Origin of the sequence: Anaerobium acetethylicum, assembly GCF_900096945.1 — a bacterium.
GTDB lineage: Bacteria > Bacillota > Clostridia > Lachnospirales > Lachnospiraceae > Anaerobium > Anaerobium acetethylicum.
This window is the reverse complement of the sequence record NZ_FMKA01000032.1, coordinates 1-42433: the sequence shown is the minus strand read 5'-3', so window position 1 is coordinate 42433 and position 42433 is coordinate 1. Positions and strand designations below refer to the sequence as shown.

35 protein-coding genes are annotated in these 42433 nt (G+C 46.5%); 5 read left to right on the top strand and 30 right to left on the bottom strand.

What is annotated here, in order from left to right; translation table 11 throughout:
• Positions 1 to 98 precede the first annotated feature (98 nt).
• On the bottom strand, positions 99 to 260 hold the full coding sequence (locus BJR36_RS16510; protein ID WP_091236398.1) for a DUF4177 domain-containing protein: 162 nt from the start codon (positions 258 to 260) through the stop codon (positions 99 to 101).
• Between the two features lie 98 nt (positions 261 to 358).
• Positions 359 to 814, bottom strand: coding sequence for a hypothetical protein (locus BJR36_RS16505; RefSeq protein ID WP_091236396.1), 456 nt, complete (start codon positions 812 to 814; stop codon positions 359 to 361).
• A gap of 512 nt (positions 815 to 1326) precedes the next feature.
• Here BJR36_RS16505 and BJR36_RS16500 point away from each other — a divergent pair.
• A complete protein-coding gene (locus BJR36_RS16500; protein WP_091236394.1) occupies positions 1327 to 1716 on the top strand; it encodes a bacteriohemerythrin in 390 nt (129 codons plus the stop codon).
• Between the two features lie 180 nt (positions 1717 to 1896).
• Here BJR36_RS16500 and BJR36_RS16495 read toward each other — a convergent pair whose 3' ends face one another.
• From BJR36_RS16495 to hemA, 18 genes are all read right to left on the bottom strand, one after another.
• Positions 1897 to 2481: a YdeI/OmpD-associated family protein gene (locus tag BJR36_RS16495; RefSeq protein ID WP_091236392.1), complete on the bottom strand. Its 585-nt coding sequence runs from the start codon at positions 2479 to 2481 to the stop codon at positions 1897 to 1899.
• Positions 2482 to 2590: 109 nt separating this feature from the next.
• On the bottom strand, positions 2591 to 3010 hold the full coding sequence (locus BJR36_RS16490; RefSeq protein ID WP_091236390.1) for an iron chaperone: 420 nt from the start codon (positions 3008 to 3010) through the stop codon (positions 2591 to 2593).
• 160 nt (positions 3011 to 3170) lie between these two features.
• Positions 3171 to 4781 (bottom strand): phytoene desaturase family protein, encoded by a 1611-nt coding sequence (locus tag BJR36_RS16485; protein WP_091236388.1) that lies wholly within the window; start codon positions 4779 to 4781, stop codon positions 3171 to 3173.
• A 2-nt stretch (positions 4782 to 4783) separates the two neighbouring features.
• Complete coding sequence (locus BJR36_RS16480; RefSeq protein ID WP_091236387.1) at positions 4784 to 6667, bottom strand: FAD-dependent oxidoreductase; 1884 nt, start codon at positions 6665 to 6667, stop codon at positions 4784 to 4786.
• 241 nt (positions 6668 to 6908) lie between these two features.
• Complete coding sequence (locus BJR36_RS16475; RefSeq protein ID WP_091236386.1) at positions 6909 to 9188, bottom strand: ABC-2 transporter permease; 2280 nt, start codon at positions 9186 to 9188, stop codon at positions 6909 to 6911.
• 1 nt (position 9189) lies between these two features.
• Complete coding sequence (locus tag BJR36_RS16470; RefSeq protein WP_091236384.1) at positions 9190 to 10119, bottom strand: ABC transporter ATP-binding protein; 930 nt, start codon at positions 10117 to 10119, stop codon at positions 9190 to 9192.
• 40 nt (positions 10120 to 10159) lie between these two features.
• Positions 10160 to 11359, bottom strand: coding sequence for a hypothetical protein (locus BJR36_RS16465; RefSeq protein WP_091236382.1), 1200 nt, complete (start codon positions 11357 to 11359; stop codon positions 10160 to 10162).
• A 9-nt stretch (positions 11360 to 11368) separates the two neighbouring features.
• Entirely contained in the window at positions 11369 to 12982 is a 1614-nt protein-coding gene (locus BJR36_RS16460; protein WP_091236381.1) for a DUF3502 domain-containing protein, read from the bottom strand.
• Positions 12983 to 13209: 227 nt separating this feature from the next.
• Positions 13210 to 13563, bottom strand: coding sequence for a hypothetical protein (locus BJR36_RS16455; RefSeq protein WP_091236379.1), 354 nt, complete (start codon positions 13561 to 13563; stop codon positions 13210 to 13212).
• Between the two features lie 251 nt (positions 13564 to 13814).
• Positions 13815 to 15386: a glycoside hydrolase family 43 protein gene (locus BJR36_RS16450; RefSeq protein ID WP_091236378.1), complete on the bottom strand. Its 1572-nt coding sequence runs from the start codon at positions 15384 to 15386 to the stop codon at positions 13815 to 13817.
• Positions 15387 to 15679: 293 nt separating this feature from the next.
• Positions 15680 to 19225 carry a pyruvate:ferredoxin (flavodoxin) oxidoreductase gene (nifJ, locus tag BJR36_RS16445; protein WP_091236376.1) on the bottom strand — a complete coding sequence of 1182 codons (3546 nt, stop codon included), beginning with the start codon at positions 19223 to 19225 and terminating at the stop codon, positions 15680 to 15682.
• A 248-nt stretch (positions 19226 to 19473) separates the two neighbouring features.
• Positions 19474 to 20310, bottom strand: a complete 837-nt coding sequence (locus tag BJR36_RS16440) for a deoxyribonuclease IV (protein ID WP_091236374.1) — start codon at positions 20308 to 20310, stop codon at positions 19474 to 19476.
• 131 nt (positions 20311 to 20441) lie between these two features.
• Positions 20442 to 21734, bottom strand: a complete 1293-nt coding sequence (gene hemL, locus BJR36_RS16435) for a glutamate-1-semialdehyde 2,1-aminomutase (protein ID WP_091236372.1) — start codon at positions 21732 to 21734, stop codon at positions 20442 to 20444.
• On the bottom strand, positions 21734 to 22717 hold the full coding sequence (hemB, locus tag BJR36_RS16430) for a porphobilinogen synthase (RefSeq protein WP_091236370.1): 984 nt from the start codon (positions 22715 to 22717) through the stop codon (positions 21734 to 21736). The genes hemL and hemB overlap by 1 nt, the downstream gene beginning before the upstream one ends.
• Before the next feature lie 729 nt (positions 22718 to 23446).
• Entirely contained in the window at positions 23447 to 24949 is a 1503-nt protein-coding gene (gene cobA / locus BJR36_RS16425) for a uroporphyrinogen-III C-methyltransferase (RefSeq protein ID WP_330387970.1), read from the bottom strand.
• Positions 24946 to 25842 carry a hydroxymethylbilane synthase gene (gene hemC, locus BJR36_RS16420; protein ID WP_091236368.1) on the bottom strand — a complete coding sequence of 299 codons (897 nt, stop codon included), beginning with the start codon at positions 25840 to 25842 and terminating at the stop codon, positions 24946 to 24948. The genes cobA and hemC overlap by 4 nt, the downstream gene beginning before the upstream one ends.
• A 52-nt stretch (positions 25843 to 25894) precedes the next feature.
• Positions 25895 to 26392, bottom strand: a complete 498-nt coding sequence (locus BJR36_RS16415; RefSeq protein ID WP_091236367.1) for a precorrin-2 dehydrogenase/sirohydrochlorin ferrochelatase family protein — start codon at positions 26390 to 26392, stop codon at positions 25895 to 25897.
• 34 nt (positions 26393 to 26426) lie between these two features.
• Entirely contained in the window at positions 26427 to 27647 is a 1221-nt protein-coding gene (gene hemA / locus BJR36_RS16410; protein WP_169823755.1) for a glutamyl-tRNA reductase, read from the bottom strand.
• Between the two features lie 164 nt (positions 27648 to 27811).
• Between hemA and BJR36_RS16405 the strand changes: the two genes are divergently transcribed.
• A complete protein-coding gene (locus BJR36_RS16405) occupies positions 27812 to 28636 on the top strand; it encodes a sirohydrochlorin cobaltochelatase (protein WP_091236362.1) in 825 nt (274 codons plus the stop codon).
• Here BJR36_RS16405 and glgX read toward each other — a convergent pair.
• The gene (glgX, locus tag BJR36_RS16400) at positions 28601 to 30757 is read right to left on the bottom strand and encodes a glycogen debranching protein GlgX (RefSeq protein WP_207648896.1); all 2157 of its coding nucleotides are present in this window, start codon (positions 30755 to 30757) and stop codon (positions 28601 to 28603) included. The genes BJR36_RS16405 and glgX overlap by 36 nt on opposite strands.
• A gap of 360 nt (positions 30758 to 31117) precedes the next feature.
• Between glgX and BJR36_RS16395 the strand changes: the two genes are divergently transcribed.
• Together BJR36_RS16395 and BJR36_RS16390 are read left to right on the top strand one after the other, a co-directional pair.
• Positions 31118 to 32410: an MFS transporter gene (locus tag BJR36_RS16395; RefSeq protein ID WP_091236361.1), complete on the top strand. Its 1293-nt coding sequence runs from the start codon at positions 31118 to 31120 to the stop codon at positions 32408 to 32410.
• 43 nt (positions 32411 to 32453) lie between these two features.
• Positions 32454 to 32825 carry a MerR family transcriptional regulator gene (locus tag BJR36_RS16390; protein WP_091236359.1) on the top strand — a complete coding sequence of 124 codons (372 nt, stop codon included), beginning with the start codon at positions 32454 to 32456 and terminating at the stop codon, positions 32823 to 32825.
• Positions 32826 to 32853: 28 nt separating this feature from the next.
• Here the strand turns inward: BJR36_RS16390 and BJR36_RS16385 are convergent, their stop codons facing one another.
• From BJR36_RS16385 to BJR36_RS16350, 8 genes are all read right to left on the bottom strand, one after another.
• Positions 32854 to 33387 (bottom strand): DNA-deoxyinosine glycosylase, encoded by a 534-nt coding sequence (locus tag BJR36_RS16385; protein ID WP_091236357.1) that lies wholly within the window; start codon positions 33385 to 33387, stop codon positions 32854 to 32856.
• 41 nt (positions 33388 to 33428) lie between these two features.
• The gene (locus BJR36_RS16380) at positions 33429 to 33824 is read right to left on the bottom strand and encodes a DUF503 domain-containing protein (protein WP_330387969.1); all 396 of its coding nucleotides are present in this window, start codon (positions 33822 to 33824) and stop codon (positions 33429 to 33431) included.
• Entirely contained in the window at positions 33782 to 34627 is an 846-nt protein-coding gene (locus BJR36_RS16375; protein ID WP_091236356.1) for an aldo/keto reductase, read from the bottom strand. The genes BJR36_RS16380 and BJR36_RS16375 overlap by 43 nt, the downstream gene beginning before the upstream one ends.
• Before the next feature lie 255 nt (positions 34628 to 34882).
• Positions 34883 to 35035 (bottom strand): FeoB-associated Cys-rich membrane protein, encoded by a 153-nt coding sequence (locus tag BJR36_RS16370; RefSeq protein ID WP_091236354.1) that lies wholly within the window; start codon positions 35033 to 35035, stop codon positions 34883 to 34885.
• Positions 35032 to 37125: a ferrous iron transport protein B gene (gene feoB / locus BJR36_RS16365; protein ID WP_091236352.1), complete on the bottom strand. Its 2094-nt coding sequence runs from the start codon at positions 37123 to 37125 to the stop codon at positions 35032 to 35034. Before feoB ends, BJR36_RS16370 begins: the two co-directional genes overlap by 4 nt.
• Positions 37126 to 37261: 136 nt before the next feature.
• Positions 37262 to 37474 (bottom strand): FeoA family protein, encoded by a 213-nt coding sequence (locus BJR36_RS16360; protein ID WP_091236350.1) that lies wholly within the window; start codon positions 37472 to 37474, stop codon positions 37262 to 37264.
• 351 nt (positions 37475 to 37825) lie between these two features.
• Positions 37826 to 39757, bottom strand: a complete 1932-nt coding sequence (locus BJR36_RS16355; protein ID WP_169823754.1) for a methyl-accepting chemotaxis protein — start codon at positions 39755 to 39757, stop codon at positions 37826 to 37828.
• 77 nt (positions 39758 to 39834) lie between these two features.
• Positions 39835 to 41013, bottom strand: a complete 1179-nt coding sequence (locus tag BJR36_RS16350; protein ID WP_091236400.1) for an iron-containing alcohol dehydrogenase — start codon at positions 41011 to 41013, stop codon at positions 39835 to 39837.
• A 337-nt stretch (positions 41014 to 41350) separates the two neighbouring features.
• On the opposite strand from BJR36_RS16350, the gene BJR36_RS21060 reads away from it, so the two are divergent.
• Positions 41351 to 41752, top strand: coding sequence for a transposase (locus BJR36_RS21060; protein ID WP_334292929.1), 402 nt, complete (start codon positions 41351 to 41353; stop codon positions 41750 to 41752).
• 256 nt (positions 41753 to 42008) lie between these two features.
• On the opposite strand, the gene BJR36_RS16340 is transcribed toward BJR36_RS21060, so the two are convergent.
• On the bottom strand, positions 42009 to 42305 hold the full coding sequence (locus BJR36_RS16340; protein ID WP_091236347.1) for a WXG100 family type VII secretion target: 297 nt from the start codon (positions 42303 to 42305) through the stop codon (positions 42009 to 42011).
• Positions 42306 to 42433: the final 128 nt, after the last annotated feature.

Genomic DNA, 42433 nt, shown 5'->3' with positions numbered 1-42433 from the left:
ACGCACAATGTATGGTCGATGCAGTCAAAAGCTTTTAGCTGCAAAACTTATGTACGAGCCTGATTAGGTTTGTACGAAGATGTGAGGAAGAACCATTTTCATTTTACAATAAACACATAAGGACCTGTTGGCGGAGTTAATATTTGAACCAGTCTCCACCCTTCCGTTGCATATCCCTCTACTATAGTGTGATAGTCTTGTTTTGTTTTTGTCTCAAAAAATCCCTTTAATTCTAATCTGACAAATTTGTATTCATACATTTAAATCTACCCCCATTCATTTATTTGGTTTTTAATACGCAACATGTAGCGGTTACGAAAATACTTCCCTTGGATTAGCAATGTGAATTTTCACCTTTTTAATCTTGTTCAACGTCTTCAGAAATCCCGCAGTATTTATATAGGCAGGTAATAACTACATACCCTGCTATAATTTGAAAAACGGGTACGAAATTCATTCCGAGTTTTGTATATCTCAAAAGTATACTTTGCACATACGGGATATTGATGCATGCAATATGATAGGTCAGAGAAAAGAACAGTGATGGCAATCCTACCAATACGATTTTAGGAAAGTTGATTTTCCACTTCCCATTTTTTTTGATTTCCCCAATGAAATGGCCTAACCCTAGAAATATGCCTATAACCAAATTAAATGCAAACAGAACAGTAGTTAAAAGAAGGTAGCTGCCATCAGCCCCCCATGTACTTTTGTAATAAAATTCAAGTTTACCAGTTACATACTCCTTCGAAAATACCACTATATTTAGTGCAAGGATGTATAAGCAATACTTTAACCATAAGTTTTTTCTCATCATTGACCTCCTCCGGGTTTTATGAATGGCAATATTTTTCAGCGAAAAAACCACGTTGAATTCCCTTATATTGAACAGAACTGTTCACATCTTATCACCTTCGCAAATCCCAATGTTATGTTTTGTCTTTTATTCCATTTTTGTTAAAACCTTACTATTATGTTACCAGTTTCTTACATGTTTCGTCAATCTCTATTTGAACCGAATTATTAGTTATTTCCCGGATTGCTTCCTTTATCTATCCGACTGACTGAATGGTTACGTTAAGCAACAATTCCTAGATAAAAAGTATGCTTTATAATAGACAACAGAATTAAACTAATTTATAATGATATTTAAAATGTAACTGTTCAGAACCCTCGTCTCGCGAGGCGTTTTTATGCTGAATTTGCATAAAAACCCGAGACATGCCTGCGCGAAATTGCTGATTTTGCAATTTGTGCAGTTCATCTGTGACTATGAAGAACGTAGTCCTGAATAGTTGCTTTATAACAAATATGGAGGATAATATTATGTACGAGATGAAACCTGAATTCTTTACCGGAATCGAATTAGTTGATACTGAGCATGCTCGTCTATTTGAATTGGCAAACGAAGCCTATGAATTAATGCAGGATGATTTTACGCCAGATAAGTATGATTACATTTTAAGTATCTTAAATAGTCTGAATGATTATGCGAAACAGCATTTTAAAGACGAAGAAGCTTATATGGAATCCATCCAATACAAGCGTTTATTTACTCAGAAGATTGAACATCAGGCTTTTATTAGTAAATTAGAAGAATTTGACCTTGAGTCAATCGATGAAAATCAGGAACAGGCTATCCTTAGTATACTCACCTTTTTAAATGACTGGTTAGTCCAGCACATCCTTGAAAAAGATTTGTTGATTGGTAAATAGGCGCGCAACTGTTCAGACCCCCTGTCTCGCGAACGTTTTAATGCTGAGTTTGCATAAAAACCTGAGACATGCGCGCACCAAATTGCTGATTTTGCAATTTGTGTGCATCATTTGTGTCATAGGATTCACTTTTCTATAACATAAAAACTGCTGGCAAATGATCTGCCAGCAGTTTTTTTATTACCGGAACCATACTTTATTCTCACATGCCGCCGAGGCAGCCTTGCGGATCCGATTACGCCTGGTCTCCGGGCGCTTTGCTTCCTTTATCCATACAACTACCTGCAGCTGGTCGCTGTTCCTCCAATTCTGAAAATTTTTCATCGCTTCGGGCACCGCCTTCAGTGCCGCTTCAATATCTTCCGGCATCTCCGGTTTTTCCTTTGAGGTATAAGCCGTCTGCCAGCGTCCGTTCGCCTGGGCTTCGCGGACCGCCTTCATACCGGCCTCCGTCATCCTGCCTGCCGCAATCAGCTCCTCGGCCCGCTTCCGATTGATCTGCGACCAGATGCTATGAGGCCTCCGCTGCGTAAACCGCACGATGTAGCCTTCCTCTCCGAGGCTGCGCATCTGACCGTCGATCCACCCAAAGCAGATGGCTTCCTTTACCGCATCAGACAGCAGAACCCCGTCGCCGCTGGATCCGGCCCTTTTTATCTTCAGCCAGACAGGCTTATTGCTGGCGTGGTTTTCTGCCAGCCAGTCATGCCACTCCTGCAGGCTGTGGCAGACAAGCCAGTCTAGTGGGATTTTTAAATCTGTCATGACAGCCTCCTTCTTGTTACCTCGGTACCTGGTACCGTATCGGGTACGGTAGCGCCTTGAATCTGTCACGATAATTTCGCACGTTGTTCACATAATATTCACAATTTATTCACGATTCATTCACAGTACCTGGTACCACCGCAGGTACAGAGCTCTTCTTCTCCTCATGAATCCTGATATTCTCCGCCACCCTGAACCTGACGATCCTTTCAATCAGTTCATAGGGAATCGGCTGTTCCATGGGAAACTGCACCGAGCCTTTGGCCCATTTGTATTTTGCGATTTCCTCGTTGAATGCTTCGATTCCGCTTGGAGCCGGATAGAATCCGATATGGGTTTTGAAGGCCGCGAAATGCACTAGGTTCCCATACAGATAGAAAGTAGGCATCTGGTAGCTGATCTTCTCCACCGCATCCGGGGCTGCCTCTTTGATTACGGCACGGAGCCTTTCAAGTTTTTCCCTGACTTCAGGTTCGAACTGCCGGATATATTCATCGATTGTCGTGTATTCCGCATTGCTATTTCCCATGATTTCCCTCCGGTTTCTAACGCCCGAACCATTGTCAGGCACCATAAAATTTCGCAGCTAATTCTGCAACTATTTCCACAATTATCTTCTACAGCTATTTCCGCAATTATTTTCTATAGCTATTTCTGCAACTATTCCTGTAACTTTTTCTGTAACATTTCTATGACTGTTCAGCTCCCCTGTCCTGGGAAAGTTTCCTAAGTGCCTCATCCGCTGCCAGCTTTCCAGTCAGTATGGATACAGGAAGTCCCGATGGACTGAAGGACCACTGGCCGGCCTGTAAGACATCCGGTATCGGGGTATATACGGAACGCCTGATTTTCTTAAATCTGCTTTCTGCCGGAATGCTGTCTGTAAAGGCCCACCCCGTAATAGCGCCGTCTGCATTTCCGGTGATCCGCTCGATGGTCATGGGCGTTGAAGAAAATGTATCGATTACCTTGTCCCGCATTCCCGGCATAATCGTCCTGTCCATAAGGGCCGTTATATGGTCCTCGCTGAAGGCCTTGAATTCCTCATACCAGCCATTTTCCTTTATGATTTTAGCCAGCCCGTAGTCCATGAGCGTGCTCAGGATCAGGCCGGTTTTCCCTGGTGGGGCCAGGCTGCCATCCCTTACCGCAGGGCAGGAAATTTCGTATGTCGTTAGGTCGTAGTATCTGCCGAGCCATGATTTGATCTCATCCTTGTCCGCCGATAAAGGATCCAGCAAATCAAGTTTCGACATCCCCTCTGCCGACGGCGTGAAAAACATATGCGCCCCGAACACGTCCTCGAACAGGCTTCTGTCCATATCGACCGTCATATAGACGGTATAAATGGAGTCCCCCCCCGACCTTTCCCTGACAAGCTTCCTCTGGGCATCCACTTTCGTTTTCGCTTCCCTGTTTTTTATGGAATTCAGGTCTATGGCTGTATAGAGCTTTTTCATGTCGGCAGCCCATATGAGCTGTTTGTATCGGAACTCACGGCCGCCAGCCGTCATGACCGACCCAGCCTCTGCATCGACGCTGGATATTTCCGTATTTTTCAGGATGGTTCCGCCCTTCGCCTGGATAAATTCTTCCATCTTCCGGATAAAGGTTCCGGTTCCGCCCTTCGGATAGCTATAATCCAGATAGAGGCTGAAGTAGCCCAGGGCGAAAAAAGACGGCGTGTTTTTGAAGAAATGCTGGGTTATGATGTCAATCAAAGCCTGATTATCCGTAAAGCCGGCCAGATATTCGCCGATGGGAGCTTTCAGCTTCATCGCCTTATGGATATTGACCTGGTACCTGGCCAGCCAGGGCAGCAGCGTCTTGACAAGGTATTCCCTGTCTTCCTTCAGGTCCCTGAAAAGGGGATTGTCGACGCCATAAAGCACGTCCATATATCCCATCACCTTTTCTATCTCATCGGTTATCTTCCTGATATCCCGAACATTGCCCGGAAATTTCCGTTCAAGGAGCGCGCGGTAATCATCGAGGCTTTCTTTAGATGAGAGCCTCACGGAATCCTCCTCTATCCTTATTAAAATAGGGTTTTCCAAAAATTCCATGTCTATTCCCAGCTGCTCCAGCATGGGCTTTACGATTCCAGAATTTTCTATGGCCCTGATCCCCCGATCGAAGGTATATCCCTTGTAATCAAAGGAACCTACAAGTCCACCAACACTTGTTCCTCTTTCGCACAGCAATACCCTGGCTCCGGCATTGCTGAGGTACGCTGCGCTCGTTAATCCGGCAATCCCTGCCCCCACAACTATGACATCATAATATCTCGCACCCGCCATATTCAGTCCTCCTTACCCGAAAGAAATTTTATTACCGCTCTGATTTCTACCGGTTTCCCAAGCCTGATATTTTCTACACATCTTTTCTCGCATTCCGCAAGAATTTTATCCTTTTCCCTGTCATCATCCGTCTTCAATTCCGCCTTGCGCCAAGCCTCGAACTCCTCCGCCAGCCTCCGCGCCCCGACGAAATTCCCGACAGTGACTCTCCTCATGATCCCCCGTACATCAAGCTCCACGCCCTCGTTACAGGTCGGATGCTCGCAGTACTGGCATCTCGATGCCTTCAGCATGATCTCACGGACTGCCTCAGGATATCCGGCATACAGCCTGTCTTTTGTAAAAGGCCTGTCAATCATGTTCACGAAATTTTTCATGCCATGCCTGTATATATAGGGCTCGCGTCCCAGCTTCTTCAGCACTGCATTGGCAGCTGACAGCCCGGAAACGGTGACAGCCGGGGTTCCGGTTCCCATGACCGTGGACTCGCCGCAACAGAACAGGGTATCCCATCCGCTTTTCGTATGCATACGCTTGAACATATGCTGGCCAAGCATCTGCTTCGGGCCTGCAACAGCGCCACCGTTTTTGTTGGTGTAGCGCTCTATGGTCGCAGGAGTGGCAACCTCCGCATACCTGACTCCATTGGTGATCCCGGGAAATCTCTTTTCCAAGACTCCCAGAAGCCTTATTTTTTCTTTTTCTTTTTTCTGGCTATATTCCAGTGTGTTTTCCGGATCCCACTTCTCAAAGCTGGGCCCAATAGCCGCCACTACATGGCCGTCCTCTTCGCACAGCGTGCGGTCGTCGATGCTCAGTATATAGGCCGTGACCTCGCTTTCATCAAGCTGGTCCGGATTTCCCACAAGCATTTCCACAGGCATGGTGTCCTCAGGGATGACCCCTTTATCCACATAGGCATAGAGCACGACACTGGGATAGGTCGGGACCATATTGCGGGCCCACTCCATCTTCTCTTTTGACAGATACTCTTCCCCGATCAGCTTTCCATAAAGGTTCCATACCGTTCCCGAATATATGATATTGTCGGCATAGAGGGTCTCGCCGTCTTTCAGCTCCACCCCTGACGGATTCCCGGACTCAAACAGAATACTGACCGCTTCCCTGCCCAAAAGCATGGTACCGCCATTCTCCTCTATGACCTTCTCCAGCTTGCCTGGCAGAAACACCGTCGAACCTGCAGGATAAAAGCTGCCGCCCACATGGTTGTCCACAAACATGATTGCTGCCATGATTGCCGGCGTCTCTTCCACCGTCGTGTAGCAGTAGGTCGAGGTCAGCTTGTCAAAGAACTTGAATATTTCAGGGTCGCCGAAATATTTTTCCAGCAGGCTTTTTGCGCTCTTGTTCATAAAGCCCAGAAATCTGGCATAGGAGAAAGGATGTCTCACTACCCCCTTCAGGGAATTCCTTCCATCGTTTTCATCAGGGGTTGAAAATACCGGATTTTCAACCATGACATGCTGGTACATCCGGGTAAGGTCACTGTAGAACCGCTTGATATTTTCTTTCTCTGATGGAAAAAACTCGCCCAGTTCCTCAGCAAACTTCTCAGCATCAGGCCAGAATGTAATTTTCCTGCCCCTGTAGTTGACCCGGTACAGGCAGTCATGTTTGATCATATCGATCTGCTCTTCCAGGCAGTTGAACACGAATCTGTGGGGATTGAACCCCTTTTCGCCAAAGCCGTACAGCATGGCCGCACCCTGGTCGAATGTGATGCCGTCCCTTTTGAAAGTCCCGCAGGATCCTCCCGGATTATAGCTTTTCTCTATTACAGCGGTTTTTATGCCCCTTTTCGAAAGCAGTGCCGCCGCCGTCAGGCCGGATAGTCCCGCCCCAATCACGATCACGTCGTATTTCATGTCTGTCACCCTCCCTGCATCGATTTCAGTTTGGCAGTGTTCCACACGCTTTTGTGGAATACTTGTGAATGCTTCTCGTTGCTGTTTATTTTGTTATTGTCAGACTATATAATTATATAATATACTGTTAACATTAATCAATCAACATCATATTCAAATACCTGCAATCTTAGCAAGATAATCCGTTAGAGAATGATACCCCGCTAAATATAGCACGTAACAAACCCCAGATTTTGCAAATTCAAAATCTGGGGTTTCCTTTTTCAGATCCAGCCCTTTTAAAGAGATATCCAAGGTTAAATCCTATAAAAACGAAAGGCAGGAGCATGACCAGGATGACTGCAAAGGCCGGCCATTCATTAAGTACCAGGTTCATGGAAAACAATCCATTTAATGTAAAATAGTCTGCTATGTCAATTCCCAGTACATGAATGAACAGTGGCAGGGTCAGAATACCTAAAGTCAGGGTTGCTGCCTGAATGGTGTTTTTTCTCATTACGGCCAGTACGAAGATCAGAAGTGCTGTTAATACAGCCATTATAAAACGATAGCCGTAAATCATCAAAAGAAAGGAAACTATTGACAGGGAAGCCAGCTTATTTGAAGCCATGGCAGGGATTGATCTTACCGGAGCAAAAATCTGCGATAACCCATAAACCTTTCCAACATGCCATAATTCTGGCAGATAACTGATCAAATAAACTAAAAGAGTAATGAAAAAACATAGTACAAGTTTTACCCTGAGAAGCTTTCTTCGCCCAAATGGGAGCGTAGTAATAAGTTTTATCATACCTGTGGAATATTCTTTCGAAAAATATTCCGCAAATATAAATACCATAAAAAGAATCATGATAATTGCCTGTACAAAATCAGTACTATATGAATCATACCCAAGACCAAAAAGGTTCAGATAACCGGTATCATAAACAAGGGGTAAATTATTCTCTTTTGTATAGTTATATTGTGCTACCACCCTTTGAAAACCATCCCTGCTCTCAAGATTATTAGATACCAGTAAATTAACAGCTGAAAATTCCTCCATTGAAATCTGATTGTTTTGATATTTTATCTGTGCTTCTGTAAGCATCTTTTCATATTTTTCTATCCTGTTCTGCTCAGATATAATGAACCCGTCTGTTTGATCTGTGATATCCCCCTGAATGCCCTGCATATAATTTCTATAATAATATTCATTTGTTCCCAGGTAGACAGGCTTTTGCGAAAAGATCCAGCCTTCAGTTAAGATCAGCAGCAGAATAAGAAGAAGGCCTTTTTGCCCAATCAGAAGTCTGTAATTTTCATGGACAAACAGGTTCACGACAGGGGTCCTTGCCTTTTTCTTATTTGTTTTCCTTAAGTATCTTACAGTGCTGTCCCATTTGTCAGATGAAAAAGTAACTATATTTAAAGTGAAAATCAAAATGGTCAGGATAATCAAAAACAAGAATGATACCGGAATAATGTTTACCGGAATTTGGAAAATATTCAGATTGAAATAAAACCGAAAAATGGAGTTAACATCTGCGAGTGGAATTATATTGATATAATGAAGAAGCTGTAAGCCTGAGTTTCCATCAATAAAGAAATACAAGGCAAATTCTGTAGCGAAAAGGATAAAACTATATACATAAATACCTATCGTATATTTTGATTTTAAGGCTGTCAGTAAGATAAAGAATCCTGTCACCATATATACCATGAATTTGCACAGATAAAAGAGAATCAAATACTGTTTTACATTTAATAATAAGGCTGAACCGTCAAAGCCCCTTATGGACTGTATAGGAGCCTCAAGATTTATGCTTCCGTTTTTTAAGCAGGCAGCTATGTAATCAGAACCCCAGAATATGATTGTCAAAAAGAAAGATGACAGTATGATTAGTCCCAGTTTTGTCAGGATCAGCTGGAAACGGCCTTTTTTTGTGCTTCTTAAAAGTTTATAAAGCCCTTTTTCCTTTTCATATATGGTCATCCATGCAATTATAAAAAATAAATTCAGGATTATAAATACATCTGTAATATGAAAGCTCGTCATATCATAAAAAGCCTGGCTGTTGTTAAAAGTCAGGGTGACCTCCTTAAAAGGAGCAAACGCCCTGGCTGCCTTCGCAAAATTTTTTCTGGAAAAATCAGAACTATCCTGAAAAATCGAGATTTCCGACTGTTCTGCCTGTGCCTCTATTTCTTCAATATATGCAGGATAATTTTTTATCTGCAAAGCCTCTGTTTCCAGTTTAGTCGCCAGCAGCTGTTCATAGACAGAATTATCCGTAAAACTATGAGTCTTAACAGGAGCTTCTGTCTTTACCTGATTCGAATATTCCATAATAAAGTCAATGCGTTTATCTTCCGGCAAGGAAAATATATACTCACAGGCTTTATTACAGACAGAAGAAGGTAGTCCATAATCCGCTTCTTTTGTCATGAGCATAGCTGAATTCAAAAATACAGTAAGTGCCAGTACAACAAAAAAAGACCAGCGTAAAAATGTTTTTTGGGATTCCTTAAAAAATAATCTCACCTTAGCCCTCCACCTGCAAGTATGAATTGCTATCACCAGGATCACAACTGCTTTCACCAGAACTATAATTATTTTCAAAGTAATACAGGTATACATCTTCAAGGTTTGGCGTTACCCTTCTGTAAGAATAACCTGCCGGCTCTATATCCGATATTATCCTTACATTTAAATATTTTCCTTCCTGACTTATATTGCTTACTATAAATGTATCTTTTACTTCATTCAGATTATTTTCTGTAATCTTAAGATCATAAACTTTACCGTTTAACTCAGCCACCAGAAGAGATGGTTCAAGTTGTTTTAAAATATTCCCGTCTTTTATAAGAATTACCTGTCTGGCAATATGCTCTATATCAGAAACCACATGTGTCGCAAATATTACGATCTTTTCATTGGCGATTTCAGATACAATATTCCGGACCCTGATCCTTTCTTTGGGGTCGAGTCCTGCAGTAGGCTCATCCAGGATTAAAATTTCCGGATCATTCATGATTGCCTGTGCTATCAGAAGTCTCTGTTTCATCCCACCTGAAAATGAACTTACTTTATCCGATTCTTTATCCGAAAGATTAACAAGGGCCAGAACTCTTTGTATTTCTGATGCAGCCGTCTTTTTATCCATCCCTTTCAGTGCAGCTATATAAGACAAAAATCCATAGGCAGTAAAATTATCATAAAGCCCCTGCTGCTGTGGCATAAATCCCAGAATTGAACGATAGTTCTTCCCCATGGAATGAATTTCTTTTTTGTCATAATAGATACTGCCTTTATCAGGAATGAGATTTTCTGTGATCAGGTTCATCAGGGTGCTTTTTCCTGCACCATTAGGTCCAAGAAGTGCATGAATACCAGGTGTAAGCGTTAAATTCACATTATTTAACGCTGTTTTCCTCCCATAATTCTTTTTAATATCTTTTATTTCTAAAACCATTGTCTGCCTCCAGTCCATTAAGTAAACTTGAAAAATCAAGTTAATGTATGGCTATTTCCTTTTTCCTTCCTGCGTAAAAATCATCTTTTGACATCATGGAATAAGTCATGTCATTATTATGCTGAATATAAACATAATCCCCGGCATCAACGATGAAATCAGCATTTAGATCCAGATTCTTTAATTCCCGGCTCTTTTGATTTTCATACTTCATATAGGAATAATTATCCTTACCTTTTTCTTTGTATATGGCACTGTCTGAAAGCAGAAAAGCGCCCTCACTGCATTCCTTAAGTTTCTCCAGCCTGTCCTCATCAGAATCATATTTAGCCAGAATACATGTTGGTTCTTCTCCCGCATTATCTTTTTGTGATGATCTTAACATCATAAAAATATTATTATTGTATGATATCGTATCATATATATAATAATCATCGAAATCCTCAAAAACCCTGTCATAACTTCCGGTTTCTATATTATATCTGTAAAATTCATTATGATGTATAGCCTCTTTAAAATTAGTACCATCAAATTCCTTTTCAAAAAAATTATAATTAAGGTAGATATCATTTTCCCTTGCAGATAATACCTCCATACCCCCATTGTAATTTAGTTGATCTTTTAATAAAGCTGTTGTTTCACCTGTTTTTAAATTCACCTTATACAGGTTTGAAGCAGTTTCTCTCCCGGTTGTGATAATGCCATCCTTTTCTTCCTTTATTCCACAGTTTCCTGTTACATAAAGACATTCACCCTTAACAGCATAACTTTGTATAAATTGTGCTTTTATTTTTGCAACAGTCTGTTTTTCCTCCCTGTGCAGATTGGATCTGACCAGAAGGATGCTCTGTCCGGTATCCGTCAGATCAGGTTCAAATATGTATAGTTCCTTATTAATAACAAAGCCAGTCAGATAAGCTGCTGAAGGAATATAGGCATTGCATTTTTCTTCAGCTGGGGTATTTTCATTCCATGAACTGTGTTTACAATTTGCTTTATTACAAACAATTACATCCTTTTCAGAGGCAGTGTCAAAAAAATAAAGAAAGCCTTCCGGATTGCGGTGGTAGGTACCAGACTGGCTTTTAATAACAGATTCAAGATTTGAAACAAAGAAATCATCTTTTCCAGTCTCTATGGTTTTTGCAGCCTGGTTTGTCTTGCCACAACCTGATAAAAGGGTCATAAATAAACTGATGCAGACTAAAGAGATGAGCTTATGCCCTATATGTTTTTTCATACTGCCTCCTTACTTAGAATCAGCTACAGAACTTATGTCTTTTGCTGCCTTCCAGTCATCCAGTTGTTTGTTCGCAGCCTCTATTATCTTATCGATACCCGCTGAATGTAACTGACGGTTCAGCTCATCAATAGTCTGCTCCACGTTTTCACAGTTCAGGGAAAAGAGCTGATTAGCTGTAGGATTAGGAATACCTCCCGTTTTTTCTGTAGTGTAAGGCTTGTATACATTATTACAATCCTGTATTTCCTTTGCCAGTGAAATGAAATCAAAACGGAACCCCTTTGGAAGTGAGCCATAGAATTTCTCCTGAAATCCACTGGCATAGGCCAGTTTATCCCTGGACATTGCTTCAGTTGGCAGGGTAATTAGGGGATTGGTATACTGATAACCAAAATGACGGGTTATCACATTAGAAGACTGTTTATTCAACTTGACCTGGTTATTCCCATTCAGACTATAATCATTTCCTTCTTCTCCAAACTGAAGGAAGTTGGCAAGTTCTTTATTAGTAAGCAGTTCTTCCATAAAGTCAAAAGCATACTCTTTATTTTTAGTCCAGGAAGAAATCCCCACTTTGTTATCACCAAAATAAGGTGCCATATATGGCAAGCCTGTATCAGGAATAATATAAAAAGTTTCCTCTTTACTTCCAGTAGGAATTGTTATCTCATATGGCTCTGTTCGATAATTATCTAATCCATACATATTTAAAGAAGTTGCAAAGGCGGTTCCTTCGATACCGTTTTCCTTATCACAGATGGTATCAAGGAGTCCGCTTTTCTTCCAGTTGAACAACTTATTGATATATTGCTTATATTCTTCTGTTTCAGTAACATTAATAAACTTATGATCAGGTCCATATCCTAAGGTCTGACACGGCTGTTGTATCCAGTAACCCAGAACCTCTGGAACAAAATAGGCTGAGTAGATTCTATAAGGCGCAATGCCTGTTATGGTCTTTACTTTTTTTAAGATTTCTTCATTTTCAAATATATTCTGGGACAGTTCTTCTTTTTGTATATTACATTGATCCAGGATATCCTTTGAATATGCAGTTCCCATATACGTGGGCTGCGTAGCTGAAAGCCCATATATAATATTATTTATTTTGGAATAATCAAGATCTGTTTTAGGGATTACAGCTCTTATCTTATCCCCCTTTGTTGAACTAAGAATCTCATCCAGTGGAAGAAAAATATCATTTTCAGCACAGGTAGAATACATGCTTATACTGTTTTTAATATCTGCCATATTAGTGCGACCTGAAAGGACAGTTATAACATCTGTTTTTGAGCCCTTATCCCTGCATTCCTTTAAAAATTTTAACGGAAGGTCAGCAGGCTCCCCATCATCTGGATCATAAAAAAAAGCCACCTCAACCTTATAATTCTTATTTTCCTTTTCAAGGATCTTATCGATCTGCTTACTCCAGCTTTCTTTATCTGGAATAATTTCTTTGTCTTTTTCAGAGATTGGAAGGTGTACCCTCCAGACAATTTCAGTTTTGCTTTCTTTCTTTCTATCTGTTTTTGCTGCTTCCTTTCCCCTGGTACATCCTGTTGTTCCTGATATCAAAAGTATCATACACCATAACAATGCTGTAGTTTTTTTCAATTTCAATTTTACCCCTCCGTTTGATTAAAATATTCTATTCAGGGTGCGCTATTATTAATTAAATTGTAACTATTCAGGACCATGTCCCTCACAGTCACATATGATGCACACAAATTGCAAAATCAGCAATTTGGCGCACCCATGTCTCTGGTTTTTATGCAAATTAAGCATAAAAGCACCTCGTATGACAGGAGAGCTGAATAGTTACATTAAATTTTACTTTAAAACGATTTTTAATAGTATGCTGTAGCCTGTCCACCATAATTACTGGATGTAGTAGCTGAAAAAAAGTGGCAATTATTGTTATCAAGATAAATACTTCCATTCCAATAAGACTGATAAGATGTTCCGCCAGTATATAAGGTCCTGACAATTCCCCCCACAGTATAATTGCCGCTGCCTTTACCAATTGGAAAAGCCTGGCCACGCTGTGGTACTACAGAGTGACTTGTTGAATTATTATTACAAGTTACCAAAATATTATACCCATTTACAGAATTCGAACCACTTCCTGCAAATACCGTTCCCAAAGTACAACTTGCAAATAATGCTATCGCACAAAAGCCCATTAAAATTTTCTTTTTCATTTTATATCCCCCTTTTATACATTATATGTTTATACCGCACCCCGAATACCCAGAATTATAAGTTTACAAATGTCAAATGTCAAATTTTTATGCATTTTTTATATATAAAACTATTTTGTAATTATTTTTATTAAATTACAAAAACAAGTATGAGCAATTCCACTCAAAACAAACCATTGCATTATCTAAACTTGCACAAAAAAGCAGCCAGGAAACCAATTCAAGTTTCTCAGCTGCTTCTATATAATCCCTTAACAATCAGGATACATCATTTTCTCTTCCAACTCATTTCCCGCCGCTGTATCTATCCACGTGGAATCAAAAAAGTCAAATTCCGCCATACCGTTTTGTGCGAAAATACCAATATAGGTGCCTGTAAATGTCATGACCTCTGTAATCTCAGTAGCCAGGCCAGCCGTCCGCCCTTCCCCGATTGCAGTGAACTCCCCTCCGTCCAGACTGTACGAGAACAGATATTTATCCTTCGTCGACTGAATCCTTAAATCAATCATTTTCCCCTGGATTGCATGGGATGCAGCCACGCCTTCCAGGTCATATATGCATTTATTCAATTCGACCATTAATCCGCTTTCTCCTGACACGACACGGATTTCATAGTGATGGGTATCCATATAATAGGCAGTCAGTCCCGCTATGGTTCCTGCCGCCAGCTCCAGATTCAGGCGGACGGTCGTTTCTGTCCAGAATTCTTTCTGACGGATACCAAGGAATGTCGGTGAATGGGTTCCCCCGCTCAGTCCCTTCTTTTCCCCTTTCAGAATCATCCGGCTGTTCTTCCAGTCCAAGACATAGTCCTCCGGTTTCGGATTCCGAATATAATTGAATTCATGCGGAAGTCTGTCTTCTTCAAAGTCAGTATGGAAATTCGAACTCCTTTCGAAAGCTTCTGAAGGCAGCGGGCCCTGCATTTCAAGAGTCACCTTCGGGGTAGCCGGATAAGGCCAGTTGTCTTTCCATTCAACCGGTACCAGGTACGTATCCCTTCCCAGGTGATGCAGATGCGGTCCGATGGGCCTGACCCCGAGGCAGACCATCCACCAGTTTCCGTTATGGTCTTCCAGCAAATCAGCATGGCCGACGCATTGGACCAGTGCGTCATTATAATCACGATGGCTCAGAACAGGATTGTCCGGGCAGGGTTCGTAAGGTCCCCAGATGTTCCCCGAACGCTGTATCGTCACCATATGTCCGTACTCCGTACCGCCCTCTGCAAGAAGCAGATAGTAAAAACCGTTGATTTTGTATATGTGAGGCGCTTCCGGACACTTCCCTCCGCATCCGTAACTGATGGTCTTCTTTTTAGAAAGGATTTCCCCCGTATCAGGATTGATTTCAAACAGCACGATTCCCTGTCCCTTTTCATCAAATCCTGTCCCGCAATAATATGCTTTGTCTCCCTCAAAATAAAGCGAAGGATCAATTCCTCCATGTTCTATCCATACAGGCTCCGACCACTCTCCTGCCGGATCTGCAGCCTGAACAATGAAATTCCCCTTTCCTGTTTTTATCAGCTGGGTCATGTTGGTCGTGATCATATAGAACTTTCCATTATGATAGCGCAGGGTTGGGGCGAAAATGCCTGTAGACGGAAATGCGCCTTCCAGCGGCAATTGGGATTCCCTGGTCAGGCAATGTCCGATCTGTTCCCAGTTTGCCAGGTTCCTGCTGTGAAATAACGGCACGCCTGGAAAAAACTCAAATGTGGAGGTGCATAAATAATAGTCTTCCCCCGCACGGGCGATACTCGGATCCGGATAGAATCCCGGCAGGATCGGATTGTAATATGTGCTGTTATTAATCATCTGATATCTCCTCTGTTTTTTGTTCCTATTTATTGGCTGTTTGCTTTCTGCCTTTATTCTATCCATATTTTCATATAAATACTATGTTTTATCTTTTTCAAAATACGACTTTTGATAAGATGATGAGGCGGATAATTACAACGTTTTAACATCATCTCCCATCGCGCAAATGCGCTTCCATACGGAGCATTTTTTATCTCATAGAACGAACTTTGCTATAAGATAAAAAAAGCACGTCCAGCCTTTCGGCTGTCCGTGCTTTTTTCCTGCATATGCAGTTGGATCTCTATAAATTATTTATAAAGCTCTACTAATCTTAACAGATGTTCATAACGTTCGTTTGCAGCTTTTTCAGATTCGCTGAAAAGTTTTTCTGCACGTTCCGGGAATGAACGAGCTAAACGAGTGTAACGTGTTTCATTGTTCAGGAATGCCTGGTATGATCCGTCACCTGGTTTAGATGTCAATGTGAACGGATTCTTTCCTTCTGCTTTAAGAGCAGGGTTGAAGGAGAAGAGGTTCCAGTATCCAGCTTTAACAGCTGCTTTCATTTCATCCTGGCAGTGGTTCATTCCACCTTTAACTCCGTGGAGTTCACAAGGTGCATATCCGATGATCAATGATGGTCCTGGATAAGCTTCTGCTTCTGCAATGACCTTAACAGTCTGTGCAGGGTTAGCGCCAAGAGCGATCTGTGCTACATATACGTAACCATAGCTCATAGCGATTTCAGCAAGGCTCTTCTTGCCAATTTCTTTACCTGCAGCAGCAAACTGGCAAACTTCACCGATGTTTGAAGCTTTAGATGCCTGTCCACCTGTATTTGAGTACATTTCTGTATCGAATACAAATACGTTTACGTTTTCTCCTGAAGCAAGTACATGGTCAAGTCCACCGAATCCGATATCGTATGCCCATCCGTCGCCACCGAATACCCATACGGATTTCTTAGCGAGGTACTGTTTCTTTTCAAGAACTTCTGCACAAACTTCACATCCTGCAGCTTCGCCTTTTTCAAGTTCAGCTACTACTGCATCTGCAGCTGCGGCATTTTCTCTTGTGATGTCTTTTGTTTCCATGAACTTAGCAATAGCAGCTTTAAGTTCTGCAGGTGCTTCTTCAGAAGCAGCCATTTTTTCAAGTTTAGCAATAGCCTGGTCACGAAGAGTCTTCTGTCCAAGGTACATACCAAATCCATGTTCTGCATTGTCTTCAAATAAGGAGTTCGCCCAAGCTGGTCCTTTTTTGGAGTCTTTGTTTACTGTATATGGACAAGTTGCAGCAGGACCGCCCCAGATTGAAGAACATCCTGTTGCATTTGAAATATACATCTGTTCGCCGAAAAGCTGAGTGATTAGACGAGCGTAAGAAGTTTCCGCACATCCTGCACAACTTCCTGAGAACTCAAGGAGCGGCTGGTTGAACTGTGATCCTTTAACAGTTGTATCAGCTGGCATTCCAGGTTTTTTGCCTACGTTAGCAACTAAGTAGTCAAATACTGGCTGTTCATGCAGCTGTGATTCCTGAGGAACCATCTTGATAGCAGCTGCAGGACAAACTGTGATACATTCTCCACATCCCATACAGTCAAGAGGAGTTACGCTCATTGTAAATTTGTATTCGCCAGCTTTTGGTTTCATGTCTGCAAGTTTGATGTTTGAAGGAGCTGCCTTCACTTCATCTTCGCTGAGCATGAATGGACGAATTGTAGCATGTGAACATACGAATGCACACTGGTTACACTGGATACATTTTGTAGCATCCCATTCTGGAACGTTTACAGCAGTACCACGTTTTTCGTATGCAGCAGCACCGAGTTCGAACTGTCCGTCAGCAATGTCTGCGAATGCAGATACAGGAAGGCTGTCACCATCCATCAATGCGATAGGATTCATAAGTTCTTTAACCATCTTAACTGTTTCAGGACGTCCTGCAAGATCTGCTTCTGGAGCATCTGCTTCTGGGTTTGCCCATGATGCTGGAACTTCTACTTTATGAAGAGCGTCCACACCAGCGTCGATTGCTTTGTAGTTCATTTCAACGATAGCATCGCCTTTTTTGCCGTAAGATTTCTTAGCAGCATATTTCATGAAGTCGATTGCATCTGCGATTGGCATAACGTTTGCTAATTTGAAGAATGCTGACTGAAGGATAGTGTTGGTACGTTTACCCATACCGATTTCAGTTGCTTTATCAATAGCGTTGATTGTGTATAACTGAATGTTGTTATCTGCAATGTATTTCTTTGCAGCAGCATTTAATTTTGAATCAAGTTCTTCGTCTGTCCACTGGCAGTTGATCATGAAGATTCCGCCTGGCTTAACATCCTGAACCATCTTGAATCCTTTAAGGACATATGAAGGCTCGTGGCATGCTACGAAGTCAGCCTGGTTGATGTAGTATGGGCTCTTGATTGGTTTGTCGCCAAAACGAAGATGGGAAATAGTGATACCGCCTGTCTTCTTTGAGTCATACTGGAAGTATGCCTGGATGTATTTATCTGTGTGATCACCGATGATCTTAGTAGAGTTCTTGTTAGCACCAACAGTTCCGTCACCGCCAAGACCCCAGAATTTACATTCTACAGTACCTGCAGCAGATGTGATAGGAGCTGGTTTCACTTCTGGTAAGCTTAAGTGCGTAACATCATCTACGATACCAACTGTGAAACGTGATTTAGGAGCATCGTTGTTTAATTCTGTAAATACAGCGAATACTGATGAAGGAGGAGTATCTTTTGATCCAAGTCCGTAACGGCCGTTTGTAACGATTACATCGTTCATTCCTGCTTCACGAAGTGTTGTAGCAACATCAAGGTAAAGAGGTTCTCCTAATGCGCCTGGTTCTTTAGTACGGTCAAGAACAGCGATTTTCTTAGCTGTTGCAGGAATTACTTTAAGAAGGGCTTTAGGTGACCATGGACGGTATAAACGAACTTTAACAAGACCGACTTTTTCGCCTGCTGCTGTTAAATAATCGATAACTTCTTCAGCTACGTCACAGATAGATCCCATAGCGATGATAACGCGTTCTGCATCTGGAGCTCCGTAGTAGTTGAATAAATCATAGTTTGTTCCTAATTTTTCATTTACTTTTGCCATGTATTTTTCAACAACAGCTGGTAATTCATCGTAAACTGAGTTACATGCTTCACGATGCTGGAAGAAAACGTCACCATTTTCATGAGAACCACGCATTGCTGGTTTTTCCGGATTTAATGCATGTGCACGGAAAGCTTTAACGGCATCCATGTTGCACATTTCTTTAAGATCAGCATAATCCCATGTTTCAATTTTCTGAACTTCGTGGGATGTACGGAATCCGTCGAAGAAGTTGATGAATGGAACTTTACCTTCAAGTGCAGCAAGATGTGCAACTGGGCTTAAGTCCATAACTTCCTGTGGATTTGTTTCAGCTAACATAGCAAAACCTGTCTGACGACAAGCATAAACGTCACTGTGATCACCGAAGATATTGAGTGAGTGGGATGCTACTGTACGAGCAGATACGTCGAATACGCAAGGAAGCTGTTCACCAGCGATTTTGTACATATTGGGGATCATCAGAAGAAGACCCTGTGAAGCTGTAAATGTTGTAGTAAGAGCTCCGGCAGCAAGAGAACCGTGGACTGTTCCTGCAGCACCTGCTTCAGACTGCATTTCAACAACCTTAACCTGGTTGCCAAAAATGTTTTCACGTCCTTCAGCAGACCACTGGTCAACAAAATCGGCCATTGGGCTTGAAGGTGTGATTGGATAGATACCGGCAACTTCAGTATACGCATACGCTACATGAGCAGCCGCCGTATTGCCGTCCATTGATTGTTTAGATCTAGACATTTCAAATTTCCTCCTATTTTATAACGGTCGTAATTTCCTTTTTATCATCGTTAATTCTATCACTAAATTCAGGGTTTGTAAAGGTTTAAGCCCGTTTTGAAGGTTGTTTCACTGGCCGTCAAATTCCGTCCCTGTTTCCGTGAAAGCCCATAAACACGGGGGTTAGAGGGTTTTATCCGGAAATGCCGGTTGCTCCCGGCAGGCTTTCAGACTGTACTTTTTCGCGTACAACGCAGATTTCCGGATAATCAGGCTTCCTGGTACAGCTCTTTCAACACCTTTATTTCCCGGGCATATCCATCGATTTCATTAGGCGTTTCCAGAAAAAACGGCAGCCCGCTCAGCTTGGGATGGTTGATAATTCTCGCCATCGCCTCAATTCCAATGGAGCCTTCTCCTATCTTTTCATGCCTGTCTTTGTGGCTGCTGAAAGGATTTTTGGAATCGTTCATGTGGATGGCCTTCAGCTTGTCAAGCCCTATGACCCGGTCGAATTCTTCCAGCACTCCGTCCAGGTCATTCACGATGTCATACCCGGCATCATAGACATGGCAGGTATCCAGGCAGACTCCCATTTTCTCCTGTCTTTCGACCTGATCAAGGATTGCCTTCAATTCCTGAAACCTGCTGCCGACTTCACTGCCTTTTCCCGCCATGGTTTCAAGCAGAACGACCGTCGTCTGCTCCGGCTTCAGCAGCTGGTTCAGCATCCCCGAAATATAGTCGATGCCGGTTTCAACGCCTTGTCCCACATGGCTTCCCGGATGGAAATTATAAAAATTCCCCGGTGTGAACTCCATGCGCTTCAGGTCGTCCTCCATTGTCTGAACTGCAAATTCCCTGATCTTTTCGTCAGCGGAGCATGCGTTCAGTGTATAGGGCGCATGGGCAAGTATGACGTCGATTCCATTCGTTCCTGCCAGCTCAAGAAACTGCGTTACATCCTTTTCGTCAATGTCCTTTGCCCTGCCGCCTCTTGGATTTCGTGTAAAAAACTGAAAGGTGTTGGCTCCGATTTCCAGGGCCTGCCTTCCCATTGCTGTGTATCCTTTTGATGATGATAAGTGACAACCTATTGTTAACATAACTTTCTCCTTAATTAGTCCTATATTGCGGGAATCCGCTGCCGCCTGTATTACCTGCCTGCTGCCTGCTTACGGCTGCCGGACCGGTTACAGCCTGGTTACAGCCCGGTTATAGCCTGGTTACAGCCTGGTTACGGCCTGGTTGCGGCCTCCTTCAGATACCCTTCCACCACATTCAGCATCTCTGCGATATCCTCTTTCGTGTGCGCATTCGAAAGGAACACTGCCTCGAACTGGGACGGCGCAAGATAGATTCCGTGTTCTATCATGTACCTGAAATATCTGCTGAATTCCTCCGTGTCGGAGGTTTTTGCAGTTCCGTATCCGGTCACCCGGGTTCCGGTAAAAAATACGCAGCACAGGGATCCGGTCCCCGTCACCTGGTAATTCTTTCCATACTTTTCAAAGAGATCCCTGAGTGATCTGCGCAACAAGTCGCCGAGGCTGTTGATGTGCCCGTAAATGGACGGGTTGTCCCTCAGAATCCTCAGTTCCGCGAGGCCGGCTGCCATTGCCATGGGGTTTCCGCTCAGGGTTCCTGCCTGGTAGACATTCCCCACAGGGGATACGCATTCCATGATTTCCCTTTTTCCTCCATAGGCGCCCACCGGCATTCCGCCGCCGATGATCTTTCCGAAGGTGGTCAGGTCCGGCCTGATTCCGTAATAGCCCTGGGCTCCGTCTGTCTGCAGCCTGAATCCCGTGATGACTTCGTCGAAAATCAGGACCGTGCCGTTGTCGGTACAGAGTTCCCTGAGTTTCTGTAAAAATCCTTCCTCCGGCTCAATGACGCCCATGTTTGCAGCGACCGGCTCGATGATCAGGGCTGCGATTTTTCCGTCATTTTCCCTGAACAGATTTTCCACGCTTTCAAGATCATTGAAGACCGCGCTGAGGGTGTCTTTCGTGCAGCCGGCCGTCACTCCCGCGCTGTCCGGAACGCCTGCTGTCATGACTCCCGATCCGGCCTTCACAAGAAGGGCATCGCTGTGGCCATGGTAGCAGCCTTCAAATTTGATGATCTTATCCCTTCCCGTATATCCTCGTGCCGCACGGATCGCGCTCATGACTGCCTCTGTTCCGGAATTGACCATGCGGACCATCTCTATGGAAGGCACCAGGCTGCAGATCAGCTCCGCCATCTCCACCTCAGCTTCCGTTGCGGCCCCGAAACTCAGGCCGTTTTCCGCCGCCCTGATAACGGCTTCCCGGACCTCCTGATTGTTGTGTCCGAGAATCATGGGCCCCCAGGAGCCAACGTAGTCCGTATAACGGTTTCCGTCGACATCATATATATATGCCCCGTCGGCCCTGCTGATGAACTTTGGATTCAGGCCTACGGATCTGAATGCACGTACCGGGCTGTTGACGCCGCCCGGTATGCAGGTTACCGCTCTTTCAAAAAGCTGCTCCGATCTTGACATCATCCGATTCTCCCTTCATCCATGAATTTTGCAAGTTCCTTTGCATAGTAGGTCAGCAGGATATTTGCTCCCGCCCTGTAGATGCAGGCGGCCGTTTCGCATATCATGGCTTCTTCCCCGATATAGCCCATCTTTGCGGCAGCCTTGATCATGGCATATTCGCCGCTGACGCTGTAGGCCGCTACGGGGATGTTGACCATGTCCGCCGCTTCCCTGACAATGTCGAGATAAGCAAGAGCCGGCTTCACCATGACGATATCGGCACCTTCGCTGACATCCGCAAGGATCTCCTTCATGGCTTCCTTCCTGTTGTGATAATCCATCTGATAGCTCTTCCTGTCTCCGAAGGAAGGCGCCGAACCTGCCGCCTCCCTAAATGGTCCGTAAAAGGAAGAGGCGTATTTCGCCGAGTAGGCCATGACCGGCAGGTCCATGTAGCCGTTTGTATCCAGGGTTTCCCGGATGGCACGCACCCTTCCATCCATCATGTCAGAAGGCGCCACCATGTCGGCACCGGCCTGGGCGTGGGACAGGGCAATTTTCGCCAGGTAGGGAAGGGTCTTGTCGTTGTCCACCTTTTCCCCGTCCAGGATCCCGCAGTGTCCGTGGGACGTGTATTCGCACATGCACACGTCGGTGATATAGCAGAGCTCCGGGCATTCCTGCTTTGCCCTGCGCAGTGCCTTCTGGATGATTCCGTCCTCCAGGAATGCGCCGCTTCCACACTCGTCCTTTTCATCCGGAATCCCAAAAAGCATGACGCTGCCGACGCCCGACCGGGCAATCTCCTCAAGGGCATAGGGAAGCATATCCACGCTATACCGGAACTGCCCCTCCATCGACATGATCTCCTCCCTGATTCCAACTCCTTCCCTAACAAAAACAGGGTAGATCAGGGATGATTTGTCCATCCTGGTCTCCCTCGCCATATTTCTGATTGTGGCACTGCCTCTCAATCGCCTCGGTCTGTTCAGCATATCCATATTCCAAGTCCCTCTTTCCTCTCTATTTTGATCCGCCTGTCAAATCTCCCATACGCCCATCGCTACACTATGAACGAAAACTGCTTATTGACACCATATAATTTATTGGTTTCTTTGTATTTGTTATAACAAACACCATAAAGTAGCGAGATCGAGACTTTATCGAGATACGACCTCGTCTGTCAAAATCTCTCTCACAAGGTTCAGCTTCATCAATTTGCACCTTCGCCAGCTATCACGCAGTGATGCAAAACATGATTCAATGAGCAGCTTTAAAACAAAGTGATTTCGCCGCTTGAACTCCACTAACCAAAAACTTGAAGGCGAAAACACTTTGCAGTGCGGAGGGCTGATTGACGATAGTCAATCAAATACCACAAGCCCGACTGCACATCCCCCGAAGGGTTTTCATATCATAGGACTCTCCTATGATATGAAGACGTTGGTACTTAGGCCGCGTACTTTGCGGCCTTACGTACCACTACGTCTTAATCTAAGCGAGAGCGCGCTGCGAATGAACATGTATTGCATCACGTCACGTCCTCCTGTAACGCTCGCTTCGTCAATTTGCACCTTCGCCAGCTGCAGCACAGTCATACAAAACATGATTCAATGAGCAGCTTTATGAAGACGTTGGTACTTAGGCCGCGTATTGTGCGGCCTTACGTACCACTACGTCTTCATCTAAGCGAGAGCGCGTTGCGAATGAACATGTTTTGTATGACGTCCTCATTCCCGAAAACCCTGCAAATTGACTTCAATAACCTTGTCCACCAGGCTGTCTATGGTGGCCTCCTTTGAAACAGCGATCTCCATCCCGTGTGCTTCTGCTTCCCTTCCGGTCTGCTCTCCGATGCATACGGCTTTCATCCCGGCAATATCCCGGCCTTCCATGGCCATTGCAAATCCCCTTACCGTAGAAGCGCTGGTAAATACCACCAGGTCATCCGGTTCCGGCTCTATGCCTTCACCTTTCACATAAAGGGTTTCGTAGGCTTCGATGATATCGCAGGGGATTCCCTTTTCCTCAAGCACGCTGACTGCATCGCTTCTGGTTCCCTTCGGGGCAAAGGCAAGGACTCTCCTGCCCTTTTGGACAAGTCCCGATAGCCCCTCGCCCAGTGCCTTTCCATTGTAGCTTTCGGGCATGTATTCCACCAGTACTCCATGGCTCTCCACTGCTTTTCTGGTTGCGTTTCCGATGGCCGCGAAGCGGATTCCACCCAGGGTTCTGATGTCCTGCCTGATTCTGGACAGATGGCTGAAAAAGCTGTCAACGGCTGCGTCGCTGGTGAACACGATCCAGTCGTAGTCTCCGATTCTCTTCTCTGCCATTTCCCATGCATCTCCAAAATCCACGGGAGCGGTCTGTATGGCCGGCAGCTTGATCACTTCCGCTCCCAGTTCACAGAGGCGCTCCGCCAGCTCCGAATTCTTCGCCTTTGGCCTGGTGATGATGACTCTTGCGCCTCCCAGAATCCGGTCCTCGGCCCAGTGGAACTTCTCCGCCAGGCTGCATACCTTTCCGACTATGATGATTCCAGGGGTTCCTGCTGCCGCAAGCCTGGCTTTTTCAGGAAGGGTAAGCAGGTCTGCCACCACCCTCCGCTGCCTCGGGGACGTTCCTTTTTCAAGTACGGCCGCGGGGGTTTCCGGGGGCATGCCGGCTTCCATCAGCCCGCTGCAGATATTCTCAAGCTCGCCGATTCCCATGAGGAAGACCAGGGTGGCATCCCCCAGGGCGGCAAGGCTTCTGAAATCTACGGGCTCGCTGCTGCCCTTTTTTTTATGAGCGGTAATAATATGAAGCGAAGAGGTGAAATCCCGGTGGGTTACCGGAATCCCGGCATAAGCGGCTACGGCTATGGCCGAAGTGACGCCCGGCACCACCTCGAAGGGAATTCCATTTTCCTGCAGGAGCTCCAACTCTTCCCCTCCGCGCCCGAAGAGGAAAGGGTCGCCGCCCTTCAGACGCACGATCCGGCCTCCCTTTTTTGCCTCCTCCAGGAGGATCCTGTTGATTTCCTCCTGGACCACCTTATGGTTCCCGGCCTTTTTTCCAACATCTATCTTTTTCGCATGTTCGGGCATCATCTGCAGGATTCCCGTTCCCACAAGGCTGTCATATACCACCACATCCGCCTTTTTCAGAACATCGGCTCCCTTTAACGTCATCAGCCCTTCGTCATAGGGCCCTGCCCCGACAAGCCAGACTTTCCCAGTGTTCATCATGAAAGTCCTCCCTTCATCCTTACTGCCAGGACCTGCCCCAGCTGTTTCGCCTCTGTCCTGTCTCCTGTGATGGAATCCACCAAATGCTCCTTCGTATCCTCGTTAAAATAAAGCCCTGTGAGCTTCAGCTTTTCTCCGTCGACCGTTGCATAGGCGGCAATCGGCGACGAACATCCTCCGTCCAGGGCCGCCACAAAGCTTCTCTCCGCCTCAGCCGCAAAGGCCGTATTCCTGTCATTGACCGCTTCCAGGAAGCTTACGTCAAGGTCCCGCCTTGCCTGCACCGCAAGGATGCCCTGCCCGGCAGCAGGCACCATCTCCTCCGGAGAAAAATACCTGCTGATCCTGTCCTCCAGTCCTGCCCGCATCAGCCCAGAGGCCGCCAGCACAAGGGCCGAATATTCCCCCCTGTCCAGCTTGTCGAGGCGGGTTATGATATTCCCCCTGATGCTTTTCAGGCCTGCTTCCGGGTACATGTCCCGGATCTGCAGCTGGCGCCTTGCACTTGAAGTGCCGATTGCATCCATCCCGTCCAGGGTTCCTGGATCCTTCTGTCCCGCCGGCATCACCAGCACATCCCTTGGGTCTCCCCGCATAAAGAACGCGGCTATGGGCAGTTCGGGATTTTCCTCCATGGGCATATCCTTCAGGCTGTGCACGGCGATGTCGATTTCCCCTGCCAGGAGGCCCTGGTCAAGTTCCTTTACAAAAAGGCCTTTCCCGCCGATCTTGTCAAGGGTCTTGTCAAGAATCATATCCCCCGTCGTTTTCCTGGTCACCAGCTCCAGCTCAATGCCCGGATTCGCCCTTCTTATGGCTTCCATGACAAGTTTGGTCTGCGCCACAGCCAGCACGCTGTCGCGGCTCCCTACGATTATTTTCCTCTTTTCCATCCGAACCTCCTCAGGCAGACGGCATATGCTTGCCGGAATGCCTTTCAAACTATTACAGAAGTGAAAGCACTTCTTCTATTTTTTCCCTGATTTTTTTCGCGAGCCTGTGGTCGCTGCCGCTGCTCGTCACCCCGATCACCACGTCGTCCTGCACGATGGTCCCGGGAAAATAGAAATCGCATTCTTCCTTTTTGTCGCACACGTTTACCGTGATGCCTCTCTTTTTTGCATCCAGGTATACCCGGTGGTTTACCTCCCTGCTTCCGGTGGCTGCAAGGATGAAGAAAGCATCCCGGCAGTCCTCCGCTTCATACTCTGCGGGCTTCCACTCCAGGATCCCCTTGTCAGCACAGGATCGCAGCACGTCGGATATCTCCGGCGCCACCAGGGTGATCCGGCACCTGAATTTCAAAAGGGCTTCCACCCTCCGCGTTGCGATGGTGCCTCCGCCGACCACCACAATCTTCTTATCCTCTAAATCCACAAACATTGGAAAATAGTCCATTTCCTCTCCTGTCTGCCCGGCTTCCCGGGCCCTGTCCCGTATCATCTGCTCCGCCTGCCCTTTGACGGGCCGGATGATGTCACTCCATCTCTTCTGAAACCTTGTGAAAAGCCTTTATGCACTGGTGCCACTGGGCTTCGTCCATATGGTCCTTCGCCGCAAACATAAGCTTCTCTACGGATTTTTGGGTCGCGGCCTGTATGCTCTTCCTCAGCTCGGTTTCATCCTCCCTGGAGATCTGGATCTTCCTGTACTCCCTGGTCAGCTTCGCATCCGCAAGCTTTCCGGTCCTGGTTCCGATATGGTGGACTGCCTTCCTGTAGTCCCTGTCCCTGTACCAGGAAAAAAATTCCTCTCTGTACGTTTCCAGTATCTCTGCCGATTTCTGCAGCTCTGCTTCTCCGCAGCCGGTGTCCGTACCCAGGTCGTCCATATCGTAGACCTTTGCATAGGGCAGGCTCCCGATTTCCGGATCAATGTCCCTCGGGACCGCCAGATCCATGAACCTGTAGGTCCTGCTTTCCTCCATCCCGCAAAGATCTTCCTTCCGCACCGTCAGATGGGGACTCAGGGTTCCGCTGAAGATGAAATCCATTTCCCCGATGACGCTGTACCTTCTGTCGTAAGCAATGGGAGTGACCCCATCCGGTATCCTGACCTCTGCTTTTCTGTACTGCCTCAGGGTCATTGTGACGCTGCATCGGCTGGCCACGAGCTTTTCCGCCATCAGCTGGCCAATCTCACCGTTTCCGATTACCAGGCATCTTTTTCCTGCCAGCTCCCCTGTTTCCTGTTCCAGCAGTTCCAGGGCTTTGTCGGGAACCGAGGAATTCCTGTTTGTCAGCCTTACCTCTGACTTCACCCTCTTTGCACCGGTTATGGCAAGACGGAACAGGGTTTCAAGGACCTGGTCCGTATGCCCGGCTTCCCTGGCGTTCTGCAGGGCTGCCTTTACCTGGGTGAGGATCTGGTCTTCCCCAAAAATCTGGGAATGCATCCCGCAGGCAAGCTCGAAGAGATAGCCTGCGGCTTCCTTCCCGGAACGTTCCGCAAACATTCCGCCGTATGATTCCCTGTTGGAACCCATTTCTCCAATCAGCACCTCCCATGGCGATGCTTCCAGCCCGGAAAACCAGAGTTCCGTCCTGTTGCAGGTGGACAGGATCACACAGCCGGAGGCTCCGTACTCCTCCACGATTCTTTTTCCCAGCTTCGCGCCCTGGGACACCGTCAGGGAAAATTTCTCCCTTTCCTGTATGGACGCTTTGCCGCAATCTATTCCAATCATTAATATATTCATCATTTTCTCCATAACTCATTATTCTCATTGCCAGATCTGGGCAGTTACAAAAACAATATCATTTTCATTCAAAATCATCAAGTGCTATTGCACTGTACAAATAGTCTGCCATTATGAATTATGATATACTGAAGGAAACTTAGCTATTGAATGGAGGAACCATTATGGACGAGAAGAACAAAGCCATCATCATTGCCGGCCACGGCACAGCCCATGCTGAGAGCCCGGCGTACAGACCTGACATGCTGAAAAGCCTCATTTCTGAACGTTACCCTGACTATTTGGTAATCGAAACCCATACAAGCCCGAAAATCATCAGTTCCCTGTCCGCCTCAGGTACCCCTCTTTCCACTGTCACGGAAATCCTTTCTTCCCTGGAATCCAGACATTTTGAGGAAGTCATCCTGCTGTCTGCCCATCTGATTCCCGGCCTTACTTACGAGGAATTCAGGGCCCTGATTTTGCCCTTCAGGGACAGGTTCCCCCGTTTTGCATACACCCTGCCGCTGCTGTCCTCAAAGGAGGACATGGATGACATGGTTACCGGAATCCTCAGCGAATTTTCCGCCCTGCCCGCCGATACTGCCCTGCTCTTCATGGGACACGGCTCCGGTTCATCTGGAAACGGCGCATATCGCTATACAAGCGAAAGGTTCCGGTCATTACCAGGCTGCAGGATTTTCCTGGAAACCATGAATTCCCATTCTCTGGAACCTGTTATGGAGGAGCTGGAAATTCGGGGCATACGCAGGATCATCCTTGCGCCCTTCATGATGGTCTCCGGTGTCCATGCCCGGCGGGATATGGCCGGGGATGGCCCCGGATCCTGGAAATCCATTCTGGAAGCACATGGATATTCCGTTTCTGTTCTTCAGAAAGGGCTGGGGGACTATGGATTTGTCCAGCGAATGCTGCTGGACCGCCTTTTTACCGTCCAGTTCACCGCTCCGGCTTCAGAACTTTTTGACAGCGAGCAGAAGGGCTGCTGATCTGGGACCCAGTTCCAGCACTCCTCCTGCCTCCGGCATTTCCGTTTCAATTTCCTTTTCAGATTCCAGCTCCCGGTCCTGCCCTTCGGCTCCGCTTTCCGCCTGATATGTATCGACGGCGACCCGCCACCCGAGAACTGCCGGCAGTTCCGGCAGAACCATCTCCTGTTTTTCCCAATAGGTATTGATTGCGATATAGACGATGTCATCCTCCGTATCATCCAGGTTCCTGCCTGCAAACATGACGCCCAGCACCCTCGTCTCCTCCCAGTTATCCAGATGCCATGGCTGCACGCCGTGCCTGCTGAAATGGGGAAAGCCGCAGTGGGCAGGCCCGGTCTTCCTGCTCATGACCGGATGCATCCGCCGCAGCCTGATCATCCTTCTGAAGAACTCGAAAAGGTCCCTGTTGTCCTCTGGCATGTTCCAGTCGAGCCATGAGATCCTGTTGTCCTGGCAGTAGGCGTTGTTATTTCCATACTGGGTATTCCCAAACTCGTCCCCGGCCAGGATCATGGGTGTCCCGTGACTGGAAAAAAGCACCAGGACCGCATTTTTCACCATCCTCCGGCGCAGCTCCAGAATTTCCCTATCCTCCGTGGGCCCCTCCACGCCGCAGTTCCAGCTGTTGTTGCTGTTCTCCCCGTCCGTATTGTCCCAGCCGTTGGCCTCGTTGTGCTTCCTGTTATATGTATACAGGTCGTTCAGGGTAAATCCGTCATGGCAGGTGATAAAATTCACGGAAGCGCCGCATCCTGTATGGTCATCCTCATACATATCCCGGGATCCCGCAATCCTCTCGGCGGCTGTATGAGCCAGGCCAGCATCGCCCTTCAGGAATCGCCTGATATCATCCCTGTATTTTCCGTTCCATTCCGACCACCTGTTCCAGGAAGGGAATGTCCCCACCTGATACATCCCTCCCGCATCCCAGGCTTCGGCGATCAGCTTCACCCTGGCCAGGATCGGATCAAAAGCCAGATTCTTCAGCAGGGGCGGATTGCTCAAAGGGGAACCGTCCTCGTTACGGCCGAGAATGGACGCAAGATCGAAGCGGAAGCCGTCGACCCTGTATTCCACCACCCAGTAGCGGAGACATTCCAGTATCATCCGCTTTACAATGGGGTGGTTGCAGTTCAGGGTGTTTCCGCACCCGCTGAAGTTGTAGTATTTTCCTTCAGGATCCAGCATATAGTACACATTATTGTCAAATCCCTTCAGGGAAATATAGGGACCCAGCTCATTCCCCTCGGCCGTATGGTTGAATACCACATCCAGGATTACCTCTATTCCATTTTCATGAAGCTTCTTAATCAGGGTCTTCAGTTCCCTGCCTTCCCGGTTATACTCCGGTCTTGCAACGTAGCTGGTATTCGGCGCGAAAAAACAGACCGGATTATACCCCCAGTAGTCGAAAAGCTCCCGCCCCTCCACCGCCATGATATCCCGCATCTCGTCGAATTCAAAAATAGGCATCAGCTCCACAGCATTGACGCCCAGCTCGAGCAGGTATGGGATTTTTTCCGTTAGTCCGTCAAAAGTTCCCGGATTTTTCACGCCCGAGGATGGATCGATGGTGAAGCCTCTCGTATGCAGTTCATAGATGACCAGGTCTTCTGCCGGAATGCAGGGCTGCATTGAGTCGCCCCAGTCGAAGTCGCTGGCAACTACCCTTGCCCTGTACTGCATGCCATACTGCGGCTTCCTGCCCCATCTGTGCTGACCTGCCACTGCCTTTGCATAGGGATCCAGAAGGTATTTCGTGCTGTCGAATATCAGCCCTTTTTCAGGATCGTAGGGCCCGTCTGCAAGATAGGCATACTCGAATTCTTCGATATCAAGCCCGAATACAATCATGGACCAGACATTCCCGATCCTGTAGTTCTCCGGAAATGGAAGCACCGCATAAGGCTCCGTCTCCTCTCTCCTGAACAGCACCAGTTTAAAGGAATATGCATTCTGGGAATGGACAGTAAAGCTCACCCCTCCCGGAATCACGAATGCACCATCTTCATTATAGAATCCCGGCCTTACCTGAAAGCCGCCAATCTCCCCGACAGGCTTCAGATTTTCCACATATATGTTATGAAGGTCATCCTCATTGATCTGATTCTCAAACATCCTCTTCCTATTGTCCATCCAACCCTTTCCTTTCCGTTCTTTCCGCACATGTCCCATGCCTGAACTCTGCCCGTCCGCCTGGCGTTTTCATTCCAAAGCTCCCTTATACATAGCAAGATTATCCACAAGTCACAGAATAACAAACTTCAAAAATATTAGTTTCTGTATTCTCTATCTGTTTTATCCACATTTTATCAACAATTTCCACATTCATCAATATTTAATAGACAATTATCCACATTCAAAGAGTATTGACTTGTTTTTTCCACATATTCAATTGCCTGCATTCTGCCATAATGATAAAATAAAAAAAAGAGGCTTTGCAGCTTCCATTCCCATTTTTAAGAGGAGGAAAACGCCATGAAACTCAACTATAAAAAAACCTTCCTGATCGGCCTGGCTTTCTTCTCAACCTGTGCCTTCTGGCAGCTGTATGATACCGTTATCCCCCTGATCCTTTCAAAAACCTTCGGGCTGAAGGAAACCATAACAGGTGCAGTCATGGCTCTGGACAATGTCCTCGGCATATTTTTGCTGCCGCTTTTTGGCGCTTTATCGGACAGGACCCATACAAAACTGGGAAGACGCATGCCCTTCATTATACTGGGCAGCGCAGTTTCCATCACCTTTCTGCAGCTGATTCCTGCTGCTGACAACTCCAGGAATTTCATACTGTTCTTCTTTGCCCTCGGCACGATACTTGTCGCGATGGGAACATACCGTTCACCGGCAGTTGCCCTGATGCCCGATGTGACGCCGAAACCACTGAGGAGCAAGGGAAATGCCATCATAAACCTGATGGGGACAATGGGCGGATTCTGCACCCTTATCATGATCAGCCTCCTGGTTCCGAAAACCGGAAAGCCGGATTATACGGCTCTGTTCGCCTGCGTCGGTGCGCTTATGGCTCTTGCGGTAGCCGTCCTTGCCATCACCACCCGGGAAAATGCTTTGGCTGAGGAAAATGAAAAGATCAACACTGCCCTGGATATGGAAAACGGGGTAACAAATACTAGTGCGGGAAGTCCGGGTGCCGCTATGCCGCGGGAGGTCCGGAAAAGCCTTGCTATGATTCTGCTGTCCATCTTTTTGTGGTTCACCGCTTACAATGCGATTACAACCGCCTACTCAAGATATGCAGTCAACATATGGGGGCTCCAGGGCGGGAGCTATGCAAATGCCCTGCTGATTGCAATCGCCGTATCGACTATATGCTTCATCCCCATCGGCTATGTCTCCACCCTGATCGGCAGAAGAAAGACTATTCTCATCGGCATTGTGCTCATCACCATTTCCTATCTTTTGGGAGTCCTGATCAGAGCCTATTCGCCCCTTATTTATATCATCTTTGCCTTTACCGGCGTAGGATGGGCTTCCATCAACGTCAACTCTTATCCCATGGTCGTGGAGATGAGCCGGGGCTGCGACGTGGGGAAATATACAGGTCTGTACTATACCTTTTCCATGCTGGCGCAAATTGTCACACCGATCCTGTCAGGCTTTCTGCTGGAAAGGTTCTCCTACAGGACACTTTTCCCTTATGCCGCGACATTCTCGATCCTCTCTTTTATCACGATGCTGCAGGTGAAGCACGGGGATTCGAAGCCGCCGAAGAAGATGGGAGTCCTGGACCATTTTGATGACGGGGAATAGTTACGATACCAGAATAAAATCAAATTTTTTAAGGAGAAAAAAAATGTATACCATAAAGCAAGTTGCCCAACAAACAGGGCTCACAGCCCACACGATCCGGTACTATGACAGGGAAGGCCTGATTCCGCTTCTGACGCGTTCCGAAAACGGGATCAGGCAGTTTTCCCAGGATGACATCGACTGGATCAATCTTATCTGCTGCCTGAAAAACTCCGGCATGTCCATCCAGACGATCAAAGAATTCATGCAGCTCTGCCTTGACGGCGAAGCTACCGGCGAGGAACGGAAAGCCCTCCTCATGGAACACAGGAAGCATATACTGGAGCAGATGGACGTCTTACGTGACAGTCTTTCGATTGTGGACTACAAGATCAGCCATTATCAGGAGATCGGCATTTTCCATCTCCACAGGTAGCACGCAGCTCCCTCGAACGTTTAGAGTGTCAAAAGCACATCGTAAACCTCGGCTTCGTCAATTTGCACATTCGCCAGCTATCACTCAGTGATGCAAAACATGGTCTCCAGCACTCCACCAGCTTCTCCAGTGAATATGCCGCATTCGCAGGGCTTGTTGAGGGAAGTCTGACGATTTCTTTTCCCGTCCTGTCATAGCAGTATCTGACGTACAATTCATATGCCTTGCCGCCATTTGCATAAATGGTTCTGATATTTGTTTTCTCCAGCAGCCCCGCAATATCATTCGGCACCACGTTCTGGATGGAGCTGTCGCTGGAGCCCTTGATGTCGCATGAATAGATCACGTCCCAGATGGCCACACGATGACGGAGCAGCATGTCCTTCTTTTCTTCAATGGTACCAGGTACCGGCTCCCCGAGCAGGATCGCCATAACCTGCCAGAAACGGTTTTTGGGGTGATGGTAGTAGAAGTTCCCCTCCCTCGATTTTACTGACGGAAAGGTGCCCAGTATCAATATTTCTGACTCCTGATTATAGACAGGTTCGAATGTATGTATCATATCAGTTTTCTTCCTCCAACAAAAAAAGTGGCTTCGCTGCTTTACAGCAGTTCCCTTTTGACATCCACGATCTCAGCCTCCGTGATTTCCTCAATAAAGTTCAGAACATGGTCGATGACTCTGTCCGCAAAGGCAGCATCACCGGTGACGCAGGCCAGCCCCAGGACGATGCTCTGGTGGGTGTCCTGTTCCTCCACCTCTGAAATGGAAACGTTGAATTTGTTTCGCACCTTTGCGCATACGCTTTTTACGATCATGCGCTTTTCCTTTAGCGAGTGCACCCATGGCGCATACATTGTGATTTTTGCAGTACCTGTAACCATAAAAATCATCCTCTCTGAATCACTGCTCAGGGCTTCGGCCTTCCCAGTCCTGCTACTGAACAGCATCCTCTCTAAATTCTGATCCGCTCCCTGTCCGGGTGCTCTCCTGACCATCCGATCTGAGGCAGCGTCAGAATGCGGTACATGTCCTCTTCGCTTATTTCAAAATCATACACATCAAGATTTGCCTTCATCCTTTCGGCAGAGGATGCTTTTGGCAGCGGAAGTATCCCGTTCTGAAGGGCAAAGCCCAGACAGATCTGAGCCACGCTTTTTCCGTACTTTTCCGACATCTCAATCAGAAGCGGCTCGTTCATGACCCTTGTCCTCCCAAGGGGGCTCCATGCCTCCACCAGAATTCCGTTGGCCTGGCAGTAATCCACTGCGGCCTGCTGGGTATAGCCCGGATGGTATTCCAGCTGGTCCACCATGGGCTTATGATTCGCTTTCGCCGCAATGTTCATCAGATGGTGGGGCAGGAAATTGCTCACGCCGATTGCCTTTATGCTGCCTTCCTCATAGAGGCGCTCCATGGCTTTCCAGGTCTCCCTGTCAAGTTCTCTCCATGAGTCGGAGGTCAGGTCGAAAATCGGCCAGTGTATGAGATAAAGGTCCAGATAGTCGGTCCCCAGGTTGTCCAGTGACTTTTCAAATGCCCTTAAGGTATTGTCGTACCCCAGCTCCTCCTTCCATACCTTCGATGTCAGAAACAGCTCCTGCCTGGAGATTCCCGCTTCCCCGACTGCCTGTGCGATTTCCCTTTCATTGAAATAAAAGGCTGCCGTATCTAGATGCCTGTACCCCTGCCTGAGTGCCTCGATAATAACCTCCCTGCCGTTCACGTCCGTTGACCGGAAGGTTCCAAACCCGATCTGCGGTATCCGTACCCCGTTATATAATGTGAAATATTTGTCCATTTTGGTTCCTCCTGCTCTTTTCTATTTCATACATTATAACATAAGACAGCACCGATTAGCCAAAGCTATCCGATGCTGTCTTTATTCGTTTATACCTGGGTCCTGTAACTATTCAGGACTACGTCCTTCATAGTCACATATGAGGCACGCAAATTGCAAAATCAGCAATTTGACGCACGAATGTCTCGGGTTTTTATGCAAAATCAGCGTAAAAACACCTCGCGAGACAGGGGTTCTGAACAGTTACAAGCTCCTTTACTGTCTGCCTCCGCAGCTTTTCCGCTGCTGCGCCGAGCAGCCTCCTGAACAGCCGGGGCATGAATTATTCCTCATGCTCTTTATGGATTTGTATGCTCCGAATCCTATTGCTGCAAAAAACAGGACTCCTACTATAATCGTCGGCATCATAATGCTCTCTCCTCTCCTGCTAAGACTCCGGCTCTTCCGGATTCCCTTCCGCCCCTCCTGATCAAATAAAGGACAAGGCCTGCTATCACAACTGTTACGATGACAGCCGGTACGAAACCAACTGCAAATTTTCCATACACCACCAGGGTCCCAATCTGGGTCACCAGCATGGCAAGGGTATAACCCACGCCCAGCTGGAACAGCACTGCCCTTTTGAGCCATTTTTTACCGCCAAGCTCTGAATTCATCGCCCCGATTGCGGCAAAACACGGCGGCGTAAACAGGTTGAATACAAGGAAGGACAGGGCTGTCACTGGCGTGAACAGTTCCGAAAGGGGACCTCCTGCCATATGGAGCGCATCATCCGATGCTGCAAGGATGATGGCGAAAGTGGCAACCACGTTTTCCTTTGCGATAAATCCTGTAAGGATGGGCGCTGCCATCTGCCATCCCACGAATCCCAGGGGCAGCAGCAGCGGTGCCAGAATTCCTCCCACTGACGCCAGGATGCTTGCACTCTGGTCCTCCACGACTTTCAGGTTCCAGCTGTAGGTCTGCATGAACCACACGAGGGTGTTCATCACAAGAATAATCGTGGATGCTTTGATAATGAAAGCTTTTGCCTGGCGGAACATCTGTCTGAAGGCATGCTTCAGACTTGGAATTTTGTATTCCGGAAGCTCAAAAATAAAGGTCGAAGTACCTTCAAATCCAAATATCCTCTTCAGGAGCAGTCCGCCAATGATAATCAGCACTCCTGCAATGACATACATGCCCGGGAACACCCAGGCTGCACCCGGGAAAAATACCGCCGCCATCAATGCGATGACCGGCAGCTTTGCGCCACAGGGCACAAAGGGCGTAAGCATGGTGGTTACTTTCCTCTCATTTTCATCCTCTATTGTCCTTGCGGCCATGACGCCGGGAATCGAGCAGCCTGTGCCTACGATCATGGGAATGACCGACTTTCCAGACAGCCCGATGCGTTTGAAATAACGGTCCATGATTACCGCGACCCTCGCCATGTAGCCGCTGTCTTCAAGCAGTGCAAGGCAGAAGAACAGCACCATAATCAGGGGAATGAATCCCAGCACCGCTCCCACGCCTCCGATGGCACCGTCTACGATCAGAGCTTGCATAAGCGGATGGACACCGATGCCTTCCAGAAATCCGTTTACGGCATCAGGGACAATGGCTCCAAACAGGGTGTCGTTGATATATCCTGAAACCAAGCCTCCGAATCCGCTGATGGAAAATGCATATACCGCCCACATGATCAGGGCAAAAATAGGAAGCCCCAGATAGGTATTGGCGACGATGCGGTCGACCTTGTCGGAAAAAGTGATCCTGTTTGTTTTTGCATTCTTTACATAACATTTTGCAACAATCTTTTTGATGTATTCCTGTCTTGCCCTGTCTTCGCTTTCAGCGCTGTTTTCCGCCGCTTCTCTCCCTGATGACTTTGTTCCCTTCTTTATTCCCGCCTCTGCATTTTCACGTCTTCCTGCAAATTCAGGCGCCTCCTGTTTTCCGAATTCCGAAGCCCTGACCGCTTTTGAAACCAGCTCTTTCAGGCCTTTTCCATCGTTGGCTGTAATTTCTGCAACTTCACATTTCAGCATCCCGGAAAGGGCCTCTGCATCAATGCTGTCGCCGCGCTTTCTCACGATGTCCTGCTTGTTAAGGGCGACCACCACCGGTATGCCGAGCTCCAGCAGCTGGGTCGTGAAGAAAAGGCTTCTTTCAAGGCTTCCGGAGTCTACGATATTGATAATGACATCCGGATTCTCTTCCATGACGAAATCCCTGGTGATGGCTTCCTCTCCCGTATACGGGGATATGGAGTATGCGCCGGGAAGGTCGGTTACGGTTATTCTGCTGCCGCCACGGGAAGATCTTCCCACTCCCTGTCCGCATTCAGACCCTGTTCCTCCGCCCTGCTTCAGACGGGTGAATGCCCGCTTCAGGGCTGCTTCCTTCTTCTCGACCGTTACTCCGGCCCAGTTTCCTACATATTCTGTCTTTCCCGTCATTGCATTAAATAAAGTGGTCTTCCCCGAGTTTGGGTTTCCCGCCAGTGCTATCTTCATGAACTTTCCTCCTGTTTATGATGTTCTATATTTTGAAATCAATAGTCATTCTCAATAAGTGTGTTAACAAAAAGTCTGCTTTTGCAGACTCAAGCCGAGTTCAGCCGCTTTAGCGGACTCGCCACTTCCATTCCTTTTAAGCTATTTCGATTGCCTTAGCCATCTTCCCGTCAATTGCATATCTGCTTTCTTTTACGCTTATGATGTAGTTGTTCGCGAGAATTGAAATAAGGGTAATCTCCTCTCCCTCGGAACAGCCTAATGTGAATAAGAATTTTCTGATCTTCTCATTTCCTGAAACAGCCTTTATATGGCCGGTATATCCTGGTTTTGCTTTAAACAGCGGCATACGATTTCTCCTCTCCTTGTTGCTTGTTTTGTTTTGCAAATGATAATCATTTTCATTTATATGTATCATACCTTACTTTTTTCCTGGTGTCAATCTCATTTTTCAAAAACCCAGGCAGCTTCTTTTTCAACTTCCATAATCTGGACTGCACATCCAGCACGGCGTTATTCCTCCTGGGACGCAAGTCTCTTTAAAACGCGAAGCAGCACCGGATAGCTTTGGCTAATCGGTGCTGCTTCGCGTCAGGCACATGCCCGTTTCTTTTCTCTTTAATCAAACACGATTCTCTCTTCTTCCGGTTCGAAATCCTTCCTTCCGGGCTCACCGCCGTCTATCCAGCATTTCAGTATCCTACGAAAACACCTTCATATTCTTGAGATTGACCTCGTAAGTGCCTGTATCTATATATCTTTCTACCGTTTTGCCTTCGAAAACATCCATCAGCTTTTCGATGGAAATTCCGCCCCAGGCAAAAGGCCTCTGGGAAATGGCCGACTGGATATATCCTTTTGAAATATATTCTGCGATTTCTTCCGTATAATCCACCGTAACGACCTCAAGACCGGCATTATGCTTTTTCATGTATTTTGCGAAGCTGAGCCCCCAGCCGACGTTTGTTGCAAACAGCAGTTTTGTTTTCGGATATTTTTCCAGCAACTGTCTGATGTAGTTCTCGGCTTCCGCTGAATCCGGTTCTCCCGGCGCAAGATATTCATGGATCCGGATATCTGAGTCTTTCAGTTCCTGGATGCAGCCCGATGCCCTGTCCTCTATGGCATCGATTTTACCGTTTTCCCATCGGATCACGGCCATCTCGCCTGTTCCTCCCAGGATTTTTTTAATCACTTTTCCTGCGTGATGGCCACAGGCTATGGAATCAGTACCAATCAGGAATTCATAATCAATATTGTCGAATTTAGACTGGATAAATACGATTTTCACACCTTTTCTGCTGATTCTTGCAATCCGCTCGGCAACTCTCTTATCATTGATCGGGGAGATACATAGCCCATCATAGGTACCTGACTCTATCTTATCCAGAATCCCCAGCATCTGCCGTATCCCTTCTTCTCCCCTTTTCTTCGGTGCATGAATTTCGATGTCTAATTCGAATACCTTGCCCATCTTATAGGCTTCCTTTTCGGCAGGTTTCCAGAACGGGTCATCAAGATCCCACACCATGGCAATCCTCTTCTTCTTTTCTTCTACGATATCCACCTGCACGCTTCCGGTCATCTTGTCCATAGCATATACTCTGTCTGACAGATTTCTGATCGTCCTGACCATCAGGTTCAGCTTATTGACCTGGTCCATGGTCAGCGTCGCCACTTCCTCTGTGGAAGCAGTGGACTCTGCAATTACAGAAGCGATTCCGCCAATTGAGGTGACCATCAAATCCTTCCTTTTCAGAATTTCTTCCACATTGCTGCTGTAGCTGACCTGGCTCTCAACAAAGCTTCCGACGCTGGAACTGATGGTTTCGAAGGACTTCACAACTTCCTCTCCCGCTTCCTTCTGCACCAGAAAGGTTTCCTTCGACTTGCTGATCAGTTTCTGAAGCGCTTCAAGTTCTCCCGCAATCGTCTGGACCGTTACGTTAATATTTTCGCTTGCCTTGCGGCTTTCTTCGGAAAGCTTTCTGACCTCCTCGGCAACAACGGCAAATCCCCTTCCGGCTTCTCCCGCTCGGGCCGCCTCAATGGAAGCATTCAGGGAAAGAAGATTCGTCTGTTTTGAAATGCCGTGGAGCACATCGGTTATCTCGTTGATTTTCTTGCTTTTGTCCATCAGGGAACTGACCTCTTCGCTGATATTCCTTACGACATCCTTGAACACATCCTGGCTCTGGACCAGATTCTCTATGGATTTCCTGCCATGGTCCCCCTGGCGTTCGATCTCCCTTGCATTCTCCAGGGTCTGCTTCGAATCGTCATCCATAAGCATGATGCGCTTCACGAAATCATCCAGAACACTCATGCAGAGGATTACCTCTTCTTCCTGCGCCACTGCGCCATCTGCAATATATTCTGCCGCTTTGTTCACATGGCCGGATATCTGCGTGATATCCGAAGTGATGCCGTCGAGTTTTCCCGTTACCGATACGGCATCCTGCAGTTCCCTGACAAAACTTGTAAAATAATTCCTGTACTTCTGGTACACTTCATAACTCATATTCTGCTGATTGAAATCCTGCAGTTCCTCCTTGAAATCCCAGGCCTTCATTTTTCCAGCAATATACGCATCCTCTTTTTTTATTTTCTTCCCAAATACCATAAAATTCATAACCTCCCTGTTTTCATCTGCTGCACAAGAATCTGATCCATGTGCGTGAATTTTATTTACGGTGTCGTGTCGCTTCTCTATCTCGCCATCAGGTAAACCGTCTCCATATCTTCCCTGTCCAGCTTTTTGAATCCGCCGATTGTCCTGGTATCCCTGTAGCTGCATTTATATGCCAGTTCCCTGATCTGCTCTTCCGTGGCTTCAATGCCAAGCTCTCTGAGCGATACAGGCATGCCGATATTGCGGAAATAGTCCTCCATCGCCTCGATGCCGGCGACTGCTGTCTTTTCAGGATGGGCAAAATCATTGGTGCATCCCATGACATTTACAGCAAACTGGACGAATCTGCTGACGTCCTCCTGATACACGTACCTAGCCCAGCTGCCCCATACGGCCGCCAGGCCTGCTCCATGGGCAACGTCGAACATGCCGCCCAGCTCATGCTCAAGCTGGTGGCATGCCCAGTCTCCCTCTGTGCCGCATCCTGTAAGACCGTTATGAGAAAGGCTGCCGGCCCACATGATCTGGGCTCTTGCATTATAGTCCATGGGATTTTTCAAAGCATCCTTACCGCTGTACATGACCGTCCGAAGCAGCCCTTCCGCAAGGGAATCTGTCAGCATGGTATCTTTTTCATGGGTAAAATACCGTTCCATGGTGTGCATCATAATATCCGTCACGCCGCTTGCTGTCTGATAGGCCGGCAGGGTATAGGTCAATTCCGGATTCATGATGGCAAACCTGCATCTGCTCAGATCCGAACTATATCCTCTTTTCAGCCAGCCGTCTTCGTTTGTCAGAACCGAAGAATCGCTCATTTCGCTTCCCGCAGCAGACAATGTCAACACAGCTCCCAGGGGATAGCATGCACTTGCCTGGGCTTTTTTTGCATAGAAGTCCCACACGTCACCGTCATAAGCCAGGCCGTATGCGATGGCTTTCGCCGAATCGATAACGCTGCCACCTCCCACTGCCAGGATAAAGTCCACGCCTTCTTGCCTGCAGAGGGCAATCCCCTCGTAAACCTTGGAGATACGCGGGTTTGGCACCACGCCTCCAAGCGTCGTGTAGGCGATTCCTGCCGCATCAAGAGATCCGCATATGCTCTTTAAAAGACCTGACTTTTCGGCACTCTGGCTTCCGTAGTGTACAAGTACTTTTTTACATCCCTGCTGTTTTACCAGTTCTCCTGTCTGATTTTGTGCATCCTTCCCAAAAACCACCCTGGTGGGTGCATAATAACTGAAATTCTTCATCGCTTGCCTCCGTCGTCACTATTTTTTCTTCTAAGCTGATTATAGCATCTTGCGTTGCTTATGTTCAATCTTGTTCGTTTATTTTTATATTAGCCAAAAGCATCTATTATTTTTTGTACACAGTATGAAACGGATGACTGGTACGCCAGAATCAATCCTGAAATAGACCATGAAAAAGGAAGTGCTATCTTAGAAGCTATCATGGACAGAATCATTCACAACTCTTATGAGGTGAGAATCGATGGTAAGATATCCATGAGGGAGAGGTCATTCTAATCAGCAATCCATAGAGCAGATCGAGTTACTGGATAGCCAAGTTGATAAAATCGAATCCGAAATGAACGCGATTATGCTTTCTCTGGATTCTGTAATCATGACCATTCCTGGTATTTGCTATATAAATGGCGGCATGATTCCGGGTAAAATCGGAGATATTACTAGATTTCCAACACCTTGCAAGCTGCTTGCGTTCTCCGGGCTAGATCCTGCTGTTTATCAGTCAGGAAACTTTAATGCCAGTCACACAAAGATGTCGAAGCGGGGGTCGGGACCTCCACGCTATACATTGGTTAATGCAGCTCTTAATGCTGTTAGAAACAATCAGACATTTCATTTGTATTATGATAAGAATATGTCTGAAAGACGTACTCACTATAATGCTCTTGGACATTGTGCAGGTAAGTTAGTTCGCATTATCTATAAGATTCTGACTGACAACGTCCCTTTGAACTTAGACTAACAATCTGACCGATAATATAGATTTTCAAAAGCACCTTTGAGGAGCTTTATTAAAGTCAGCCATTTTCAGGTCAGAAAGAAAATATAAATATTTTGCTAATTTAGGGTTGACTTTTCATAGCTAGTCTCCTTTCCATATTAGTAGGTTTGTTTCCTCCCCTCTAATATGTACTTGGAGCCTAAAAATGTTGATTGCAAAAATGTAATTCCTTATTTAGTTTTTTAACGATATTTTTTTATCGTCATGTTAAGTTTGTTTACAGAGCGCCCTTAAAGCTGCTCTGTAACTCTTCATCAACAGATGCAAATGCCTGTGCTGAAGATACTGTAGCTTCACCAATAGAATTTACTAATTCCGGGAATTTATCCAAACTTTCCTTCATAGATGTATACATGTCGAAGTATGCATCCTGAGCAAGTCCATCCCATCCTTCAATAATTTCGTTAATCTTAGTATCAATACTGCTGAGGATATCTGCCAAATCTCCGCCGTATCCTATAAGATCATTTCCCTCGGATTCAAGTGTTTCTGGTGTGACTCTAATACTAGCCATTTTGTTGTCTCCTTTCAAAATAGAAAATTTTATTTAGTTTCGCATCATGCCAGATATTTCTTAAACCTTCTGCTCCAAGCGTTATGATATCTGCTGGAATTGGTGACACCTTCAGTACTTCCAAAGTA

Bases quoted from the DNA above. Each gene is read 5' to 3' on its own strand.
- BJR36_RS16340 (WP_091236347.1), bottom strand. From the start codon at position 42,305: ATGGCTAGTATTAGAGTCACACCAGAAACACTTGAATCCGAGGGAAAT.
- BJR36_RS16485 (WP_091236388.1), bottom strand. From the start codon at position 4,781: ATGGCGGGTGCGAGATATTATGATGTCATAGTTGTGGGGGCAGGGATT.
- BJR36_RS16465 (WP_091236382.1), bottom strand. From the start codon at position 11,359: ATGAAAAAACATATAGGGCATAAGCTCATCTCTTTAGTCTGCATCAGT.
- BJR36_RS16470 (WP_091236384.1), bottom strand. From the start codon at position 10,119: ATGGTTTTAGAAATAAAAGATATTAAAAAGAATTATGGGAGGAAAACA.
- BJR36_RS16355 (WP_169823754.1), bottom strand. From the start codon at position 39,757: ATGAATTTTATGGTATTTGGGAAGAAAATAAAAAAAGAGGATGCGTAT.
- BJR36_RS16455 (WP_091236379.1), bottom strand. From the start codon at position 13,563: ATGAAAAAGAAAATTTTAATGGGCTTTTGTGCGATAGCATTATTTGCA.
- BJR36_RS16440 (WP_091236374.1), bottom strand. From the start codon at position 20,310: ATGTTAACAATAGGTTGTCACTTATCATCATCAAAAGGATACACAGCA.
- BJR36_RS16480 (WP_091236387.1), bottom strand. From the start codon at position 6,667: ATGAAATACGACGTGATCGTGATTGGGGCGGGACTATCCGGCCTGACG.
- BJR36_RS16405 (WP_091236362.1), top strand. From the start codon at position 27,812: ATGGACGAGAAGAACAAAGCCATCATCATTGCCGGCCACGGCACAGCC.
- BJR36_RS16380 (WP_330387969.1), bottom strand. From the start codon at position 33,824: ATGGTCAGGAGAGCACCCGGACAGGGAGCGGATCAGAATTTAGAGAGG.
- nifJ (WP_091236376.1), bottom strand. From the start codon at position 19,225: ATGTCTAGATCTAAACAATCAATGGACGGCAATACGGCGGCTGCTCAT.
- BJR36_RS16500 (WP_091236394.1), top strand. From the start codon at position 1,327: ATGTACGAGATGAAACCTGAATTCTTTACCGGAATCGAATTAGTTGAT.
- BJR36_RS16395 (WP_091236361.1), top strand. From the start codon at position 31,118: ATGAAACTCAACTATAAAAAAACCTTCCTGATCGGCCTGGCTTTCTTC.
- BJR36_RS16510 (WP_091236398.1), bottom strand. From the start codon at position 260: ATGTATGAATACAAATTTGTCAGATTAGAATTAAAGGGATTTTTTGAG.
- BJR36_RS16350 (WP_091236400.1), bottom strand. From the start codon at position 41,013: ATGAAGAATTTCAGTTATTATGCACCCACCAGGGTGGTTTTTGGGAAG.
- BJR36_RS16490 (WP_091236390.1), bottom strand. From the start codon at position 3,010: ATGGGAAATAGCAATGCGGAATACACGACAATCGATGAATATATCCGG.
- hemA (WP_169823755.1), bottom strand. From the start codon at position 27,647: ATGAATATATTAATGATTGGAATAGATTGCGGCAAAGCGTCCATACAG.
- BJR36_RS16495 (WP_091236392.1), bottom strand. From the start codon at position 2,481: ATGACAGATTTAAAAATCCCACTAGACTGGCTTGTCTGCCACAGCCTG.
- hemC (WP_091236368.1), bottom strand. From the start codon at position 25,842: ATGGAAAAGAGGAAAATAATCGTAGGGAGCCGCGACAGCGTGCTGGCT.
- feoB (WP_091236352.1), bottom strand. From the start codon at position 37,125: ATGAAGATAGCACTGGCGGGAAACCCAAACTCGGGGAAGACCACTTTA.
- BJR36_RS16390 (WP_091236359.1), top strand. From the start codon at position 32,454: ATGTATACCATAAAGCAAGTTGCCCAACAAACAGGGCTCACAGCCCAC.
- BJR36_RS16415 (WP_091236367.1), bottom strand. From the start codon at position 26,392: ATGATACGGGACAGGGCCCGGGAAGCCGGGCAGACAGGAGAGGAAATG.
- cobA (WP_330387970.1), bottom strand. From the start codon at position 24,949: ATGATGAACACTGGGAAAGTCTGGCTTGTCGGGGCAGGGCCCTATGAC.
- BJR36_RS16385 (WP_091236357.1), bottom strand. From the start codon at position 33,387: ATGATACATACATTCGAACCTGTCTATAATCAGGAGTCAGAAATATTG.
- glgX (WP_207648896.1), bottom strand. From the start codon at position 30,757: ATGTTTGAGAATCAGATCAATGAGGATGACCTTCATAACATATATGTG.
- BJR36_RS16375 (WP_091236356.1), bottom strand. From the start codon at position 34,627: ATGGACAAATATTTCACATTATATAACGGGGTACGGATACCGCAGATC.
- hemL (WP_091236372.1), bottom strand. From the start codon at position 21,734: ATGTCAAGATCGGAGCAGCTTTTTGAAAGAGCGGTAACCTGCATACCG.
- BJR36_RS21060 (WP_334292929.1), top strand. From the start codon at position 41,351: ATGAACGCGATTATGCTTTCTCTGGATTCTGTAATCATGACCATTCCT.
- hemB (WP_091236370.1), bottom strand. From the start codon at position 22,717: ATGGATATGCTGAACAGACCGAGGCGATTGAGAGGCAGTGCCACAATC.
- BJR36_RS16505 (WP_091236396.1), bottom strand. From the start codon at position 814: ATGAGAAAAAACTTATGGTTAAAGTATTGCTTATACATCCTTGCACTA.
- BJR36_RS16370 (WP_091236354.1), bottom strand. From the start codon at position 35,035: ATGATGCCGACGATTATAGTAGGAGTCCTGTTTTTTGCAGCAATAGGA.
- BJR36_RS16450 (WP_091236378.1), bottom strand. From the start codon at position 15,386: ATGATTAATAACAGCACATATTACAATCCGATCCTGCCGGGATTCTAT.
- BJR36_RS16360 (WP_091236350.1), bottom strand. From the start codon at position 37,474: ATGCCGCTGTTTAAAGCAAAACCAGGATATACCGGCCATATAAAGGCT.